The following is a 40,785-nucleotide window of genomic DNA, read 5'->3' on the forward strand; positions in this document are numbered from 1 at the left end:
GAGTGAACCGAAGCCCGAAGGCACACGCTTCACTTAGGGAGTCCCAACGGCCCGGCATATGCGGGTCGCCAAGTCCACCGAAGCGCCCCGGAGGACCCGGCGGACACCGCAATCCACCGCAGCCACAGGCGAGTTCACCGTTCACTCGGGACGGCGACAGCCCCACGCACACGACGATCCGGCATCGGCGCCGCCCCCACAAGGCGGCGCCCGAGGCGCACCGGCGGAACGGGCGCACACCACGCGCTGCGCGCCGCCACCGCACTACGCACCACACGGCTGACAATCGACACACAGTCACCGTCCCGTAACCATCGGCAACGAGAACCTGTTGGGGGAGGCATGGACAACCTGTTCGGCGAACTTCGACTGGGGCACCTGCGGCTGGCACCGCTGGGCGCGCGCCGCCGCACCAAGGTCACCGCGTCCCAGGCCGCCGCGGAGTACACCGGCCGCTGGGGCTGGGCGGTCGTCACCGGCGACCCGGCCACCGGCACCCCGGTCGCCGGCGCCACCGCCCCGACCCGCTGTCCCTGCGGCTCCCCCCGCTGCGCCGCCCCCGGCCTGCACCCCGCGCCGGGCGGCGGCGGCCGGGCCCGCGCCCCCCGCGCCGAGGGCTCGGTGCTCTTCCCCACCGGCCGCGCCTTCGACGTCCTGGACGTCCCCGAGCAGGCCGGCCTCCAGGCCCTGGTCCGGCTGGAGCGGATGGGCACCCAGGTGGGCCCGGTGCTCGCCGCCCCCACCGGCCGGCTCCAGTTCCTGGTCGCCGCCGGCACCGCCCGGCGCCTGCCCGACCTGCTGTACCGGATGGGCTGGGACGACGCCGCGCTCGACCTGGCCTGCCACGGCGAGGGCAGCTACGTCGCCGCCCCGCCCACCGTCCTCGACGGCCTCGGACCGGTCCGCTGGCTGCGCCGCCCCACCCGCGACAACGCGGGCTGCCCGCCGGAGGCCCGGCTACTGCTCGGCACCCTCGCCTACGCCTGCCACCGCAGCCGCGAGCGCACCGCCGAGCCGGCCTGGATGGCCTCCTGACCCGCCGCCCGGCATGCGGAAGGGCCCGCCCGAGGGGCGGGCCCTTCGTGCGCCCTGAGGTACGTACCGTCGCGCGTACGGGGAGGGCGTCAGTCCCCGATCAGCGCGTCCACGAACGCGCCCGGCTCGAACGGAGCCAGGTCGTCCGCGCCCTCGCCCAGACCGATCAGCTTGACCGGCACGCCCAGCTCGCGCTGGACCGCGACCACGATGCCGCCCTTGGCGGTGCCGTCCAGCTTGGTCAGCACGATGCCGGTGATGTCGACCACCTCGGCGAACACCCGGGCCTGGACCAGGCCGTTCTGGCCGGTGGTGGCGTCCAGCACCAGCAGCACCTCGTCCACCGGGCCGTGCTTCTCGACGACCCGCTTGACCTTGCCCAGCTCGTCCATCAGGCCGGTCTTGGTGTGCAGGCGGCCGGCGGTGTCGACCAGCACGGTGTCGACGCCCTCGGCGATGCCCTCCTTGACCGCGTCGAACGCGATCGAGGCCGGGTCCCCGCCCTCCGGGCCGCGCACGGTGCGCGCACCCACCCGCTCGCCCCAGGTCTGGAGCTGGTCGGCGGCGGCGGCACGGAAGGTGTCGGCGGCGCCGAGCACCACCCTGCGGCCGTCGGCGACCAGGACGCGGGCCAGCTTGCCGGTGGTGGTGGTCTTGCCGACGCCGTTGACGCCGACCACCAGGACCACCGCCGGGCCCTCCTCGTGCTTGGTGGAGCGGACGGTGCGGTCGGCGTCCTTGCCGATCAGCTCGACCAGTTCCTCGCGCAGCAGCGCGCGCAGCTCGTCGGGGGTACGGGTGCCGAGCACCTTCACCCGGGTGCGCAGCCGCTCGACCAGCTCCTGGGTCGGGGTGACACCGACGTCGGCGGTGAGCAGCGTGTCCTCGATCTCCTCCCAGGTGTCCTCGTCCAGGTGCTCCCGGGAGAGCAGCGAGAGCAGGCCCTTGCCGAGCGAGTTCTGCGAACGGGAGAGCCGCGAGCGCAGCCGGACCAGTCGGCCGGCGGTGGGCTCGGGGACCTCGACGGCGGGCGCCGCCTCGGCCTCGGCGGGCACGACCTCGACGGCCTCGGGGGCCTCGGGGGCCTCCGGCTCCGCCGGGAGTTCCACCTCCTCGACGGTGCGGCGGGGCGCCTCGGTCGGCGGCGCGGACTCCTCGCCGACCTGGGGTTCCTGCGGGGTGGGCTTCGGCGCCGTGATGACCGGCGCCTGCGACTTCGGGGGCAGCTGCTGGCGTCGTCTGCCGGAAACGACGAGGCCCGCGATCGCACCGATGGCGATCACGGCGATGACTACGGCAAGAATCACGTATTCCATAACCGCTCCAGTATCCGCGACCGGGGCCCGGATGGACCGCAGCCGACCCGCACCGATGCGGTGCGCACTACACCGATGCGGTGCGTACCGCCCGCGGCCGCCGCTCCCGGTGCTCTTCGCGCAGCCGCTGGCTGATCACCCGGGAGATGCCGTCGCCCTTCATCGTCACGCCGTAGAGGGCGTCGGCCGACTCCATGGTGAGCTTCTGGTGGGTGATGACGATCAGCTGGGAGCTCTCCCGCAGCTCCTCCATGATCCCGATCAGCCGGCGCAGGTTGGTCTCGTCCAGCGCCGCCTCCACCTCGTCCATCACGTAGAACGGGCTGGGCCGGGCCTTGAAGATCGCCACCAGCAGCGCCACCGCGGTCAACGAGCGCTCGCCGCCGGAGAGCAGCGACAGCCGCTTGACCTTCTTGCCCGGCGGGCGGGCCTCCACCTCGACCCCGGTGCCGAGCATGTCGTCCGGGTCGGTCAGCACCAGCCGGCCCTCGCCGCCCGGGAAGAGCCGGGCGAAGACGCCCTCGAACTGGGCGGCGGTGTCGTGGTACGCCGAGGTGAACAGTTGCTCGACCCGCTGGTCCACGTCCCGGACGATGTCCATCAGGTCGCGCCGGCTGCGCTTGAGGTCGTCCAGCTGTTCGCCGAGGAAGCGGTGGCGCTCCTCCAGCGCGGTGAACTCCTCCAGCGCCAGCGGGTTGACCCTGCCGAGCTGCTGGTACGCCTTCTCGGCCGCCCGCAGCCGCTTCTCCTGCTCGGCGCGGACGTACGGGTACGGCTCCCCCGGCTCCGTCCCGTCCTGCGGGGGCGACGGCGGGACGGGCTGGTCCGGCCCGTACGAGGCGAGCAGTTCGCCGCCGTCGATGCCGAACTCCTCCAGCGCGCGCGCCTCCAGCTGCTCGATCCGCAGCCGCTTCTCGGCCCGCAGCACCTCGTCCCGGTGCCCGGCGTCGACGAGCTTGTCCAGCTCCTCCTTGAGCCCGCGGCCGTGCTCCCGGTGCTCGCGCAGCTCCTGCTCGCGCTCGGAGCGCGCCTGTTCGACGGCCGCGCGCCCGGCGTCCGCGCGGGCCAGCGACACCTCCAGGCAGGCCAGCAGCTGCCGGGCGCCCGCCGCGACGGCGTTCGCCACCGAGGCGTCGTGCTCGGCGCGCCGGCGGCGCTCGGCGGCCCGGGCGCGCGCCTCGCGCTCGGCGCGGGCGGCCCGGTCCAGCTGGTCGGCCCGGCCCGCGAGGGCGCGGACCCGCTCCTCGTGGGTGCGCACGGCGAGCCGGGCCTCCAGCTCGGCCTGCCGGGCGTCGCTCGCGGCCTCGGCCAGCCGCTGCTGTTCGGCGGCGTCCGGCTCGTCCTCCCCCGCCCTGGCCGACTCCTCGGCGGCGGCCAGGCGCCGCGCCAGTTCCTCGGCACCGTCCAGCAGCTCGGTCAGCCCCTGCTCGGCCCGTGCGGCCGCGGCCGACAGCCGCTCGGCCTCCCCGGCGGCGGCGCGGGCCTGCCCGCCGAGCCGGCCGAGCGCCCCGGCGACCTGCGCCCGGTCCTTCTCGGCCTGCCGCCGCCGCTCGGCCAGTTGCTCCGCCTCGGCTGCCGACTCCCGTCGCTGTTCGGTGAGTTCGGCGAGGCGCTCGGCCGACTCGGCACAGCGGGCGGTGAGTTCACCGATCGCCCGGGCCGCCTCGTCCACCGCCGCCTGGGTCTCCAGCAGGCTGGGCGCACCGCCGGACCCGCCCTGGGCGAAGCCGGCGTCGAGCAGGTCCCCGTCGGCGGTGACGGCGCGGATCCCGGGCCGCGAGGCGACCAGCAGCAGCGCCTGGTCCAGGTCCTCGACCACCGCCACCCCGGCCAGCGGCCGCCGGACCGCACCGAGCAACTCGGCCGGACCCTCCACCAGTTCGGCCGCCCAGCGGGAACCGGCGGGCAACTCCCCCGCCGCCTCCGCGACTTCGGCGGCGCCGGCGATCAGCAGCGCGGCCCGGCCGGCGTCCTCGGTCCTCAGCAGCCGCAGCGCCCCGGCGGCGGCGGACGGAGAGTCGACGGCCACCGCGTCGGCCGCCGCACCGAGCGCCGCGGCGAGCGGCACCTCGTACCCCGGCTCGATCCTCAGCAGCGCGGCCGCCGGGCCGAGCAGCCCACCCAGCCGCTCCCCCGCCTCCAGCAGCGCCCCGGTGCCGTCCTTGCGGCGCAGCCCGAGGGAGAGCGCCTCGTGCCGCGCGGTCAGCCCGGCCCGCTCGCGCTCGGCGGCGCCGGCCGTCTCCCGGGCCGCGGCCAGTTCCGCCTCCACGGCGGCCAGCCGCTCGCGCGCCCGCCGGTACCGGGCCTCGGCCTGTTCGTCCTCCCCGCCCAGGCCGTCCACCTGCTGCTGGAGTTCGTCCAGTTCGCCCTGGGCCGCCTCGGCGCGCAGCAGCGCCTCGTCCCTGGCCTCGGTGAGCCGGCCGATCTCGGCCTGCGCCGCGGCGGCCTTGGACCGGGCGGCGGCGGCCTGCCCCTGCAGCCGGGCCAGGCCTTCCCGGCGGTCGGCGATGGCCCGGGCGGCGTCCCGCAGCCGGCGCTCCTCGGCGGCCAGGTCCCGTTCCAGTCCGCCCTTGCGCTCGACGGCCTCGGCCAGCGCGTACCGGGCCTCCTCCAGCGCCTCGGTCAGCGCGGCCTCCTGTTCGCGGACCTGCTCGGCCTCCCGCTCCAGCTCCTCAGGATCGCGCCCGCGCCGTTCCTCGCCCCGGCCCCCGGCGACGGCGTGCCGGGCCCGGGCCTCGGCCAGCCCGACGGTGCCGCGGGTGCGTTCGGCCAGCGCGGAGAGCCGGTACCAGGTCTGCCGGGCGGTCTCCAGGCCGGGGCCGAGCTGCTGGACCTGCGCCTCCAGGACGCGCTCGCGCTGGACCGCGCGGGCCAGTTCCTGCTCGACGGTGGTACGGCGCAGCCGCAGCGCCAGTTCGTCCGCGACCTCGGCCTCGACGGCCCGGCGCAGCGCGCCGAGGTCGTCGGCGAGCAGCCGCAGCCGGGCGTCGCGCAGGTCGGCCTGGATCCCGGCGGCCCGGCGGGCGATCCGGGCCTGTCGGCCGAGCGGTCCGAGCTGGCGGCGCAGTTCGGCCACCAGGTCCTGGATCCGGTTGAGGTTGGCCTGCATCGCGTCCAGCTTCCGCAGCGCCTTCTCCTTGCGCTTGCGGTGCTTGAGGACGCCGGCCGCCTCCTCGATGAAGGCGCGTCGGCCCATCGGGTCGGCGTGCAGGACGGAGTCCAGCTGCCCCTGGCCGACGATGACGTGCATCTCGCGGCCGATGCCGGAGTCGGAGAGCAGTTCCTGGATGTCGAGCAGGCGGCAGGTCTCGCCGTTGAGCGCGTACTCGCTGCCGCCGTTGCGGAACATGGTCCGGGTGATGGTCACCTCGGAGTAGTCGATCGGCAGGGCACCGTCGCCGTTGTCGATGGTGAGGCTGACCTCGGCGCGGCCGAGCGGGGCGCGCCCGCTGGTCCCGGCGAAGATGACGTCCTCCATCTTGCCGCCGCGCAGCGACTTGGCCCCCTGCTCGCCCATCACCCAGGACAGCGCGTCGACCACGTTCGACTTCCCCGAGCCGTTCGGCCCGACGACGCAGGTGATGCCCGGCTCGAAGCGCAGGGTGGTGCTGGAGGCGAAGGACTTGAACCCGCGCAGCGTCAGACTCTTCAGGTGCACGCGGCCGGTCTCCTCAATCGCTCACGACAGGAACCGACTGTATCCGGAGCCGGACACGACGAAGGGACGCCACATCCGGGCGTCCCTTGCAAGCTGCGTCCCTTTCGGGGCGGCTCAGTGCACAGCGGCGTCGATCTGCGAGGACCGGGCGGGACTCAGGTGAGAGCCGGCTCCCGCTGATCCAGATCGATGCTGTTGAGCAGCGAGTGCTCGCCAGCGACAGCGGTCAGAGCGTCGTTCTCAGCCTGCATCCGAAGGAGCTCGGCTTCAAGATCCTGGACGCGCTGCTGAAGCCGTCGCATCTCGGAGAGCATTCGCGGGTCGGGGCCGCCGACGTACCCGAGAAGCGCCTTTGCCATGATGAATGGTCCTCCACGCTGAGTGACCGAACCGGAACGGTACAGGTCTAGGGGGAAGGGGGACGCACGCGCGGCGCGTCACCGGAAGTGCTGGCTGGGCACTACGGCACAACACCGTGAGCTGGGCTCACGAGGGTATGCGCCTGCCGGGAGAACGCGGTCGTGTGCGCGGGCTTCCAGCGTCTCACCAAAGACGGAAAGGGTCAACACGATCACCGCACGCTACCGCGCCCCTGTCACCTGCCCGGCGGAGTCGTCACGCCTGGGGGCCTCGGGCCCGGTCCACTCCGTGCTCGTGGATCATCGTTCGATGCGGAGTCAACCACGAGTCTGCCCGGATGGCAACCTCGTGACACCGCCAGTTCCGGATCTTTTCGCGGAAGCCCGCTTGCGGACCGAGCGGCGAGCCGCCTCCCGGGTCGCCGCGGGGCTGGCCCGGGGCGGGCCCGGGACGGCTCAGCGGATCTCGAAGCCCTCGTAGCCCGGGCCGACGGCCGTCCAGATCTCGGTGACCCCGCTGACGTTCCCCGGGGTCCCCGGGCCGCGCAGCATGGCCAACAACTGCTCGCAGTCGGCCGCGAGCCCCTCGGCCACCACCTGCACCCGGCCGTCGCCGAGGTTGCCGGCGTAGCCGGTCAGGCCGATCTCCAGCGCCCGCGCCCTGGTCCACCAGCGGAACCCGACCTGCTGGACCTTGCCCCGGACCCAGGCGGTCACCCGGACCGGTTCCTCACTGTGGGCGTCACGACCGTGCATGCCCCGACCCTAGCCTCCCGCGCGCCTCCCGCGCGTCCCCGCGCGAACGGGAGCGGCCCCGCCGGAGCACCGGCGGGGCCGCTGACCTGGTCGGTCGGCTCGTCGGACTACCAGTCCCCGCCGCCGAAGTCGCCACCGCCACCGAAGTCGCCGCCTCCGAAGTCGGCCGCGTTGAAGTCGGCGCCGGTGAAGTCGCCGCCCTCGTACTGGTCCTGGTAGCCGCCGTCCATCATCGGCGCCGCCGCGTAGGCCGGGGAGCTCATCATCGAGCCGAGCATGGTGCCGACCAGCAGGCCGGGCAGCAGGCCGCCGCCGCCGAAGCCGCTGTAGTACCCGCCGGCGTACGGGGCGTACGCGGGGCCGGCGTTCCAGTACGGCTGCGGGCCCTGGTCGGTGTCGACGGTGCGGATCGCCGGGTCGAGGCCGGCCGCCACCCGGTCCGCGTCGGCCTGGCAGACCGGCACGGCGCGGGCGGAGCCGCCGGCCGGGGCCCAGTCCACGTCCTTGACGGACGGGCCGTGCCGCGGGTCCATGAAGCACGGGGGACGGCGCTCGGGCAGCGGCCGCTTCTCCCGCCGGGCGGCCAGGGTGGCCAGCGAGAAGCGGCCGTCCTCGATCGCCTCGGTGACCTGCTTGACGTCCTCGGGCTTCTTCGCCTCGTCCATCAGCCGCTTGGACTTCTCGTACGAGTCCAGGGCGTGGGTGTAGTCGGTGCGCTGGGCGTCGTCGGCGTCGGCCGCGGACGGGCTGAAGTCGAGCCGGTCCAGCTCCTCGCCGAAGGCGGTGATGTCCTCGTCCACGACCCGGCGCAGCTGCTCCAGCTCGGCCCGGGCCTGCTCCTCCTTGCGCTTCTTGGCGCGGCGGAACAGCAGGAAGACGCCGGTGCCGGCGAGCGCGACCAGCACGAGCGGGATGACCACCCAGGCGATCGAGGTGCTGTGGTTGACCCCGGTGCCCTTGGTCTGCGGGGCGGCCTGGTCGACGAAGGAGTTCAGGGTGGCGTCGATGTCGCCGCCGTTGGAGCGCTGCGCCGCGCCGGCGATGCGCTGCGCCTGGCCGGCGCTCATCGCGCCGCGGTCGCCGCCGGCGTCGAGCTTGCCGTCGTGCCAGACCGCGTAGACGCCGTCGACGCCCACCAGGGTGCGGAGGTCCTGGAGGGTGGACTTCGCGTACGCGGAGTCGGGGATGACCGCGATGAAGATCGGCTTGTCGGCCTTGTCGATCTTCTTGCTCAGGGCGTCGGCCTGGGACTCGCTGAATCGGCTGGTCATGGCCGGGGCGACGTAGACCTGGCCCTTCTTCAGGGTGGCCGCGGCATCGCTCAGCCCGCCGGCCGCCGAGGCCGCGGGCGCCACCAGGAGCAGCAGCCCGAGCAGCGCCGCCACCAGGGCAAGCGGCCCGGCGCCCCGGGAACGTCGTGCAAGGGTTCTCATGCCCCCGACGCTACCGCGACCGGCGGCTGAGCACGCCATACCCTTCGCATACTGGTACTGACAAGAGCCCCCGCCGTCCGCCGGGCCCGCTCCCCTCCTCGGGGATGATGTTTCCCCCGGCCACCCCTGAGGCGGGTTCCGGGCGGGAACCCCGCGGGGCTCCCGGACGTACGTTCCGGCGGGTCCGACCGGGATCCGGGGCACTCCGGGGGGCGTGCCGACCGTACCGTGCGAACGGGCATAGTGGTCCCGGACCACCGGTCCCATTGCCTTTTCTTTACTCAGCTCGTTCCTGACCCGACTCCCGATCGGAGCACTTGGTGATCATCGGCCTCGTCACCGCCGTGGCGGCATCCGCCTGCTACGGCACCGGCTCGGTCCTCCAGGCCGTCGGATCCCGCCGCTCCGCGCGGGAGGAGGCCGCCAAGGGCGCCACCACCTCGACCACCGAACACGGCGGCCCGAGCCTGTCCTCGACCGCGAAGGCCGCCGTCACCTGGGAGTTCATCCTCGGCACGGTGCTCGACCTGATCGGTTTCGGGCTCGGTGCACTGGCCGCCCGACTGCTGCCGCTGTTCCTGTCCCAGACCATCATCAGCGCCAACCTGGTGATCACCGCGGTGCTCAGCATCAAGCTGCTGGGGATCCGGCTCAAGCAGCTGGAGTGGGCGTCGATCGCCGTGCTCTGCTCGGCGCTGGTGCTGCTGGCCGTCTCGGCGGGGCCGGAGGGCGGCCACCACGCGGCGATGTCCTTCCACTGGTGGCTGCTGATCGTCACCACCGTGCTGCTGGTCGGCGGCAGCCTGCTGGTGCGGCGGATGGGCGCCAACGGCGCGATCGTCGCCGGTCTGCTCTCCGGTCTCGGCTTCGGCGCCCTGGGTGTCGGGGTGCGCATCCTCAACGGCATCGAGCCGTTCGCGTTCGGCGAGTTGCTCTCCGACCCGGCCCTGTACGCGGTCCTGGTCGGCGGCCTCGGCGGCATGTACATCCACACCGTGGCGCTGCAGATCGGCTCGGTGAACGGCGCGACCGCCGCGCTGGTGGTCGGGGAGACGGTGCTGCCCGGCGCGGTCGGCGTGCTCTGGCTCGGCGACTCCTCCAAGGCCGGCCTGGGCTGGCTCGGCGTGATCGGCTTCGTGCTCGCGGTGGTCGCCGCGGTCGGGGTCGCCTACTTCGGCCAGGACACCCACGGCACGCCCGGGGAGCCCGCCGTCCCGGAGCCCGAACTCACCCGGAAGTAGCGCGGGGCGTGCCCCGCGGACCCCGTCCGACCGGGCGGAGGTCCGCGGGACGCGCCCGACGGCTCAGCCTCCGCTGCGGGCGCGCGGCACCCGCTGGCAGCGGGGGCAGAAGTAGCTGGAGCGGTTCATCCAGGCCGCCCGCCGGATCGGGGTGCCGCAGCGCCGGCAGGGCTCCTGCTCGCGGCCGTAGGCGTCGAGGTCCCGGGAGAAGTAGCCGCTCTCGCCGTTCACGTTGACGTAGAGGCTGTCGAAGCTGGTGCCGCCGACGGCGAGCGCCGCGGTCATCACGTCCCGGGCGTTGGCCAGCAGCAGCAGGGCCTGCGGGCGGGTGAGGGTCGCGGTCGGGCGGTCGTAGTGCAGCTTGGAGCGCCACAGCGCCTCGTCGGCGTAGATGTTGCCGACGCCGCTGATCAGGGTCTGGTCGAGCAGGGCGCGCTTGACGGTGGTCCGCTTGGCGCGCAGCGCAGCCGCGAAGACGGCGTCGTCGAAGCGCGGGTCGAGCGGGTCGCGGGCGATGTGCGCGATGGACACCGGGGTGCCCTCCGGGTCCCCGTCCTCGGCCTCCTCGACCGCCAGGCCGCCGAAGGTCCGCTGGTCGACGAAGCGCAGTTCGCGCCCGCCGTCGCCGAAGCGCAGCCGCACCCGCAGGTGCGTCTCGTCGGGTACGGACGGGTCCTGGACGAGCAGTTGGCCGCTCATCCCGAGGTGGCCGATCAGCGAGAAGCCCGCGCCCGTCCCGGCCAGCGGCACCCACAGGTACTTGCCGCGGCGCTGCGCGGTGCCGAGGGTGGTGCCGGTGAGCCGGGCGGTGAAGTCGGCCGCGCCGGCCGGCTGGCGGCGCACCGCGCGCGGGTGCAGCACCTGGACGTCGGCGACGGTCCGCCCGGCCACCCAGTTGGCCAGACCACGGCGGACGACCTCGACCTCGGGAAGTTCGGGCACGGGAACACGCCTCCTGCTCGGTACGGATCAGCAGGAGTGAAGGCTACTTCGAGGTCATGCCCCGGCGGGCAGCCGGTCGGCGTACTTCTCCTTGATCGCGCGCCAGGCGCTCTCGGCGGCCTTCTGCTCGGCCTCCTTCTTCGAGCGGCCGACGCCGCTGCCGAAGTCCTCGCCGGCCACCCGGGCCGCCGCGGTGAAGGTCTTCTCGTGGTCCGGACCGGACTCCATGACCACGTACTCCGGCACGCCGATGCCCACCGAGGCGGTGAGCTCCTGCAGGCTGGTCTTCCAGTCCAGGCCGGCTCCCAGCTGAGAGGACTCCTCGATCAGCGGGTCGAACAGCCGGTGGACGAACTCGGTGGCCGCGTCCAGTCCCCGGTCCAGGTAGACGGCGCCGATCACGGCCTCGACGGTGTCGGCGAGGATCGACGACTTGTCGCGGCCGCCGGTGCCCTCCTCGCCCTTGCCGAGGCGGATGAACGCGCCGAGGTCCAGACCGCGGCCGACGTCCGCCAGCGCGCGGGAGTTGACCACCGCGGCGCGCAGCTTGGCGAGCGTGCCCTCCGGGACGTCCGGGTGGACGCGGTAGAGGGTGTCGGTCACCACGAGGCCCAGCACCGAGTCGCCGAGGAACTCCAGGCGCTCGTTGGTGGGCAGCCCGCCGTTCTCGTACGCGTACGAGCGGTGGGTCAGGGCACGTACCAGAAGGGCGCGCTCGAGTGTGTACCCGAGGCGCCCTTCCAGGACGTCGTATTCGGTCGAAGCCGGCCCGCCGGCCTTGCCGCCTCCCGAAGAACCCTTCGGGGTGGTGGTCGCCTTGCGGGTGGAGTTACCGTCCGACATCGATCCGTACACCCCGCCGATCAGACCGAGAGGACCTGGCGACGGTTGTACGTGCCGCAGCTCGGGCACGCGATGTGGCCCAGCTTCGGCTCGTGGCAGCGGTCGCACGCCACGAGGGCCGGAACGACGGCCTTCCAGTTGGACCGGCGGTGGCGCGTGTTGCTGCGCGACATCTTCCGCTTCGGAACAGCCACGGCTACTTCTCCTGGTTCTCGGCGAGACCCTCACGGGTGTCGCTGTTCTTAGATCCGTCACCCTCGTCGCCGGGGGCGGCGGAGAGTCCCTGCAGAGCCGCCCACCGGGGGTCGACGGCATCGTGGTGGTGCGCCGGGTCGTCGCTCAGGCGCGCTCCGCACTCGGAGCACAGGCCCAGGCAGTCTTCCTGGCACACCGGCTGCAGCGGCAGTGCGAGCACCACCGCGTCACGCAGCACCGGCTGGAGGTCGAAGAAGTCGCCCTCCAGACGGTAAGTCTCTTCTTCCGAGTCCTCGTCGAGGTCCTCGGTCCCGGTCGTCCGGGCGCGGTGGCGCTCGTCGGACTCCGGGTAGTAGTACAGCTCCTGGAAGTCCACGTCGATGTCGAACTCGACGGGCTCCAGGCACCGGACGCACTCGCCCTCGACGTGGGCCTCGGCGGTGCCGGTGACCAGCACGCCCTCGACCACGGACTCCAGGCGGAGCTCCAGGTCGATCGGGCTCTTCTCCGGCACGCCGATGACGTCGATGATCCCGAAGCCCTCGGGGGCCTCCAGGGTCCGGCTCACCTTGCGCATCGAGCCCGGACGCCGACCGAGCTCGTGCGTGTCGAACACGAGGGGGTCGCGGTGGTCGAGGCGGTTCACGGTGTCCTGACTTCCTGGGGAATCTTCGGTGGCGTCTCCGCCCGGACCGGCGTTGCGAGGGCAAGCCGACAGCCGGACATGGAGGGGCCGGAGTGGTCAGACTACCGGAGTCTCCCGCCAGGCCCAACTTCGGTCCCGTCAGGAGACTCCCGCACCGCCGTGCCGGGGCCGGTTCAGCGGCCGCCGAGCTCCCGCAGCCTGGTCATGTCGATCATGCTGGTGTCGAAGAAGCTGGTCTCGTCCAGGCCCTGCCCCTGGCCCTGGCTCTGCCCCTGCTGCTGGCCCTGCTGCTGGTGCGGCACGGCCGGCGGCGCGGTGGGCTGCTGGGGGTAGGTGTAGCCGTCGTACGGCTGCGCGGCGTAGCCCGGCTGCTGCTGGGGATAGCCTCCCCCGGCCTCCGGCCCGGCGTGCCCCCATGCGCCCTGCTGGTCCTGGTAGCCCTGCTGCTGGTAGCCGCCCTGCTGCTGGCCCCACTGGGTGTTGTACGGGTCGCCCTGGCCGGCCGGGTCGTAGCCGCCGCCGTACACCTCGACGTACTGCCCGCCCGGCTGCTGGGCGGCCGCGTACTGGTCGGCGCCGGGGGCCTGCCAGTCGGCCGCGGCCGGGGTCTGCTCCGGCCAGGTCTGCTGCTGCGGGACGTCCTCGCGGTACCAGGCGATGTCGTCGCCCTCGGGGTCGTGGGCGAAGCCCGCGGCCACCGCCTCGGCCCGCTCCTTGGCCTGCTGGGCCTGGTCGGCGGCGGCGAGGTAGGCGCCCAGCTCGTCGATCGGACGCTTGCCGAGCAGCTTGTCCCGGCCCTTGCCGACGGCCTCCAGGGTGGCGCCGAGCACGTTCTCCAGGGTGGCGAGCTTCACATCGACGTACTCGTCGACCTCGGGGCTCGGGCTGATCCGCTGCGGACGGAACTCCTCGCCGTCGCTCTCGGCGTCCTGCTCGGTCTCGAAGACGCTGGAGTCGCCGCGCAGCTTGGTGCGGCCGCGGCCGACCGCGCCCAGCGTCTTGGTCAGCACGACCTCGAAGTTGGCGAGCTTGCTGTCCACGTAGTCGTCGGCCTCGGCCCGCTTGGCGTCGACCTCGGCGCGCGCCTCGGCGAGGATCCGGTCGGCCTCGGCCTGGGCCCGGCGGACCACCTCGGTGTCCGAGATCAGCGAGCCGCGCTCGGCGTGCGCGCCCTGGATGATCCGCTCGGCCTCGGCCTGGGCGCCCGCCACCACCTGCTCGTGGTCGGCCATCACCGACTGGGCCTGGGCCAGTTCGGCGGGCAGCGCCGACTTGAGGTCGTTGAGCAGGCCGATCAGCTCGGCCCGGTTCACCACGCAGGAGGCCGACATCGGCATCGAGCGGGCGTTCTCGACCGCCGCCACGATCTCGTCGACCTTGTTCTGCACGTCCACGGGGGCTTCGTCTTTCCGTGTGCCGCCGACGGTCCGGCGGAGGCAGGCCCGACGCGGTGGACCTCACCGCAGGGCAGGAATACAGACTGTACGGCCACTGCCGGGCACGGTCACAACGCCTCAGCCGAACCGGTCTGCCGCCCGCGGGACGATCCGTGACGAACCGGCAGGAAAGGGACGGGCGGCGGACTACTGCTGGGCCTTGCGCTCCGCGATCCGCTCCACCAGCCGGCCGTGCACCGTCGCGGGCAGCAGGTGGGAGACGTCGCCGCCGTACGAGGCGACCTCCTTGACCAGCGTCGAGGAGAGGAAGCTGTACGTCGGCGAGGTCGGCACGAACAGCGTCTCCACCCCGGTCAGACCGTGGTTCATCTGGGCCATCTGGAGCTCGTAGTCGAAGTCGCTGACGGCGCGCAGGCCCTTGATGATCGCGGGGATGCCGCGCTCCCGGCAGTAGTCCACCAGCAGGCCGTGGTGCGACTCGACCACCACGTTCCCGAAGCCGGCGGTGACCTCCTCGATCAGGCCGATCCGCTCCTCGACGGTGAACATGCCCTGCTTGTTCCGGTTGATCAGGACCGCGACGTGCACCATGTCGTACAGCTTCGAGGCCCGCTCGATGATGTCGAGGTGGCCGTTGGTGATCGGGTCGAACGAACCGGGACAGACGGCTCGGCGCATGGCGTGTGTGCTCCCTCGTGGGGTGACGGCTGCTGCGGGCGGCGGCCCGCTACTCCTGCTCGCCGGCCGCGGCGGCGCGACCGTACCAGAGCGTTCCCTCGCCGTAGCGGCGGGAGCGGAGCTCCTCGAAGCCCTCGGGCCAGTCGAAGCCGCCGCCGCGGGTGCTGCGCTCCACGGTGACGAGTGCGTCCTCCGTGAGCCAGCCCCCGGCCAGGAGTGTGATCAGCATCTCGCGGACCTCCTCGTCCGTCACCACGTACGGCGGGTCGAGGAAGACCAGGTCGTACGGGCTCTGCGGAGGCGGGCCGGCGATCACCTTCTCGGCCCTGGCCGCCCGCACCTCGGCGCCGGGCAGGCCGATCGTCCGGACGTTCTCCCGGATCACCCGGGCCGCCTGGGCGTCCGCCTCGACCAGCAGGACGTGCTCGGCGCCGCGCGACAGCGCCTCCAGCCCGACCGCGCCCGATCCGCCGAACAGGTCCAGCATCCGGGTTCCGCGCACGGTTCCGTGCAGCGCCTCCAGGGTGGAGAACATCGCCTCGCGGGCCTTGTCGGAGGTCGGTCGGGTGCCCCGGCCGGGCGGTACGGCCAGCCGGCGGCCGCCGGCCGCCCCGGCGATCACGCGGGTCATGGTGGTGGGAGGTCCTTTCGTCGCTGCCCGACCACGCTATCCCGCCCCGCCCCGCGGGGGCGCGCCGGTGCCGGACCGGTGCGGCACCGGCGGGACGCTCCCGCCGGTGCCGCACCGTCACCCACGGGTGGTCAGCTCGCCTCGGAGTCCGCCGCCCGGGCCGGGGTGCTCGCGCCGAGCAGGGCCGGCGAGGCGTAGCGGGACCAGGACAGGCAGCCGTCGGGCGGGCAGAACTCGGGGCGGCGCGGGTCGTGCCCGAGCTCGCGCAGCTTGGTCCGGACGGAGTCGGGCGTGCGGCCGAAGCGGGCGGCGATCCGGGCGACGGTCTCGCCGTCGTGGAAGCGCCGGACCAGCTCCTCCTCGTGCTGCGGCACCCAGGGGGCGCCGTGGCCGGGGTACAGCTCGCGCAGCACGTCGCGGTCGGGGATGGGCTCGGAGACGTCGGCGACGATCGCCAGCGCCCGCAGCGCGCGGTTGAGCGCGATCCGCAGCGAGGCGACGTCCTCGACCGGCAGGCGGAGCCGGCCCGAGGCGAGCGGTGCGGCGGCCGCCCCCTCGCGCCAGCCGGTCAGGGTGAGGGTGACTTCGCGGTCGTCGTCGCTGGCGAGTTCGATCCGGAAGACCTTGTCGCCCAGCGGGAGCTCGTTGAGATGACGGAATGCCATGGCATGACCCCCAAGTGTCGTGCCAGGTACGCACCTTGGAGGTGCGCCCTGAACACCTTCATTCTCTCCCGGGGGTCTGACAATCCGGCTCCGCCGGAACGGCTCAGCCCTTCTCCATGTAGGCCGCGCGGTCCTCGTCGAGCAGGCTCTCCAGCGCGGTGCGCAGCTCCGGGTGGGCGGCGAGGTCCGGGTCCTCGGCGACCAGCCGGGTGGCCTCGGTGCGGGCGGTGAGGATGACCTCCTCGTCCTCCAGCACCGAGAGCACCTTGAGCGAGGACTTCACCCCGGACTGCGCCTGGCCCAGCACGTCGCCCTCGCGGCGCTGTTCGAGGTCGATCCGGGACAGCTCGAAGCCGTCCAGGGTGCCCGCCACCGCGTCCAGCCGGGCCCTCGCGGCGCTGCCCCCGGGCATCTCGCTGACCAGCAGGCACAGGCCCGCCGCGCTGCCGCGGCCGACCCGTCCGCGCAGCTGGTGGAGCTGGGAGACGCCGAAGCGGTCGGCGTCCATGATGACCATCGCGGTGGAGTTGGGGACGTTGACGCCGACCTCGATCACCGTGGTGGCGACCAGCACGTCCACCTCGCCGGCCGCGAACCGGCGCATCACCTCGTCCTTGGCCTCCGGTGCGAGCCGGCCGTGCAGGATCTCCACCCGCAGCCCGGCGAGCGGCCCCCTGACCAGCTTGTCGGCCGTCTCCACCACCGAGAGCGGGGGCCGCCGTTCGTCGCTCGCGGCGCCCGCGTCGGCGACCTCCTCGAAGTCCTCCTCGGCGGCCCTGCGGCGCTTCTTCCCGGCGTCGGCGGCGGGCTCCTCGTCCCCGATCCGGGGGCAGACCACATACGCCTGGTGGCCCTTGGCGACCTCCTCGCGGACCCGCTCCCAGGCCCGGGTGAGGAAGTTGGGCTTCTCCAGGGCCGGGACGACGTGGGTGGAGATCGGCGAGCGGCCGGCCGGCAGCTGGTCCAGGACGGAGGTCTCCAGGTCCCCGAAGACGGTCATCGCGACGGTGCGCGGGATCGGGGTGGCGGTCATCACCAGCAGGTGCGGCGGCTGTTCGCCCTTGGCGCGCAGCGCGTCCCGCTGCTCGACGCCGAAGCGGTGCTGTTCGTCCACCACGACCAGGCCGAGGTCCTGGAACTGCACCTTGTCCTCGATCAGCGCGTGGGTGCCGATGGCGATCCCGGCGTCCCCGCAGGCCATGTCGAGCAGCGCCTGGCGGCGGGCGGGCACGCCCATCGAGCCGGTCAGCAGCACCACCCGGGTGCCGAGGTCGGAACCTCCCAGCATGCCGCCCTCGGCGAGGTCCCCCATCATCTCGACGATCGAGCGGTGGTGCTGCTGGGCGAGCACCTCGGTGGGCGCCAGCAGCACCGCCTGGCCGCCCGCGTCCACCACGGCGAGCATGGCGCGCAGGGCGACGAGGGTCTTCCCCGAGCCGACCTCGCCCTGGAGCAGCCGGTGCATCGGGTGCTCGGTGGCCAGGTCGGCGGCGATCTCGGCGGAGACCTTCTGCTGGCCCTCGGTGAGGGTGAACGGCAGCCGGGCGTCGAACGCGTCCAGCAGACCGCCCTCGCGGGCCCGGCGCGGCTTGGCGGGCAGGGCGGAGTCGGCGGCCCGGCGCTGGGCGAGGGCGACCTGCAGCACGAAGGCCTCGTCCCAGCGCAGCCGGCTCTGGGCGCGCTCGCGGTCGGCGTGGCTGCGCGGGCGGTGGATCAGCTCCAGCGCCTCGGGCAGCGGGATCAGGTCGTGCCGCTCGCGCAGTTCGGCGGGCAGCGGTTCGCCGACGTCGCCGAGGTGCTTGGTGAGCGCGGTCTCGATGCAGATCGACAGCTTCCAGCTGGGCATCTGCGCGCTGGCGCCGTACACCGGGATGAGCCGGCCTGCGAACTGCCGTGCCGCGTCCGACCCGGCGTCCTCGTCGAGCAGCTGGTAGTCCGGGGAGACGAGCTGGCGGGTCCGGTTGAAGACCCCGACCTTGCCCGCGAACAGGCCCTGGGCGCCGGCCTTGAGCTCCTTCTGCCGCCAGCCCTGGTTGAAGAAGACCAGCGAGAGCCGGCTGCGGCCGTCGGTGACGACGACCTCCAGCCGGTCGCCCTTGCGCCCGCGGAACGGGATCAGGGTGACCTTCTCGATCCTGGCCAGCACGGTGACGTGCTCGTCGACCTCCAGCTCGTCCAGGCTGGTGAGCTGGCCGCGTTCGACGTAGCGGCGCGGATAGTGGTGCAGCAGGTCCCCGACCGTGCGCAGCTTGAGGCTGTCGGCGAGCACCTTCGCGGTGCGGTCGCCGACGAGCTTGGTCAGTGGTTCATCGAGAGCGCCCATCAGGCCCCTGTCTACACCACCGGACGGACAGAACGGCGCTGGTCGCCCGCCCGTCCGCCTCCGGGGCGGAGCTACTCGACCCCGATGAGGAGCGGCGCCGGTTCCTGGCCGCCGTGGAAGACCACCGCGTCCACCTCGGGCCGCCGGTGCCGGACGTGGGCGACGAGCCGTTCGGCGAGTGCCTCGTCGGCGCCCTCGCCGAGGATCAGGGTGACGAGTTCGCCGCCCGCGCCGAGCATCCGGTCCAGCACGCTCTCGCCGACCTCGGCCAGGCCGACGCCTATCACCGCGACGTCGCCGTCGATCAGCCCGAGCACGTCCCCGGCCTGGCAGACCCCGGCCATCGTCCAGGACTCCCCCTCGGCGACGGCCAGCTCGGCGTACCGGGTGGCCCCGGCGGCGGAGGTCATGGCGACCACGTCCTCGTCGAAGCGGCGGCCGCCCTCGTGCACCGCCAGCGCCGCCAGTCCCTGCACCGGCGAGCGGGTGGGCAGGACGGCGATCCGCACCCCCTCCTCGCGCAGCTGGTCGGCGGCGGCCCCGGCGGCGGCGCGCAACTCGGGGTCGTTGAGCAGCAGGACGACCTCGCGAGCGGCCGAGCGGCGCACCGCGGCGGCGAGTTCGGCGCTGGCCGGCGGGCGGTCCGGGTCGGCGTGCAGGACGACGGCGCCGGCCTGCTCGCAGAGCTCGGCCAGGCCCTCGCCGGAGACCACCGAGAGCACCGCCCTGGCCCGTTCCTCGCGCTCGCCGGGCTCGGCGGCGCTGCCGGAGCGGGCGGCGGCCTCGGCGAAGTGGGTGATCCGGATCTGGTGCGGGCGCCCGGCCTCGACCCCGGCCTCCACGGCGGCGCCCGCGTCGTCCACGTGGACGTGGACGTTCCACAGGCCGTCGCCGCCGCCGATCACCAGCGAGTCGCCGAGTTCGCCGAGCCGCGCGCGCAGCGCGGGCAGCGCCTCGTCGGGGGCGTCCAGCAGGTAGATGACCTCGAAGGCGGGGTGGCCGGGGCCGGGCGGCCTGAGGTGGGTCTCGCAGCTCTCGACGGCCCGGATGTCACCGCGCAGAGCGACCGGCCCCATCGGCTGCTGCCCGGCGACGGCGTCGGCGAGCGCGCCGAGGACGGCCACCAGGCCTCGCCCGCCGGCGTCCACCACTCCGTTCTCGGCCAGCACGGCGAGCTGTTCGGGGGTGTGCCGCAGCGCGTCCCGGGCGGCCCGGTAGGCGGTGTCGGCGACCTGGGCAAGCCCGTCCCCGGCCCGTACGGCCTCCCGGGCGGCGACCCGGGCGACGGTCAGCAGGGTGCCCTCGACGGGCTCCGCGACGGCCTGGTACGCGGAGTCGGCGGCCCGCTGCAGGGCGGCCCGCAGCTGTTCGGCGCCGCCGCCCTCGGCCAGCGTCTCGGCGGTGCCGCGCAGCCACTGGGCGAGGATCACCCCGGAGTTGCCGCGGGCACCGACCAGTGCGCCGCGGGCCATCGCCCGGACCGCGTCGGCCAGCCCGGGGGCCGGGTCGGCGGCGGGGTCGGCGAAGCGGCTCTCCACCTCGGCGGCGGCGGACTCGACGGTCAGGTAGAGGTTGGTGCCGGTGTCGCCGTCCGGGACGGGATAGACGTTGAGCGCGTCGATCTCCTCGCGGGCCTGGCCGAGCGCGCGGAGGGCGAGCTGGCACCAGGTGCGCACGGCCGGGGCGTCGAGCGTGTGCAGCACCAGGTCTCCTCCGGATGGGACGCCGACATGGCCGGGCAATGAACGGCGAGGGGTGATACCGGCAGGTTATCGGGGCCGGGGTGGGGTCGTCCGGACCGGCGACCGGAGCGATCACTCGGCCGGTCATGGTAGTTTCGTGGGACGGAAGCAAGCGTTGTATGCTCTTCCGGTTGCCTGGAACCGTCCAGGCTCACCCCCTTGTCCGGTCTGGTTCACGTGAGTGTTCTGGTGGTTGAGCGGGGTTTTCGAAAGTATCTGATCTGAAGTCTTGGAGTGACTCCTGTGGCTGCCAACTGCGACGTCTGCGGCAAGGGGCCGGGCTTCGGCAACAGCATCTCCCACTCTCACCGCCGTACCCCCCGTCGTTGGAACCCCAACATCCAGACGGTGCGCGCTGTGATTGGGCGGACGCCGAAGCGGCTCAACGTCTGCACCTCGTGCATCAAGGCCGGTAAGGTCTCGCGCTGACGCGCAGACCGGCAAGCCGGTCCTCCAGTGAGCCGGTTCATCCTCGGATGAGCCGGCTTCGCTGTTTCCGTGGCCGGCTACGCCGATTTCCGGACTCACCAGTGGTGGGCGGACTCCATCCAGGAGCCCGCCCACCTCTGTTTTCCCGGGTTCCTCAGCGCCAGCGCCAGGCGTGGTCGACCGGGCCGATGCCGGCGCCCAGGGCGAAGCCCCCGGCGATCGCGCCGGTGATGTACTCCTTGGCCGAGGCCACCGCCCGCGGCAGCGGCTCGCCCTTGGCCAGGCCGGAGGCGATCGCGCTGGCCAGGGTGCAGCCGGTGCCGTGGGTGTGGCGGTTGTCGTAGCGCGGCGCCCGGAACCAGTGCACCTCGTCCGGTCCGCCGTACAGCAGGTCGGCGGCCTCGCCCTCCAGGTGGCCGCCCTTGACCAGCGCCCAGCGCGGCCCGAGGTCGACCAACGCCTTGGCGGCGTCCAGCATCTGGGACTCGTCCTCGACGGTCAGCCCCGTGAGCTGGGTCACCTCGTGCAGGTTGGGGGTGGCCAGGGTGGCGACCGGCAGCAGCTTCTCGCGGACGGTCGCGACGGCCTCGGCGACCAGCAGCGCGTCCCCGTGCTTGGAGACCCCGACCGGGTCGACCACCACCGGGGCGTCCACCCCGGCCAGCAGTTCGGCGACGGTCTCGACGAGTTCGACCGAGGCGAGCATGCCGGTCTTCACGGCCTGCACCCCGATGTCGTCCACCACACTGCGGAACTGTGCCCGGACGGCCTCGGCGGGCAGCTCCCAGTAGCCCTGGACGCCGAGCGAGTTCTGCGCGGTGACGGCGGTGATCACGCTCATGCCGTGGACGCCGAGGGCGAGCATCGCCTTGAGGTCGGCCTGGATGCCGGCGCCGCCGCCGGAGTCGGAGCCGGCGACGGTGAGCACGCGGGGGGGTGCGGTGGAGGACATGGCCCCAACCTACCCGCGCGGTCTCAGAGCACCGCCTCGGACTCCGCCCAGCGGTCCCGCGGCACCGTCTTCAGCCGGGTCACCGCCTCGCCGATCGGCAGCAGCTCGATGCCGGTCCGGCGCAGCGCGGTGAAGTGCCCGAACGCCCCCCGGTGGACGGCCTCCACGGCGTGCCAGCCGAACCGGGTGGCGAGCACCCGGTCGTAGGCGGTCGGGGTGCCGCCGCGCTGGACGTGGCCGAGGATGACCGGGCGGGCCTCCTTGCCGAGCAGGTTCTCCAGCTCGTGGGCGAGCCGGGTGCCGATCCCGCCGAAGGTCCGGTGGCCGTACTGGTCGACCTCGCCGTGGTCGAAGCGCATGGTGCCGGGCACCGGGCAGGCGCCCTCGGCGACGGCGATGATGGCGAACTTCTTCCCGCGCGCGAAGCGGTCCTCGATTATCCGGGCCACCGCCTCGATGTCGAAGGGCTTCTCCGGGATCAGGATGCCGTGGGCGCCGCCGGCCATGCCCGCGGTGAGGGTGATCCAGCCGGTGTGCCGGCCCATCAACTCGACCACCATGACGCGCTGGTGGGACTCCGCGGTGGTCTTCAGCCGGTCGATCGCCTCGGTCGCGACGTGGACGGCGGTGTCGAAGCCGAAGGTCATGTCGGTGGTGTCGATGTCGTTGTCGATGGTCTTCGGCACCCCGACCACGGGCAGTCCGGCGTCGCCGAACAGCTTGGCGGCGGTCAGCGTCCCCTCGCCGCCGATCGCGATCAGCGCGTCGATGCCGATCCCCCGGGCCAGTGTCTTGGCGTTCTCCACCGCCCAGGCGATCCGGTCCCGCCGCACCCGGGCCGAGCCCAGGATGGTGCCGCCGAGGGTGAGCAGGCCGGTGACGTCGTCGTGGGTGACGGTCCTGGTGCGGCCCTCGATCAGTCCGAGGAAGCCGTCCAGGATGCCGACGATCTCGTCCCCGTGGACGTCGGTGCCCCGGTGCACCACCGAGCGGATCACCGCGTTGAGGCCGGGGCAGTCGCCGCCGCTGGTCAGTACACCGATGCGCATCTGTGGTGTGCTCCCACTCGCAGTGGTTCGGACCATCCGCGCCGGACGGGCGGCTGGGATGGCGCAAGCCTACGCACAACGCACCCGCGAATCCCGTCCCCGCACACCGGAGCGTCACGCGCCGTCCGCCGTACGGGGATCCAGGAGGAGCGCCCGTTACTCGGCGAAGTGGTCCCAGCCGCCGACTCGGTCCCAGGGTGCGCCGTCGACCGTCACCCGGCCGCTGCGGCTGCCCGTCGGGCGGCCGGTCACCTCGCCCACCACCCGCCAGCGGGCCGGGAGTTGGACCCCGCGCGGGAAGGTGGCCACGATCGCGTGGTCCTCGCCGCCGGAGAGCACCCAGACCAGCGGGTCCACTCCGACCGCCTGGCCGATGTCGGCCATCTGCGCCGGGACGTCGAAGTCGGCGGCCTTGAGGTCGATGTCCACCTGGCTGGCCCGGGCCACGTGGCCGAGGTCGGCGACCAGCCCGTCGCTGACGTCGATCATCGAGGTCGCGCCCAACTCGGCCGCCGCCGGGCCCGCGTGGTACGGCGGTTCGGGTCGGCGGTGCGCCTCGACGAAGGCGCGCGGGGAGCGGAAGCCGCGCTGGAGCACGGTCAGCCCGGCGGCGGACCAGCCGAGCCAGCCGGTCACCGCGATCACGTCGCCGACCTGTGCGCCGGAGCGCGTCACCGCCGCACGCCCCTGGAGGTCGCCGAGCGCCGTGATGGCCAGCGTGACGGTGTCGCCGCGCACCACGTCGCCGCCGACCACCGTCGCCCCGGCCACCTGGCACTCGTCGCGCAGCCCGTCCATCAACTCGGTCGCCCAGGTGGTCGGCAGGTCCGCGGGGGCGACCAGGCCGAGCAGGATGGCGGTCGGCACCGCCCCCATCGCGGCCACGTCGGCGAGGTTCTGGGCGGCGGCCTTGCGGCCCACGTCGTAGGCGGTGGACCAGTCCCGGCGGAAGTGCCGGTTCTCGATCAGGACGTCCGTGGTCGCCACCACCCGGCCGTCCGGTGCCCGCACCACCGCGGCGTCGTCACCCGGGCCGAGGTCGACCGCATCGGTGAGCGGTACCCGGGCGGTCAGCTCCCTGATGAGGCCGAACTCGCCGAGCTCGCCCACGGTCCCCTGCATCTGCCGTCCTCTCGCGTTTCCATCCGAATCGGCCCCCGTCGCGCTCCCCCGCGCGCAGCGTACGCCCTTCCGGGGCCCCGGGGTCTCCCCTCCCCGGCCCGCTGCGGGGTAGCGTGGTGATCAGACTGCCGGTGAGCCCATCCACCCACACGCCTGACCGGGTGCTCACGGCGGCGATCCCCCCTTGAACCGGCCGCCGGGAGGTCCCCGTGGTACAGGCATACATCCTGATCCAGACCGAAGTTGGGAAGGCCACCTCCGTGGCCCAGACCGTTTCCGAGATCCCGGGCGTGCTCACCGCCGAGGACGTCACCGGCCCGTACGACGTGATCGTCAAGGCCGAGGCCGGGACGGTGGACGAGCTGGGCCGCATGGTGGTGGCCCGGGTCCAGAAGGTCGAGGGCATCACCCGCACCCTCACCTGCCCCGTGGTGCACCTCTAGGGCCCGTGGGCCGGGGCGGGCCGGCGCACCGGGAGCCCGGGCGCGTAAGGCCCGGTTACCATCGGCGGGTGGCCAGAGAACTGCGCGTCCCCAAGGCGCTGACCGCCCTGCCGGCCCCGGTCCGCTGGCTGGCCCTGCCCGTCGCCCTGACCTGCACGGTCGTGGTGCTGGTGGGCAGCTGGGGCCCGGCCGACCGGGCCATCGAGGTCCCGGACCCGACCGGTAGGGCGGCCGGCTACTGCAGGGCCCTGGCCGCCGCGCTGCCGAAGGAGCTGCTCGGGCACGCCCGCAGGGACCCGTCGCCCGCCTCGCCGTACGTGGCCGTCTGGGACAGCTCGCCCCGGACGGTCCTGCGCTGCGGCGTCGACCGGCCCGAGGAGCTGGACGGGCCGCACGCCATGGACCTGTCCCCGACCGTCGACGACCTCACCTGGTGGTCGCAGAAGCTGGACGACGGGAGCTACCGCCTGGTCGCGACCATGCGCGCGGCCTACGTCGAGGTGATCTCCCCGCCCGGCGTCTACAGCAGCCCGCTGGACCCGGCCGCCGCGCTCACCCCGCTGGTCAAGGCCAACATCCCCGGCTGAGCACGACGAACGCGGGGCGGGCCGGGAAGCCCCCGGCCCGCCCCGCGCCGAAGCCCGCTAGCGCAGCCCGGTCGAGCGGCGCAGCGCCGCGCCGAGCAGCCGGTCGATCAGCTCCGGGTACGAGACCCCGCTGGCCGCCCACATCTTCGGGTAGGCCGAGATCGGGGTGAAGCCGGGCATGGTGTTGATCTCGTTGATCATCCAGGTGCCGTCCTCCAGCAGGAAGAAGTCCACCCGGGCCAAGCCCTCGCAGCCGAGCGCCTCGAAGGCCTCGATCGCCTGGCGCTGGATCTCGGCGAGCTCCTCGGCGGTCAGGTCCGCCGGGATCTTCACGTCCGAGGAGTCGATGTACTTGGCATCGAAGTCGTAGAAGTCGAAGCCCTCGCCGACCAGGATCTCGCCGGCCACGCTGGCCCGCGGGCCGTCCTCGAACTCCAGCACGCCGCACTCGATCTCGCGGCCGGTCACGCCCGCCTCGATGATCAGCTTGGGGTCGTGCCGACGGGCCTCCTCGATCGCGGCGTCGAGGTCGGCCAGGTCCTTCACCTTGGTGATGCCGATGCTGGAGCCGGCCCGGCAGGGCTTCACGAACACCGGCAGGCCCAGCTCGGCGGCCCGCTCGCGCACCGCGGCGCGGCCCTCCTCGGACTCCCAGTCGCGCGGCCGCACGATGGTGTAGCGGCCGACCTCCAGGCCGTGCGAGGCCAGGATCCGCTTGGCGAACTCCTTGTCCATGCCGGCCGCGCTGGCCAGCACGCCGTTGCCGACGTACGGGACGCCGGAGAGCTCCAGCAGGCCCTGGAGCGTGCCGTCCTCGCCCCACGGGCCGTGCAGCAGCGGGAACACCACGTCGACCTCGCCGAGGGCCTTGGGAGCGCTGCCCGGCTCGGTCAGGACCACCTCGCGGTTGCCCGGGGCGACCGGCAGCGCGACCTGGCCGTCGACGCCCTCGGCGACGTGCGCCACGTCCGGCAGCCGCCCGTCGGTGATGGCCATCCGGGCCGGCTCGTCGCTGGTCAGCGCCCAGCGGCCCTCGTGCGTGATGCCGATCGGCAGCACGTCGTACTTGTCGCGGTCGATCGCCCTGAGCACACTGCCCGCGGTGGAGACCGAGATGGCGTGCTCGGAGCTGCGCCCGCCGAAGACCAGCGCGACGCGCGGCTTCCGGTCGGGCCGGTTCGGGGAGGTCTGTTCGATGCTCATATCGGGTTTGAGACTACCGTGCGAGGCCCGGGCGGAAGGCGAGCGGCGCCCGGGAGCCGGCGGCGCCGGGGAACCGGACGCCGCCACAGCCACCTCGCGGGCTCAGCGCCGCTCCGGCTTCGCCGAACGCGACATCAGCGCCTGCAGGACCTCCTTGATCGGCCGCTCGTTGTGCACCACGTCCACCACGGCCTCGACGATCGGCATGTCGACCCCGTTGCGCCGGGCCAGGTCCAGCACCGACTCGCAGGACTTGACGCCCTCGGCGGTCTGCCGGGTGGCCGCGATGGTCTCCGCGAGCGACATGCCCCGGCCCAGGTTCATGCCGAAGGTGTTGTTGCGCGACAGCGGTGAGGAGCAGGTGGCCACCAGGTCGCCCATCCCGGCCAGTCCCGCGAAGGTGTGCGGGTCCGCGCCCAGCACCTCGCCGAGCCGGGTGGTCTCGGCCAGCCCGCGGGTGATCAGGGTCGCCTTGGTGTTGTCGCCGAGCCCCATGCCGGCCGCCATGCCGACCGCCAGGCCGATCACGTTCTTGACCGCGCCGCCGAGTTCGCAGCCCACCACGTCCGTGTTGGTGTACGGCCGGAAGTACGGCGTGTGGCAGGCCGCCTGGAGCCGCTTGGCGACCGTCTCGTCGGAGCAGGCGACCACACTGGCCGCGGGCTGCCGGTTGGCGATCTCCTTGGCCAGGTTGGGCCCGCTGACCACCGCGACGCGCTCCGGGCCGACGCCGGTGACCTCGTCGATCACCTCGCTCATCCGCTTGGCGGTGCCGAGTTCGATGCCCTTCATCAGGCTCACCAGCACGGTCTGCGGCTCGATCAGCGGCGTCCAGGCGGCCAGGTTGTCGCGCAGCGTCTGCGAGGGCACCACGAGCACCGCGAAGTCGGCGCCGGCCAGCGCCTCGGCGGCGTCGGTGGTGGCCCGCACGGTGTCGGGCAGTCGGACGCCCGGCAGGTAGTCCGGGTTCTCGTGGGTGGAGTTGACGGCGTCCACCAGCTCCTGGCGGCGGGCCCACAGCACGACCTCGCAGCCCGCGTCGGCGAGCACCAGCGCGAACGCGGTGCCCCAGGAGCCGGTCCCCATCACGGCGCAGCGGGTCACTTGCCGCCCTCCTCGGTGCCCTCGGTCCGCTCGCCCTTGGCGCGCCGGCGCTCGGCCAGCGCGGCCGCAGCACGCTCCCGGGCGGCCTTGCGCATGTCGTAGCGCTCGGCCGGCGGTTCCTCGCCCCGGACCTCGGCCAGCACGGCGGTGATCGCCGTCATGATGTCCTCGGTCGCGTCGGCGAGCACCTGGGCGGTGAGTTCCTGCCCCCGGTACTTGCTGAGGTCCACCGGCGGCCCGGCCGCGACGGTGACCCTGTGCCGCGGGAAGAGGTTGAACTTGCCCTTCCCGTAACCGGGCCGGCCGTACGGCGGGATGATCTCGTGGGCGCCCCAGTGCGCGACCGGGATGACCGGCGCACCGGTCATCAGCGCGACCCGGGCGACCCCGCTCTTGCCGGTCATCGGCCACAGGTCGGGGTCCCGGGTGAGCGTGCCCTCCGGATAGAACTGCACGCACTGGCCGCCGTTGATCGCGTCGATCGCGGCCCGGAACGCCTGCGCGGCGTCGGTGGACTCCCGGAACACCGGAATCTGGCCGGTCTTGCGCAGCATGAATCCGATGAAGGGGATCGAGAACAGCGAGGACTTGCCGAGAATGCGCGGCGGACGTCCGCTGTTGTACTGCCAGTGCGCGTAGATCACCGGGTCGATGATCGAATTGTGGTTCACCGCGGCGATGAAACCGCCGTTCTTCGGAATGTGCTCCCAGCCCCGCCAGTCGGGCTTCACCAGGGCGGTCGTCACCGGTTTCACCAGCACGGCCGCGAAGCGGTACCAGATGCCGTAGTCGGCGTTGCCGAACTTGGCGTACGAGCGGCGGGCCACCCCAGCTCCTTCTCATCCGACGCGGCACGGATCACCGCGGTCATGGCTTCCCGGTGCCGCGCACCGTTTCTTCCGCCGGTGCCCGGGCCACGGGCGCGGAACAGTGTCGCCCGCCCGCTCACCGGCTGTCGAGCAACCGCGCCAACCCGCCCGGCGGGCGTGATCAAACGCACGTCCGCACAGCTCGAACGGCCTGGCGAGGGCTCCGGGACCGGCGACACAATGACGCCGATGACCCAGGACACCGTACGCCCCAGTGGGCCCGTCGCGCCCCCCGCACCCAAGGCCGGCTGGTCGCTGGTGCTTCCGCTCAAGTCGCTCGACCTGGCCAAGAGCAGACTGGCCCCGTACGCCGGAGCACACCGGGCCGACCTGGCACTGTCCTTCGCGCTGGACACCGTCGGCGCCGCCCTGGCCACTCCGGGCGTCGGCCGGGTCCTGGTGGTCACCCGCGACGCCCGGGCCGGCGCCCGGCTCGCCGCGCTCGGCGCCCTGGTGGTCGCCGACGAGCCCGGCGGCGGCCTCAACGGGGCGCTGGCGCACGGCGCCGCGCGGGCCCGGACGCTGGCTCCGCAGGCTCCGCTGGCCGCGCTCTCGGCCGACCTCCCGGCACTGCGCCCGGCCCAACTCGCCCGGGTGCTGGGCGCGGTGCCGCCCGACGGCCGGGCCTTCCTGCCGGACTCCCCCGGCCTCGGCACCACGCTGCTCGCCTGCGCCCCCGGCCGACCGCTCTCCCCCGCCTTCGGGGACGGCTCCCGGGCCCGGCACGCGGCCGGCGGGGCGCTCGAACTGCGCCTCGCGGACGTGGAGTCGGTGCGCCGGGACGTGGACACCGGGACGGACCTCGGCGAGGCCGCGGCGCTCGGCCTCGGCCCGCACACCAGCGCGCTGTTCGCCCGCCTGAGCCGGCGCTGAGCCCGCACTGAGCCTGTCCTGAGCCCGCACTGAGCCCGTTCCGAGCCCGCCCCGGCCCCGTCCGGGACGCCGCCCGACCTGCTCCAGGGCCCAGGACGGCCCGCTCGCTATGCTGCTCGCATGCAGGCCACCGCGTTCACCTTCGACCCCGCCACCCGGGCCGGCTCCGTGCTGCTCGACGACGGGACCCCGGTGCCGTTCGACGCGGCCGCCTTCGACGCCGGCGGCCTGCGGCTGCTGCGCCCCGGCCAGCGGGTGCGGATCCGCACCGAGGGCACCGGCGAGGCCCGCCGGGTGGTCTTCGTGACGCTCCAGACCTTCCCCGACCCCGCCGAGGCCTGACCGGCCCGATCGGCCACCGCCCGGGCCGCCGGCCCACTTCCCGCCACGCCGTCCTGGTCGCCCCCGCGCCGCCGTGCGCCGTCGATTCCTGACTGAGCGCCCGGAAACCGAAAGAGCCGCGGCGCCCGGTCTCCGTGAATTCACGGAAGGGGTGCCGCGGCTCCTGGCCGAAGGCCGTCCGAGGACGGTCGCGCGGGACTTACTTGGCAGAGGTCTTGCGCGCGGTGGTCTTGCGGGTGGCGGTCTTCTTCGCCGGCGCCGTCTTCTTGGCCGTGGCGGTCGCCTTCTTGGCGGTGGCCGTGGTCTTCTTGGCGGCAGCCGTGGTGGTCGCCTTCTTCGCCGCGGCCGTCTTCTTGGTCGCGGCGGCCTTGGTCGCGGTCGCCGTGGTCTTCTTGGCGGCGGTGGTCTTCGCGGCCGTGGTCTTCGCGGGCGCCTTCTTGGCGGTGGCCGTCTTCTTGGCGGCGGCCGTGGTGGCCGTCTTCTTGGCGGCGGCCGTGGTCGCCGTCTTCTTGGCGGCGGCCTTCTTGGTGGCCGGAGCGGCGGCGGCAGCGGCGGCGCGCTTGGTGGCGGCACGCTTGGCGGCCGGGGTGGCGGCGACGCCGCTCTTGCCCGGGGTGAGGGAGCCCTTGGGGGCCTTCTTCACCGAGGGGCCTTCCTTCGGCAGCTTCTTGCTGCCGCTGACCAGGTCCTTGAAGCCCTGGCCCGGACGGAAGCGCGGGACCGAGGTCTTCTTGACCTTGACCCGCTCGCCGGTCTGCGGGTTGCGGGCGAAGCGCGCGGAGCGCTCCACCTTCTCGAAGGTGCCGAACCCGGTGACCGAAACCCGGTCACCGGCCACAACGGCACGGACCATGGTGTCGAGCACTGCGTCGACGGCCTCTGCGGCAGCCTTGCGACCGCCCAGCTGCTCGGCCACCGCTTCGACAAGCTGAGCCTTGTTCACGTCTTCCCCTTCGGAAACGAGCGCCGGATGATTCCATCCGTTCTTTTCGCACGTTAGGTATGTATCTGCGGACTTTCAATTACCAAACGCGCGAATCACCCTAGTGTCGCAATGGATTTGCGCGTCGGCGACCTCAGTCGAGCGGCGGGGGCCGCTCGTCGAGGTCATGTACAAAGCGACTCAACCGCCTTGCCGCCTCCGGAAGATCGCGCTTGGCGGTCTCGGTGACGATGAGGAGTTGCCGGGTGAGAGCGGTCTTTGCATCGGCAGACACGTTCAGCGCATGCACGCGGGCGTGAGCTTGCTTCAACCGCTCGGCCACGAGCGCGTAGAGCGCTGCGACTTCCTGGTCGTCCGGCCCCTCAGCTGGTGCGGAGGTGACGTCCGGCCGGTCGTCAATTCGGCGTTCGGATGGCCGGCCCATGGAGTCCTCAGCCGCGGGTTCGCCGCCCGCGTACGGAGGTTCATGGTGCCGGTGCATGTACTGATTGTGCCATCTACCCGCAGTTGTACTTGCGCGGGCCCCTCTTCCGCAAAGCCAAATGGGCAATCCGGGGCGGGCCCCGGCGCTAACTCGTGCTCCGGAACGACGGATGGCCCGGCCCCCCCGAGGGGGGCGCGGGCCATCCGGTGGATCGTCAGAATGCTTGTTCTGAGGGGAACTCAGGCGGCAGGCAGAGTACGGGGCTTGAAGCTCGGACGGGTCGCCTCGAAGGCCGCGATGTCGGCCTCGTTCCGCAGCGTGATGCTGATGTCGTCCAGGCCGTTGAGCAGCCGCCACCGCACGTTGTCGTCCAGTTCGAAGGCCGCCGTGACGCCTTCGGCACGCACTTCGCGCGCCTCCAGATCGACGGTGATCTCGGCCGAGGGGTCACTCTCCGTGAGCGCCCAGAGCCGCTCCACGGTCTCCTGCGGCAGGACGACCGTCAGCAGGCCGTTCTTCAGGGAGTTGCCCCGGAAGATGTCGGCGAAGCGCGACGAGATGACCGCGTGGAAGCCGTAGTTCTGGAGCGCCCAGACGGCGTGCTCCCGGGAGGAGCCGGTGCCGAACTCGGGACCGGCCACCAGGACCGTGGCACCCTGCCGCTCGGGCCGGTTGAGGACGAACGACTCGTCCTTGCGCCAGGCCTCGAACAGGCCGCCCTCGAAGCCGGATCGGGTGACCTTCTTGAGCCAGTGGGCCGGGATGATCTGGTCGGTGTCCACGTTGCTGCGACGCAGCGGGACGGCCCGGCCGGTGTGGGTGGTGAACTTCTCCATGGCTCAGGCCTCCACGGCTGCGACGTCGGCGGTCAGGTCGGCGGGGGCCGCGAGGCGGCCCAGGACGGCGGTCGCGGCGGCGACCTGCGGGGAGACCAGGTGGGTGCGGCCGCCCTTGCCCTGCCGGCCCTCGAAGTTGCGGTTCGAGGTGGAGGCGCAGCGCTCCCCCGGGGCGAGCTGGTCGGGGTTCATGCCCAGGCACATCGAGCAGCCCGCGTGGCGCCATTCGGCACCGGCCGCGGTGAACACCTTGTCCAGCCCCTCCTCGACGGCCTGCAGGGCGACCCGGACGGACCCGGGGACGACCAGCATCCGCACGCCCTCGGCGATCCGGCGTCCCTCCAGGACGGCGGCGGCGGCCCGCAGGTCCTCGATCCGGCCGTTGGTGCAGGAGCCGACGAAGACGGCGTCGACGGTCACCTCGCGCAGCGGGGTGCCGGCCTCCAGCCCCATGTACCGCAGGGCGTTCTCGGCGGCCACGCGCTCCTGCGGGTCCGCGAAGGAGGCCGGGTCGGGCACGTTCGAGCCCAGCGGGGCGCCCTGACCGGGGTTGGTGCCCCAGGTGACGAACGGGGTCAGCTCGCTCGCGTCGATGAAGATCTCGTGGTCGAAGACCGCGTCCTCGTCGGTGCCCAGGGTCTTCCAGTACGCGACGGCGGCGTCCCAGTCCTCGCCCTGCGGGGCGTGCGGGCGGCCCTGGAGGTACGCGAAGGTGGTCTCGTCCGGGGCGATCATGCCCGCCCGGGCGCCGGCCTCGATCGACATGTTGCAGATGGTCATCCGGGCCTCCATGGACAGGCCCCGGATCGCCGAACCGCGGTACTCCAGGACGTAGCCCTGGCCGCCGCCGGTGCCGATCTTCGCGATGACGGCCAGGATCAGGTCCTTGGCGGTGACGCCCTCGGGCAGTTCGCCCTCGACGGTGACCGCCATGGTCCGGAACGGCGCCAGCGGCAGGGTCTGGGTGGCCAGCACGTGCTCGACCTGGCTGGTGCCGATGCCGAACGCCAGTGCGCCGAAGGCGCCGTGGGTGGAGGTGTGGGAGTCGCCGCAGACCACGGTCATGCCGGGCTGGGTCAGGCCGAGCTGCGGGCCGACGACGTGCACGACGCCCTGCTCGACGTCGCCGAGCGAGTGGATCCGGACGCCGAACTCGGCGGCGTTCCTGCGCAGGGTCTCCAACTGCACCTTGGAGACCGGGTCGGCGATCGGCTTGTCGATGTCCAGGGTGGGGGTGTTGTGGTCCTCGGTGGCGATCGTCAGATCGGTGCGGCGGACCGTGCGGCCGGCCAGCCGCAGCCCGTCGAAGGCCTGCGGGCTGGTGACCTCGTGGAGCAGGTGCAGGTCGATGAAGAGGAGGTCGGGCTCACCCTCCGCACGCCGCACGACGTGGTCGTCCCAGACCTTCTCTGCGAGTGTCCGTCCCATCGGATTCCCTCCAGCCGGCCGCGCTGCCGGCCTTCTCGTGTCGTCGAGTGTCGTCGAGGTCAAAGCGTGTGCGCCGCCCGCGAGACTTCCGGGCCGCTCCCGTCCAGAGTGGCGCTTTTCGCCGGAGATTGAACTGGCGTCTCGCAGAGTGAGACCGCGGTCTTAGCGCATGGACAGCGCGAAGGCCCGCGAGGAGGCACGCGGGGAAGCCCGAGGCGGCCTTCCCCGCACCGGTCGGCCGGACCCCGCAGAACGCCGAAAGGGCCCCACCCGCGACCGGGTGGGGCCCTTTCGGGAAGCCTCCACTGCACAACGAAAAAGACCCCGGGGAACCGGGGTCTTTCCAATTTCTGGCTGGGGTACCAGGACTCGAACCTAGACTAAATGAACCAGAATCACTCGTGCTGCCAATTACACCATACCCCAACACAAAGCAAGGGCCGATGGGCGAGCCCATCGGCTTCCTGCTCTGAAGTACCCCCGACCGGATTCGAACCGGCGCTACTGCCGTGAGAGGGCAGCGTGCTAGGCCGCTACACAACGGGGGCTTTCCTGGCGGTCCCTCGCGGGACCGGTCGATCCCTTGCGGGATCAGTACCCCCGACCGGATTCGAACCGGCGCTACTGCCGTGAGAGGGCAGCGTGCTAGGCCGCTACACAACGGGGGCTTGATCTTCTTTTATGTTGCCGTACTGACGTACTGCGCTGGGGTACCAGGACTCGAACCTAGACTAAATGAACCAGAATCACTCGTGCTGCCAATTACACCATACCCCACCAGAGTTGAACCCTCGCGGACCCTTCTCAGGCGTTGCGCCTCTCGGTCGGTCCCTTCCGAGGGGCTTTCGTTCCCTCGTCCGTTCCCTCCCGGGCGGCGCAGAAAGAACATTACCCGACGTCGGCCCCGGGTCCAAAATCGATAACCCCAGGCAGCGGCCGGGAGGCCTGCGGATGGCCTCCGGGTACGCCGCGGGCCCGGCACGAAGCCGGGCCCGCGGCCTGCTCAGCGGCCCGCTCAGGCGGCCGGCAGGGCGTCCAGGGAGGCCCGCAGCCTGCGCAGCGTCTCAGGGCGTCCCAGCAGCTCCATGGACTCGAACAGCGGCGGGGAGACCCGGCGGCCGGTGACGGCCACCCGCAGCGGCGTGAAGGCGAACTTGGGCTTGATGCCCAGCCCGTCGACCAGCGCCTCGCGCAGCGCGGCCTGGATCGGCTCCGGGGTGAAGTCCGCGAGCTCCTCCAGCGCCTTGATGCTGGCCTCCAGCACCGGGCGGGCGTCCGCGGTGAGCACCTTGGCGGCGTCGTCCGGGTCGACGGCGAACTTCTCCGGCGCCACGAACAGGAAGCCGGCCATGTCCACGATCTCGCTCAGCACGACCATCCGCTCCTGGGTGAGCGGCGCCACCTTGGCGAGCAGGTCCAGCTGCTCGGCGGTGGGCTCGGCCGGCAGCAGCTCGGCGCCCTGGAGGAAGGGCACCAGGCGGCGGACGAAGTCGTCCGGGGCCAGCCGGCGGACGTGCTCGGCGTTGATCGCCTCGCACTTCTTCAGGTCGAAGCGGGCCGGGTTGGCGTTCACCTTGGTGACGTCGAAGGCCGCGACCATCTCGTCCATGTCGAACAGGTCGCGGTCCTCGGCCAGCGACCAGCCCAGCAGGGACAGGTAGTTGAGCAGGCCCTCGCGGATGAAGCCGCGCTCGCGGTACATGTTGAGCGAGGACTGCGGGTCGCGCTTGGAGAGCTTCTTGTTGCCCTCGCCCATCACGTACGGCAGGTGGCCGAAGCGCGGGGTGGTGCCGTTGCCGACGCCGATCTCGGCGAGCGCGGCGTACAGCGCGACCTGCCGCGGGGTGGAGGACAGCAGGTCCTCGCCGCGCAGCACGTGGGTGATGCCCATCAGGGCGTCGTCCACCGGGTTGACCAGGGTGTACAGCGGGGCGCCGTTGGCCCGGACGATGCCGTAGTCCGGCACGTTCTCCGGCTCGAAGGTGAGCGTGCCGCGGACCAGGTCGTCGAAGCTGATGGTCTTGTCGGGCATCCGGAAGCGCAGGATCGGCTCGCGCTTCTCCAGCTTGTAGACGGCGACCTGCTCCTCGGTCAGCTCGCGGCAGTGGCCGTCGTAGCCGGAGGGCTTGCCGGCCGCGCGGGCGGCCTCGCGGCGGGCGTCCAGCTCCTCGGTGGAGCAGTAGCAGTGGTAGGCGTGGCCCGCCTCGTGCAGGCGGCGGGCGACATCGGCGTAGATGTCCATCCGCTGCGACTGCCGGTACGGCGCGTTCGGGCCGCCGACCTCCGGGCCCTCGTCCCAGTCGAGGCCGAGCCAGCGCATCGCGTCGAGCAGCTGGTCGTACGACTCCTCGGAGTCGCGGGCGGAGTCGGTGTCCTCGATCCGGAAGACCAGCGTGCCGCCGTTGTGGCGGGCGTAGGCCCAGTTGAACAGGGCCGTGCGGACCATGCCCACGTGGGGGTTGCCGGTCGGGGAGGGACAGAAGCGAACCCGGACGGCCGGGTCAGTGTTAGCCACGCTTGATCACCTTGTTGGTGAGAGTGCCGATGCCTTCGATGGAGACGGCGACCTCGTCGCCGACGTTGAGGGGGCCCACCCCTGCGGGCGTGCCGGTGAGGATGACGTCGCCGGGCAGCAGCGTCATGGCCTCGGAGATGTGGACGACCAGCTCGGCGACCGAGCGGACCATCAGGGAGGTGCGGCCGGTCTGGCGGAGCTCGCCGTTGACCGTGCACGTGATCGCGAGGTCGCTCGGGTCGAGGTCGGTCTCGATCCACGGGCCCAGCGGGCAGGCCGTGTCGAAGCCCTTGGCCCGGGCCCACTGGCCCTCGCGCTGCTGGACGTCCCGGGCGGTGACGTCGTTGGCGCAGGTGTAGCCGAGGATCACCTCGGGCACCCGGTCCAACGGCACCTCACGGCACATCCGGCCGATCACCACGGCGAGTTCGGCCTCGTGGTGGACGTCCGAGGAGAACGGCGGGTACGCGATGTTCTCGGTCGGACCGATCACCGAGGTGGACGGCTTGAAGAAGGTGAGCGGGACGTCCGGGACGTCGTTGCCCAGCTCCGCCGCGTGGGCCGCGTAGTTGCGGCCGACCGCCACGATCTTGTTCGGGAGCATCGGGCTGAGCAGCCGGACGTCCTGGAAGCGGAAGCTCTCGCCGGTGGGCTGGGGCTGGCCGAACGGGTGGCCGGCCAGCGCGTGGACGACCAGCGAGTCGGGCTGGGAAGGGTCGCCCTCCACCACGCCGAAGGAGACGCTGCCGGCGGCAGGGCTCCCTTCCCGGACGGAAAACCTGGCAATGCGCACGGCTGGGGTACCCCTCGCTTCGTCGGCCGCCCGGGGCGCGCCCGGGCGCTGGTGGGCGCCCCGCCCACAGTGGGCGCGGCCCCGTCAATCGGTCTCCAGGCTATCGCGTGGGGCCTCGGCTGACCGCTTTGCCCCTGTTCAGGACGGTCGGGGCGGAGTCCGGGCCGACCGGGGCGCGGGGGCCCGGCCGGCACCCGCCGCACAACGGCGAGGGCGCCGCCGCCACGGGTGTGACGGCGGCGCCCTCGACGCGGCGCTGCGGGGGTCAGTCCTGAACGACGACGACCGGCGCGACCATCAGCTGGGTGCGGCGCGGGTTGGCGGTGGCGGCCGGCAGCTCGGTGCCGTAGGTCACGACGTCCTCGGGCTTGCGGGCGCCCGGGATCTTGCTGAAGTCCTCGACCGAGGCCAGCGTCGTCCGGCGCGGGTTCGCCGTGGGGCGGCAGGACAGCGTGGACTTGGTGGCGTTCTTCGCCTGGGACATCGAGAGCACCTCGTGGTCATGGCCGGACCGATCGCGGCGGATCGGGACGACCTGATGGATTCCGATTGATTCGGAGGGGTTCTGGGCAGGCTGATTCGAGGCCGTGCCCAGGCGACAGCCAGGTTACGAGATCTCATTCCACAGAGGCCGTGACCAAAGCTACACATTAGGCTGTGATTTTGCTCACAAAATGCCGAGCAAATCGCAGATATCCGACATATCGCCGCACTCGGATTTTCCGACATTCCCCCCGATAAGGGGCATTTCGGAAGGTCTGTGGCTCTTCCCGACGCTGCGCCCGCTTGGCATGTATCCGGCGAGTGTCCGAAAAAGGCGGTATTCCGGTCCCGTTGGCACACAGTCCGTGAGATCGCGCAAGCGGTCGGTAGCGCCCGACACCCGGTACCTGCGGCCCTTGTTGGGATTCCCCGGCTGTGCTGGAATGCGACGGACCGTGGGTAGGGAGTGGTCCACCCCGGTGCCCGCTCTCCCGGACCGGCCGGGGGGCGGATGGAAACTCGACACCGTCCAGGCCGTGGCGACGCGGCGGGACGCCCGGTCCAGAGGTTGCGACGCCAGTGCAGGGACGTTTCAAAAGGGGTAGCGGCGCCGCGGGTAACCCGGAGTCGCGTGAGCCTGTGGCAGCCCCTCAACAGGCGGCGGCCCCCGGCGGCCCCGCCGAGCCGGTGACACCCGAGGCCCCCGGCCGCCCGGAGGAGGACGGCCGGGAGCGGAAGTCCACCCGCGACAAACTCCGCACGTCCCTGACCCGGCGCCGCGCCACCGGTCTGAACCGGCTCGCGATGCGCAACTGGCGCATCCGCACCCGTCTGATCGCGCTGCTCGCCCTCCCCGTCCTGGTCTCGCTGGTCCTCGGTGGCCTGCGCATCCAGAGCTCGATGGAGAACTCGCAGCAACTCGCTCAGATGGCCAACCTGTCCGACCTGGCCAAGAAGGCGACCAACCTCGCGGACGCGCTCCAGACCGAGCGCGACATCAGCGCCGGCCCGATCACCCACGACCCGGCCGCCCCGCTGGACGACGACATCGTCGCCGCCCGCAAGTCCACCGACGACCTGAGCCGCACCTTCACCGCGTCCTCCGACAAGTTCGAGAACCTCGAACTGTCCGGCGGCAAGGCGCTGTTGCTCCAGATCCGCAAGGACCTGAACTCGATCGCGGACACCCGCAGCCTGCCGTACCAGAACAACCAGAACATCCAGTCGACGATCACCGCCTACGACGTGATCATCCGCGACCTGCTGTCCATCACCCAGGACATCGCGCTCGCGTCGAACAACAAGGACCTGGTCGTCTCGACCCGCGCGCTGCAGCAGTTCTCGCTGGCGAAGAACGCGACCTCGCAGCAGCGGGCCCTGATCAGCGCCGCGCTCGCCAACCCGAAGTCCCCCGACCTCAGCCCCAGCGACGAGTCCTTCGGTATCCGTCTGCGCAGCTCGTACGACAACGCGATCGCGAGCTTCAACAACATCTACACCGCGCACGACCTGGACAACCTGCGCAGCCAGCTGAGCTACAACTCGGTGGTCGCCGACGCCGACCGCTATGCCTCCACGATCCTGACCCAGAGCGGCATCCGCCAGACCGAGGCGGTCAGCTACAAGGACTGGTACGAGAAGGCCAGCGCCAAGATCACCGCCGAGCGCCGGATCGAGTCCAAGCTCATCGAGAACCTGGACGGCAAGGCCCAGGACCTCCAGTCCCAGGCCGACGCCGACGCCCTGATCATCGGTGTCGCGATCGCCCTGGTGCTGCTCTTCGCCCTCGGTGGCGCCGGTCTGATCGCCCGCTCGATGGTGCGCTCGCTGACCCGCCTCCAGGCCGCTGCCGAGGACGTCGCCGAGCGCCGCCTGCCCGAGCTGGTCAAGACCCTCTCCGAGGCCGACCCCCACGACGTCGACACCACGGTCGAGCCGGTCGCCATCGACTCCACCGACGAGATCGGCCACGTGGCCCACGCGTTCGACATGGTGCACAGCGAGGCCGTCCGCCTCGCCGCCGAGCAGGCCCTCCTGCGCGGCAACATCAACGCGATGTTCACCAACCTCTCGCGCCGCAGCCAGGGCCTCATCCAGCGCCAGCTGTCGCTCATCTCCGAGCTGGAGAGCCGCGAGGCGGACCCGGACCAGCTGGCCAACCTCTTCAAGCTGGACCACCTCGCGACCCGCATGCGCCGCAACGGCGAAAACCTCCTCGTCCTCGCCGGTGAGGACCCGGGCCGCCGCTGGACCAGGCCCGTCCCGCTGGTCGACGTGCTCCGCGCCGCCGCCTCCGAGGTGGAGCAGTACGAGCGCATCGAGCTCGCCGCCGTGCCGTCGGCCGAGGTCGCCGGCCGCGTCGTCAACGACCTCGTCCACCTGCTCGCCGAGCTGCTGGAGAACGCCACCTCGTTCTCCAGCCCGCAGACCCGCGTCCGGGTCACCGGCCACGCACTGCCGGACGGCCGCGTGCTGGTCGAGATCCACGACACCGGCATCGGCCTGAGCCCCGACGACCTCGCCGAGATCAACGAGCGCCTCGCCAACCCGCCGACGGTGGACGTCTCCGTCTCCCGCCGCATGGGCCTCTTCGTGGTCGGCCGCCTGTCCCTGCGACACGGCATCCGCATCCAGCTGCGTCCCAGCGACTCCGGCGGCACCACCGCGCTGGTCATGCTCCCGGTGGACGTCACCAACTCCGGCGACCGCCGCGGTGCCGGCCGGGCCGGCTCCGGCCAGGGCAAGCAGCAGCGCGGGGTCGCCCCGACGCCGCGCCAGCAGCGCCAGGTCCCGCCCGCCCGCCAGGACGGTCCGGCCGCGCTCGGCCAGGGCCCGGCCGCCGGTGCCCCGCAGGGCGGGCGCCCGCAGCTCGGCCAGGGCGGCCCGACCGCTCCGGCCGGTCCCGGTCCGCAGGCGGGCCCCGGTCCGCAGGCCGGTCCGGGTGCGCCCGGCGGCGGTCTGCCGACCCGCAAGGTCGGCCAGTCGCTGCGGGAGAACCCCGTCCCGCAGGGCGGCGGTCAGCAGGGCCAGGGCCGCCAGCCCGCCCAGCCGCAGCCGAAGCAGAAGCGGCAGGCTCCGCAGAACCCGCAGAGCCAGCAGGTGCCGCAGCAGGCCCAGCAGGGCGGTCTGCCGCAGCGTGCACCGGGCCGTCAGGGCCCGCCGCAGAGCGGCCCGAACGGCCTGCCCCGCCGCGACCGTCAGCAGCAGCCCGGCCAGCCCCAGGCCGGTCAGCAGCAGCCCGGCCAGCCGCAGGCCCGTCCGCAGCAGCCCGGCCGGCCGCAGCCGAACCAGCCGCAGGCCGGTCAGCCCCTGCCGGGCCGTCCCGGCCAGGAACGGCCGCGTCCCGGCGGCGAGTTCGACGGCGGTCCGGGTGCCCGGACCGGCGAGCAGCCGCAGCACGGCCGCCCCGGCGGTCCCGGCACGCCGCCGCAGGGTGCCCGTCCGGGCAACCGTCCGCAGGACGGCCTGCCGCAGCGCCGTCCGGCCCCGCAGGGCCCCGGCGCCCCCGGCCGGCCGGCCACCCAGGGGCCGCGCGGTCCGCAGCGCCCCGGTCCGGACGCGCCGCAGCGCGACCGTCAGCCGCAGCTGCCGCCGCAGGCCCAGCAGCAGCCCCAGCCGCTGCCGGCGGCCGAGCCGGCGCCGGTGGAGAGCACCCAGCAGTTCGCCCGCCCGCGCTTCGAGGCCAGCCAGATCGACCCGCGCGACCCGCTGGGCCTCGGCCTGGTCGAGCCGGTGCTGCCGAACGTGCCGAACCCGCCGCGTCCGGAGCCGGTGCGCCAGGAGCAGGCCCCGCAGCAGCCCCAGCCGCTGCCGCACCAGGAGCCGATGGCGCTGCCGACCGGCGGCGAGCAGGCGTGGTTCCCGCAGTCCGAGGGCCCGCAGCAGGCGCGGCCGCGGCCGTACCAGCCGCGCCGCCCCGGCACCTCCGCGCCGGAGTTCCAGCAGCGGGCCGAGGAGCCGCGGGCTCCGCGGCAGGCGCCCCAGCCGGCTCCGCAGCAGTCGCAGGCCCCGCAGCAGCAGGCCCCCCAGCAGCCGCAGGCTCCCCAGCAGGGCCAGCCGCAGCCGGGCACCGGCGACGCGCCGTGGCGTCCGTCCGCGAACGACGAGCGCTGGCGCCGCGCCGAGCAGATCCGCGAGCCCTCGACCAGCGGCGTCACCATGTCGGGCCTGCCCCGGCGGACCCCGCAGGCCAACCTGGTCTCCGGCACCGCCGAGGCCTCGCCGCTGACCGGTCCCCAGGTCTCCCGGGCTCCCGAGGAGGTCCGCGGCCGGCTGACCAACCTGCGTCGCGGCATCCAGCAGGGCCGTCGCGCCGGGGCCGAGCAGGCCGCCAACCAGGCGGGCTTCCAGCATGGTGCCCAGCAGCCCGGATTCGATAGTTTCGGTGGCCGGAGCGACGGCAACGGCGCAGATCACCAGGAGCGTTGAGTTGAACCAGATGAGCCAGGCCGCACAGAACCTGAACTGGCTGATCACCAATTTCGTGGACAACACCCCCGGGGTGTCCCACACCGTGGTGGTCTCCGCGGA

The 40,785-nt window shown here is 72.9% G+C and carries 36 protein-coding genes, 4 tRNA genes and 1 pseudogene; 9 read left to right on the top strand and 32 right to left on the bottom strand.

Annotated features, from left to right (window positions below; translation table 11 throughout):
• Positions 1-342: 342 nt before the first annotated feature.
• Positions 343-1,035 carry a bifunctional DNA primase/polymerase gene (locus tag ACWDBE_RS31720; protein ID WP_449791305.1) on the top strand — a complete coding sequence of 231 codons (693 nt, stop codon included), beginning with the start codon at positions 343-345 and terminating at the stop codon, positions 1,033-1,035.
• A gap of 89 nt (positions 1,036-1,124) precedes the next feature.
• Here ACWDBE_RS31720 and ftsY read toward each other — a convergent pair whose 3' ends face one another.
• The 5 genes from ftsY to ACWDBE_RS31745 form a co-directional block, all read right to left on the bottom strand.
• Positions 1,125-2,351: a signal recognition particle-docking protein FtsY gene (gene ftsY, locus ACWDBE_RS31725; protein ID WP_449809685.1), complete on the bottom strand. Its 1,227-nt coding sequence runs from the start codon at positions 2,349-2,351 to the stop codon at positions 1,125-1,127.
• A 67-nt stretch (positions 2,352-2,418) separates the two neighbouring features.
• Positions 2,419-6,009 (bottom strand): chromosome segregation protein SMC, encoded by a 3,591-nt coding sequence (smc, locus tag ACWDBE_RS31730; RefSeq protein WP_449809686.1) that lies wholly within the window; start codon positions 6,007-6,009, stop codon positions 2,419-2,421.
• Between the two features lie 155 nt (positions 6,010-6,164).
• Complete coding sequence (locus ACWDBE_RS31735) at positions 6,165-6,368, bottom strand: hypothetical protein (protein ID WP_270143783.1); 204 nt, start codon at positions 6,366-6,368, stop codon at positions 6,165-6,167.
• A gap of 456 nt (positions 6,369-6,824) precedes the next feature.
• Positions 6,825-7,124, bottom strand: coding sequence for an acylphosphatase (locus ACWDBE_RS31740; protein ID WP_449791302.1), 300 nt, complete (start codon positions 7,122-7,124; stop codon positions 6,825-6,827).
• Positions 7,125-7,231: 107 nt separating this feature from the next.
• A complete protein-coding gene (locus tag ACWDBE_RS31745; RefSeq protein WP_449791301.1) occupies positions 7,232-8,557 on the bottom strand; it encodes a hypothetical protein in 1,326 nt (441 codons plus the stop codon).
• A 320-nt stretch (positions 8,558-8,877) separates the two neighbouring features.
• Between ACWDBE_RS31745 and ACWDBE_RS31750 the strand changes: the two genes are divergently transcribed.
• A complete protein-coding gene (locus tag ACWDBE_RS31750; protein ID WP_449791300.1) occupies positions 8,878-9,798 on the top strand; it encodes a hypothetical protein in 921 nt (306 codons plus the stop codon).
• Positions 9,799-9,861: 63 nt separating this feature from the next.
• On the opposite strand, the gene mutM is transcribed toward ACWDBE_RS31750, so the two are convergent.
• From mutM to ACWDBE_RS31800, 10 genes are all read right to left on the bottom strand, one after another.
• Positions 9,862-10,740 (bottom strand): bifunctional DNA-formamidopyrimidine glycosylase/DNA-(apurinic or apyrimidinic site) lyase, encoded by an 879-nt coding sequence (gene mutM, locus ACWDBE_RS31755; protein WP_449809687.1) that lies wholly within the window; start codon positions 10,738-10,740, stop codon positions 9,862-9,864.
• 54 nt (positions 10,741-10,794) lie between these two features.
• Positions 10,795-11,583: a ribonuclease III gene (gene rnc, locus ACWDBE_RS31760; protein ID WP_449791298.1), complete on the bottom strand. Its 789-nt coding sequence runs from the start codon at positions 11,581-11,583 to the stop codon at positions 10,795-10,797.
• A 20-nt stretch (positions 11,584-11,603) separates the two neighbouring features.
• Positions 11,604-11,777: a 50S ribosomal protein L32 gene (gene rpmF / locus ACWDBE_RS31765; protein WP_030056747.1), complete on the bottom strand. Its 174-nt coding sequence runs from the start codon at positions 11,775-11,777 to the stop codon at positions 11,604-11,606.
• 2 nt (positions 11,778-11,779) lie between these two features.
• Positions 11,780-12,424, bottom strand: a complete 645-nt coding sequence (locus ACWDBE_RS31770; RefSeq protein ID WP_392883830.1) for a YceD family protein — start codon at positions 12,422-12,424, stop codon at positions 11,780-11,782.
• 173 nt (positions 12,425-12,597) lie between these two features.
• Positions 12,598-13,818, bottom strand: a complete 1,221-nt coding sequence (locus tag ACWDBE_RS31775; protein WP_449791297.1) for an ATP synthase F0 subunit B — start codon at positions 13,816-13,818, stop codon at positions 12,598-12,600.
• Between the two features lie 189 nt (positions 13,819-14,007).
• Complete coding sequence (gene coaD, locus ACWDBE_RS31780; protein ID WP_449791296.1) at positions 14,008-14,499, bottom strand: pantetheine-phosphate adenylyltransferase; 492 nt, start codon at positions 14,497-14,499, stop codon at positions 14,008-14,010.
• 49 nt (positions 14,500-14,548) lie between these two features.
• Positions 14,549-15,130 (bottom strand): 16S rRNA (guanine(966)-N(2))-methyltransferase RsmD, encoded by a 582-nt coding sequence (rsmD, locus tag ACWDBE_RS31785; RefSeq protein WP_392883834.1) that lies wholly within the window; start codon positions 15,128-15,130, stop codon positions 14,549-14,551.
• A 131-nt stretch (positions 15,131-15,261) separates the two neighbouring features.
• Entirely contained in the window at positions 15,262-15,795 is a 534-nt protein-coding gene (locus tag ACWDBE_RS31790; protein WP_449791295.1) for a hypothetical protein, read from the bottom strand.
• A gap of 103 nt (positions 15,796-15,898) precedes the next feature.
• Positions 15,899-18,118: an ATP-dependent DNA helicase RecG gene (recG, locus tag ACWDBE_RS31795; RefSeq protein WP_449791294.1), complete on the bottom strand. Its 2,220-nt coding sequence runs from the start codon at positions 18,116-18,118 to the stop codon at positions 15,899-15,901.
• A gap of 71 nt (positions 18,119-18,189) precedes the next feature.
• Positions 18,190-19,821 carry a DAK2 domain-containing protein gene (locus ACWDBE_RS31800; protein WP_449809688.1) on the bottom strand — a complete coding sequence of 544 codons (1,632 nt, stop codon included), beginning with the start codon at positions 19,819-19,821 and terminating at the stop codon, positions 18,190-18,192.
• Positions 19,822-20,103: 282 nt separating this feature from the next.
• On the opposite strand from ACWDBE_RS31800, the gene rpmB reads away from it, so the two are divergent.
• Positions 20,104-20,289 (top strand): 50S ribosomal protein L28, encoded by a 186-nt coding sequence (gene rpmB / locus ACWDBE_RS31805; protein WP_014138233.1) that lies wholly within the window; start codon positions 20,104-20,106, stop codon positions 20,287-20,289.
• Between the two features lie 154 nt (positions 20,290-20,443).
• Here rpmB and thiD read toward each other — a convergent pair whose 3' ends face one another.
• The 3 genes from thiD to ACWDBE_RS31820 form a co-directional block, all read right to left on the bottom strand.
• On the bottom strand, positions 20,444-21,241 hold the full coding sequence (gene thiD / locus ACWDBE_RS31810; protein WP_392883839.1) for a bifunctional hydroxymethylpyrimidine kinase/phosphomethylpyrimidine kinase: 798 nt from the start codon (positions 21,239-21,241) through the stop codon (positions 20,444-20,446).
• A 23-nt stretch (positions 21,242-21,264) separates the two neighbouring features.
• Positions 21,265-22,290: an ATP-dependent 6-phosphofructokinase gene (locus tag ACWDBE_RS31815; RefSeq protein ID WP_449809689.1), complete on the bottom strand. Its 1,026-nt coding sequence runs from the start codon at positions 22,288-22,290 to the stop codon at positions 21,265-21,267.
• Between the two features lie 156 nt (positions 22,291-22,446).
• Positions 22,447-23,412 carry a thiamine-phosphate kinase gene (locus ACWDBE_RS31820; RefSeq protein WP_392883842.1) on the bottom strand — a complete coding sequence of 322 codons (966 nt, stop codon included), beginning with the start codon at positions 23,410-23,412 and terminating at the stop codon, positions 22,447-22,449.
• A 209-nt stretch (positions 23,413-23,621) separates the two neighbouring features.
• Here ACWDBE_RS31820 and ACWDBE_RS31825 point away from each other — a divergent pair, with 209 nt between their 5' ends.
• Positions 23,622-23,855, top strand: a complete 234-nt coding sequence (locus tag ACWDBE_RS31825) for an Lrp/AsnC family transcriptional regulator (RefSeq protein ID WP_449791291.1) — start codon at positions 23,622-23,624, stop codon at positions 23,853-23,855.
• Positions 23,856-23,923: 68 nt separating this feature from the next.
• A complete protein-coding gene (locus ACWDBE_RS31830) occupies positions 23,924-24,442 on the top strand; it encodes a DUF3515 family protein (protein WP_449791290.1) in 519 nt (172 codons plus the stop codon).
• Between the two features lie 57 nt (positions 24,443-24,499).
• Here ACWDBE_RS31830 and ACWDBE_RS31835 read toward each other — a convergent pair whose 3' ends face one another.
• The 3 genes from ACWDBE_RS31835 to ACWDBE_RS31845 form a co-directional block, all read right to left on the bottom strand.
• Positions 24,500-25,645, bottom strand: coding sequence for a D-alanine--D-alanine ligase family protein (locus tag ACWDBE_RS31835; protein ID WP_392883848.1), 1,146 nt, complete (start codon positions 25,643-25,645; stop codon positions 24,500-24,502).
• Between the two features lie 102 nt (positions 25,646-25,747).
• Positions 25,748-26,749 carry an NAD(P)H-dependent glycerol-3-phosphate dehydrogenase gene (locus ACWDBE_RS31840; protein WP_392883850.1) on the bottom strand — a complete coding sequence of 334 codons (1,002 nt, stop codon included), beginning with the start codon at positions 26,747-26,749 and terminating at the stop codon, positions 25,748-25,750.
• Positions 26,746-27,576: a lysophospholipid acyltransferase family protein gene (locus ACWDBE_RS31845; protein WP_449791287.1), complete on the bottom strand. Its 831-nt coding sequence runs from the start codon at positions 27,574-27,576 to the stop codon at positions 26,746-26,748. Before ACWDBE_RS31845 ends, ACWDBE_RS31840 begins: the two co-directional genes overlap by 4 nt.
• 231 nt (positions 27,577-27,807) lie before the next feature.
• On the opposite strand from ACWDBE_RS31845, the gene cofC reads away from it, so the two are divergent.
• Together cofC and ACWDBE_RS31855 are read left to right on the top strand one after the other, a co-directional pair.
• A complete protein-coding gene (gene cofC / locus ACWDBE_RS31850; RefSeq protein ID WP_449791286.1) occupies positions 27,808-28,491 on the top strand; it encodes a 2-phospho-L-lactate guanylyltransferase in 684 nt (227 codons plus the stop codon).
• Between the two features lie 120 nt (positions 28,492-28,611).
• A complete protein-coding gene (locus tag ACWDBE_RS31855; RefSeq protein WP_392883854.1) occupies positions 28,612-28,833 on the top strand; it encodes a hypothetical protein in 222 nt (73 codons plus the stop codon).
• A gap of 199 nt (positions 28,834-29,032) precedes the next feature.
• Here ACWDBE_RS31855 and ACWDBE_RS31860 read toward each other — a convergent pair whose 3' ends face one another.
• The 11 genes from ACWDBE_RS31860 to ACWDBE_RS31910 all read right to left on the bottom strand — a co-directional run bounded on the left by ACWDBE_RS31860 (position 29,033) and on the right by ACWDBE_RS31910 (position 36,256).
• A complete protein-coding gene (locus ACWDBE_RS31860; RefSeq protein ID WP_449791285.1) occupies positions 29,033-29,776 on the bottom strand; it encodes an HU family DNA-binding protein in 744 nt (247 codons plus the stop codon).
• A gap of 133 nt (positions 29,777-29,909) precedes the next feature.
• Positions 29,910-30,257, bottom strand: coding sequence for an SCO5555 family protein (locus tag ACWDBE_RS31865; RefSeq protein WP_392883857.1), 348 nt, complete (start codon positions 30,255-30,257; stop codon positions 29,910-29,912).
• A gap of 182 nt (positions 30,258-30,439) precedes the next feature.
• Positions 30,440-31,036: a 3-isopropylmalate dehydratase small subunit gene (leuD, locus tag ACWDBE_RS31870; RefSeq protein WP_449791284.1), complete on the bottom strand. Its 597-nt coding sequence runs from the start codon at positions 31,034-31,036 to the stop codon at positions 30,440-30,442.
• A 3-nt stretch (positions 31,037-31,039) separates the two neighbouring features.
• Positions 31,040-32,464 (bottom strand): 3-isopropylmalate dehydratase large subunit, encoded by a 1,425-nt coding sequence (gene leuC, locus ACWDBE_RS31875; RefSeq protein ID WP_449791283.1) that lies wholly within the window; start codon positions 32,462-32,464, stop codon positions 31,040-31,042.
• A gap of 351 nt (positions 32,465-32,815) precedes the next feature.
• Positions 32,816-32,890 (bottom strand) — tRNA-Gln (locus ACWDBE_RS31880).
• Positions 32,891-32,939: 49 nt separating this feature from the next.
• A tRNA-Glu gene (locus tag ACWDBE_RS31885) sits at positions 32,940-33,012 on the bottom strand.
• A 47-nt stretch (positions 33,013-33,059) separates the two neighbouring features.
• A tRNA-Glu gene (locus ACWDBE_RS31890) sits at positions 33,060-33,132 on the bottom strand.
• 37 nt (positions 33,133-33,169) lie between these two features.
• Positions 33,170-33,241, bottom strand: a tRNA-Gln gene (locus ACWDBE_RS31895).
• Between the two features lie 238 nt (positions 33,242-33,479).
• Positions 33,480-34,979, bottom strand: a complete 1,500-nt coding sequence (gltX, locus tag ACWDBE_RS31900; RefSeq protein ID WP_449809690.1) for a glutamate--tRNA ligase — start codon at positions 34,977-34,979, stop codon at positions 33,480-33,482.
• Positions 34,972-35,772, bottom strand: a complete 801-nt coding sequence (locus tag ACWDBE_RS31905) for a fumarylacetoacetate hydrolase family protein (protein WP_402416631.1) — start codon at positions 35,770-35,772, stop codon at positions 34,972-34,974. Before ACWDBE_RS31905 ends, gltX begins: the two co-directional genes overlap by 8 nt.
• 265 nt (positions 35,773-36,037) lie before the next feature.
• Positions 36,038-36,256: a hypothetical protein gene (locus ACWDBE_RS31910; RefSeq protein ID WP_380456464.1), complete on the bottom strand. Its 219-nt coding sequence runs from the start codon at positions 36,254-36,256 to the stop codon at positions 36,038-36,040.
• A 638-nt stretch (positions 36,257-36,894) separates the two neighbouring features.
• Between ACWDBE_RS31910 and ACWDBE_RS31915 the strand changes: the two genes are divergently transcribed.
• Entirely contained in the window at positions 36,895-40,683 is a 3,789-nt protein-coding gene (locus ACWDBE_RS31915) for a nitrate- and nitrite sensing domain-containing protein (protein WP_449791281.1), read from the top strand.
• Positions 40,684-40,693: 10 nt separating this feature from the next.
• Positions 40,694-40,785: pseudogene (locus tag ACWDBE_RS31920) on the top strand (roadblock/LC7 domain-containing protein); the annotation flags it as partial.

Source organism: Kitasatospora sp. NPDC001132 (genome assembly GCF_053598415.1).

Excerpts from the sequence above, each read along its gene's own strand:
- ACWDBE_RS31720 (WP_449791305.1), top strand. The coding sequence starts at position 343 with ATGGACAACCTGTTCGGCGAACTTCGACTGGGGCACCTGCGGCTGGCA.
- ftsY (WP_449809685.1), bottom strand. The coding sequence starts at position 2,351 with ATGGAATACGTGATTCTTGCCGTAGTCATCGCCGTGATCGCCATCGGT.
- ACWDBE_RS31735 (WP_270143783.1), bottom strand. The coding sequence starts at position 6,368 with ATGGCAAAGGCGCTTCTCGGGTACGTCGGCGGCCCCGACCCGCGAATG.
- ACWDBE_RS31740 (WP_449791302.1), bottom strand. The coding sequence starts at position 7,124 with ATGCACGGTCGTGACGCCCACAGTGAGGAACCGGTCCGGGTGACCGCC.
- ACWDBE_RS31745 (WP_449791301.1), bottom strand. The coding sequence starts at position 8,557 with ATGAGAACCCTTGCACGACGTTCCCGGGGCGCCGGGCCGCTTGCCCTG.
- rnc (WP_449791298.1), bottom strand. The coding sequence starts at position 11,583 with ATGTCGGACGGTAACTCCACCCGCAAGGCGACCACCACCCCGAAGGGT.
- coaD (WP_449791296.1), bottom strand. The coding sequence starts at position 14,499 with ATGCGCCGAGCCGTCTGTCCCGGTTCGTTCGACCCGATCACCAACGGC.
- rsmD (WP_392883834.1), bottom strand. The coding sequence starts at position 15,130 with ATGACCCGCGTGATCGCCGGGGCGGCCGGCGGCCGCCGGCTGGCCGTA.
- ACWDBE_RS31790 (WP_449791295.1), bottom strand. The coding sequence starts at position 15,795 with ATGGCATTCCGTCATCTCAACGAGCTCCCGCTGGGCGACAAGGTCTTC.
- recG (WP_449791294.1), bottom strand. The coding sequence starts at position 18,118 with ATGGGCGCTCTCGATGAACCACTGACCAAGCTCGTCGGCGACCGCACC.
- thiD (WP_392883839.1), bottom strand. The coding sequence starts at position 21,241 with ATGTCCTCCACCGCACCCCCCCGCGTGCTCACCGTCGCCGGCTCCGAC.
- ACWDBE_RS31815 (WP_449809689.1), bottom strand. The coding sequence starts at position 22,290 with ATGCGCATCGGTGTACTGACCAGCGGCGGCGACTGCCCCGGCCTCAAC.
- ACWDBE_RS31820 (WP_392883842.1), bottom strand. The coding sequence starts at position 23,412 with ATGCAGGGGACCGTGGGCGAGCTCGGCGAGTTCGGCCTCATCAGGGAG.
- ACWDBE_RS31835 (WP_392883848.1), bottom strand. The coding sequence starts at position 25,645 with ATGAGCATCGAACAGACCTCCCCGAACCGGCCCGACCGGAAGCCGCGC.
- cofC (WP_449791286.1), top strand. The coding sequence starts at position 27,808 with ATGACCCAGGACACCGTACGCCCCAGTGGGCCCGTCGCGCCCCCCGCA.
- ACWDBE_RS31855 (WP_392883854.1), top strand. The coding sequence starts at position 28,612 with ATGCAGGCCACCGCGTTCACCTTCGACCCCGCCACCCGGGCCGGCTCC.
- ACWDBE_RS31865 (WP_392883857.1), bottom strand. The coding sequence starts at position 30,257 with ATGCACCGGCACCATGAACCTCCGTACGCGGGCGGCGAACCCGCGGCT.
- leuD (WP_449791284.1), bottom strand. The coding sequence starts at position 31,036 with ATGGAGAAGTTCACCACCCACACCGGCCGGGCCGTCCCGCTGCGTCGC.
- leuC (WP_449791283.1), bottom strand. The coding sequence starts at position 32,464 with ATGGGACGGACACTCGCAGAGAAGGTCTGGGACGACCACGTCGTGCGG.
- ACWDBE_RS31910 (WP_380456464.1), bottom strand. The coding sequence starts at position 36,256 with ATGTCCCAGGCGAAGAACGCCACCAAGTCCACGCTGTCCTGCCGCCCC.